Source organism: Streptococcus panodentis, from assembly GCF_017884005.1.
In the GTDB taxonomy this organism is placed as follows: Bacteria; Bacillota; Bacilli; order Lactobacillales; family Streptococcaceae; genus Streptococcus; species Streptococcus panodentis.
In genome coordinates this window covers 1-55,797 of record NZ_QFAY01000021.1, presented here as the reverse complement: position 1 = coordinate 55,797, position 55,797 = coordinate 1, and the positions used below count along the sequence as shown (strand labels likewise).

Annotated in this window: 48 protein-coding genes, 1 tRNA gene and 1 pseudogene; 4 read left to right on the top strand and 46 right to left on the bottom strand. The window is 46.6% G+C overall.

Annotated elements, in window-relative coordinates; translation table 11 throughout:
* Positions 1-38: 38 nt before the first annotated feature.
* The 33 genes and pseudogenes from DHL47_RS09745 to truA all read right to left on the bottom strand — a co-directional run bounded on the left by DHL47_RS09745 (position 39) and on the right by truA (position 34,447).
* Positions 39-203, bottom strand: a complete 165-nt coding sequence (locus DHL47_RS09745; protein WP_164828412.1) for a hypothetical protein — start codon at positions 201-203, stop codon at positions 39-41.
* Positions 204-286: 83 nt separating this feature from the next.
* Positions 287-493 carry a hypothetical protein gene (locus tag DHL47_RS09740; protein ID WP_128836474.1) on the bottom strand — a complete coding sequence of 69 codons (207 nt, stop codon included), beginning with the start codon at positions 491-493 and terminating at the stop codon, positions 287-289.
* Between the two features lie 197 nt (positions 494-690).
* Positions 691-1,023 carry a hypothetical protein gene (locus tag DHL47_RS09735; protein ID WP_209551726.1) on the bottom strand — a complete coding sequence of 111 codons (333 nt, stop codon included), beginning with the start codon at positions 1,021-1,023 and terminating at the stop codon, positions 691-693.
* 200 nt (positions 1,024-1,223) lie between these two features.
* A complete protein-coding gene (locus DHL47_RS09730; RefSeq protein ID WP_209551725.1) occupies positions 1,224-1,649 on the bottom strand; it encodes a hypothetical protein in 426 nt (141 codons plus the stop codon).
* Between the two features lies 1 nt (position 1,650).
* Positions 1,651-3,921, bottom strand: a complete 2,271-nt coding sequence (locus DHL47_RS13415; protein WP_245335600.1) for a hypothetical protein — start codon at positions 3,919-3,921, stop codon at positions 1,651-1,653.
* A gap of 268 nt (positions 3,922-4,189) precedes the next feature.
* Complete coding sequence (locus tag DHL47_RS09720; RefSeq protein WP_209551729.1) at positions 4,190-4,879, bottom strand: endonuclease V; 690 nt, start codon at positions 4,877-4,879, stop codon at positions 4,190-4,192.
* Positions 4,852-5,331 (bottom strand): toxin-antitoxin system YwqK family antitoxin, encoded by a 480-nt coding sequence (locus DHL47_RS09715; protein WP_209551724.1) that lies wholly within the window; start codon positions 5,329-5,331, stop codon positions 4,852-4,854. The genes DHL47_RS09720 and DHL47_RS09715 overlap by 28 nt, the downstream gene beginning before the upstream one ends.
* Entirely contained in the window at positions 5,328-5,735 is a 408-nt protein-coding gene (locus DHL47_RS09710; RefSeq protein ID WP_209551723.1) for a YwqJ-related putative deaminase, read from the bottom strand. Before DHL47_RS09710 ends, DHL47_RS09715 begins: the two co-directional genes overlap by 4 nt.
* A gap of 47 nt (positions 5,736-5,782) precedes the next feature.
* Positions 5,783-7,399, bottom strand: coding sequence for a hypothetical protein (locus DHL47_RS09705; protein WP_209551722.1), 1,617 nt, complete (start codon positions 7,397-7,399; stop codon positions 5,783-5,785).
* 147 nt (positions 7,400-7,546) lie between these two features.
* Complete coding sequence (ifs, locus tag DHL47_RS09700; RefSeq protein WP_209551721.1) at positions 7,547-8,434, bottom strand: NAD glycohydrolase toxin immunity factor; 888 nt, start codon at positions 8,432-8,434, stop codon at positions 7,547-7,549.
* Positions 8,435-8,842: a hypothetical protein gene (locus tag DHL47_RS13535; RefSeq protein ID WP_275946007.1), complete on the bottom strand. Its 408-nt coding sequence runs from the start codon at positions 8,840-8,842 to the stop codon at positions 8,435-8,437. It lies immediately after the preceding gene.
* A gap of 34 nt (positions 8,843-8,876) precedes the next feature.
* Entirely contained in the window at positions 8,877-10,766 is a 1,890-nt protein-coding gene (locus DHL47_RS13530; RefSeq protein WP_209551720.1) for a hypothetical protein, read from the bottom strand.
* A gap of 105 nt (positions 10,767-10,871) precedes the next feature.
* Positions 10,872-11,465 (bottom strand): hypothetical protein, encoded by a 594-nt coding sequence (locus DHL47_RS09685; RefSeq protein WP_209551719.1) that lies wholly within the window; start codon positions 11,463-11,465, stop codon positions 10,872-10,874.
* 1,103 nt (positions 11,466-12,568) lie between these two features.
* Positions 12,569-13,402, bottom strand: a pseudogene (locus DHL47_RS13660) (FtsK/SpoIIIE domain-containing protein); the annotation flags it as partial.
* A gap of 205 nt (positions 13,403-13,607) precedes the next feature.
* Positions 13,608-13,952: a hypothetical protein gene (locus DHL47_RS09675; RefSeq protein WP_209551717.1), complete on the bottom strand. Its 345-nt coding sequence runs from the start codon at positions 13,950-13,952 to the stop codon at positions 13,608-13,610.
* The gene (locus tag DHL47_RS09670; RefSeq protein WP_209551716.1) at positions 13,945-14,907 is read right to left on the bottom strand and encodes a hypothetical protein; all 963 of its coding nucleotides are present in this window, start codon (positions 14,905-14,907) and stop codon (positions 13,945-13,947) included. Before DHL47_RS09670 ends, DHL47_RS09675 begins: the two co-directional genes overlap by 8 nt.
* A 240-nt stretch (positions 14,908-15,147) precedes the next feature.
* Positions 15,148-15,498 (bottom strand): hypothetical protein, encoded by a 351-nt coding sequence (locus DHL47_RS09665; RefSeq protein ID WP_209551715.1) that lies wholly within the window; start codon positions 15,496-15,498, stop codon positions 15,148-15,150.
* Positions 15,495-16,466, bottom strand: a complete 972-nt coding sequence (locus DHL47_RS09660; RefSeq protein ID WP_209551714.1) for a hypothetical protein — start codon at positions 16,464-16,466, stop codon at positions 15,495-15,497. Before DHL47_RS09660 ends, DHL47_RS09665 begins: the two co-directional genes overlap by 4 nt.
* Positions 16,463-17,455: a hypothetical protein gene (locus DHL47_RS09655; RefSeq protein ID WP_209551713.1), complete on the bottom strand. Its 993-nt coding sequence runs from the start codon at positions 17,453-17,455 to the stop codon at positions 16,463-16,465. The genes DHL47_RS09660 and DHL47_RS09655 overlap by 4 nt, the downstream gene beginning before the upstream one ends.
* On the bottom strand, positions 17,452-18,423 hold the full coding sequence (locus tag DHL47_RS09650; protein WP_209551712.1) for a hypothetical protein: 972 nt from the start codon (positions 18,421-18,423) through the stop codon (positions 17,452-17,454). The genes DHL47_RS09655 and DHL47_RS09650 overlap by 4 nt, the downstream gene beginning before the upstream one ends.
* A gap of 17 nt (positions 18,424-18,440) precedes the next feature.
* Complete coding sequence (locus DHL47_RS09645) at positions 18,441-18,815, bottom strand: hypothetical protein (protein ID WP_209551711.1); 375 nt, start codon at positions 18,813-18,815, stop codon at positions 18,441-18,443.
* A gap of 283 nt (positions 18,816-19,098) precedes the next feature.
* Positions 19,099-19,980, bottom strand: a complete 882-nt coding sequence (locus DHL47_RS09640) for a class II fructose-bisphosphate aldolase (protein WP_002908770.1) — start codon at positions 19,978-19,980, stop codon at positions 19,099-19,101.
* 174 nt (positions 19,981-20,154) lie between these two features.
* Positions 20,155-20,240: transfer RNA gene (locus DHL47_RS09635), tRNA-Leu, on the bottom strand.
* A 160-nt stretch (positions 20,241-20,400) separates the two neighbouring features.
* Positions 20,401-20,811, bottom strand: a complete 411-nt coding sequence (locus DHL47_RS09630; RefSeq protein WP_128836492.1) for a GyrI-like domain-containing protein — start codon at positions 20,809-20,811, stop codon at positions 20,401-20,403.
* 68 nt (positions 20,812-20,879) lie between these two features.
* Entirely contained in the window at positions 20,880-22,493 is a 1,614-nt protein-coding gene (locus DHL47_RS09625) for a CTP synthase (RefSeq protein WP_128836834.1), read from the bottom strand.
* A gap of 228 nt (positions 22,494-22,721) precedes the next feature.
* Entirely contained in the window at positions 22,722-23,408 is a 687-nt protein-coding gene (locus DHL47_RS09620; RefSeq protein ID WP_128836497.1) for a B3/B4 domain-containing protein, read from the bottom strand.
* Positions 23,409-23,517: 109 nt separating this feature from the next.
* Positions 23,518-24,105 (bottom strand): DNA-directed RNA polymerase subunit delta, encoded by a 588-nt coding sequence (rpoE, locus tag DHL47_RS09615; RefSeq protein ID WP_209551710.1) that lies wholly within the window; start codon positions 24,103-24,105, stop codon positions 23,518-23,520.
* Between the two features lie 160 nt (positions 24,106-24,265).
* Positions 24,266-25,549, bottom strand: a complete 1,284-nt coding sequence (gene tig / locus DHL47_RS09610) for a trigger factor (protein WP_128836500.1) — start codon at positions 25,547-25,549, stop codon at positions 24,266-24,268.
* A 372-nt stretch (positions 25,550-25,921) separates the two neighbouring features.
* Positions 25,922-31,690 (bottom strand): SIALI-17 repeat-containing surface protein, encoded by a 5,769-nt coding sequence (locus DHL47_RS09605; RefSeq protein ID WP_209551709.1) that lies wholly within the window; start codon positions 31,688-31,690, stop codon positions 25,922-25,924.
* Positions 31,691-31,706: 16 nt separating this feature from the next.
* Entirely contained in the window at positions 31,707-32,270 is a 564-nt protein-coding gene (locus DHL47_RS09600; protein WP_209551708.1) for a TIGR01440 family protein, read from the bottom strand.
* A gap of 225 nt (positions 32,271-32,495) precedes the next feature.
* Positions 32,496-32,957, bottom strand: coding sequence for an ECF transporter S component (locus DHL47_RS09595; protein ID WP_209551707.1), 462 nt, complete (start codon positions 32,955-32,957; stop codon positions 32,496-32,498).
* Positions 32,947-33,708, bottom strand: a complete 762-nt coding sequence (locus DHL47_RS09590) for a bifunctional hydroxymethylpyrimidine kinase/phosphomethylpyrimidine kinase (protein ID WP_209551706.1) — start codon at positions 33,706-33,708, stop codon at positions 32,947-32,949. The genes DHL47_RS09595 and DHL47_RS09590 overlap by 11 nt, the downstream gene beginning before the upstream one ends.
* The gene (gene truA, locus DHL47_RS09585; RefSeq protein ID WP_209551705.1) at positions 33,698-34,447 is read right to left on the bottom strand and encodes a tRNA pseudouridine(38-40) synthase TruA; all 750 of its coding nucleotides are present in this window, start codon (positions 34,445-34,447) and stop codon (positions 33,698-33,700) included. The genes DHL47_RS09590 and truA overlap by 11 nt, the downstream gene beginning before the upstream one ends.
* 206 nt (positions 34,448-34,653) lie before the next feature.
* Between truA and DHL47_RS09580 the strand changes: the two genes are divergently transcribed.
* Entirely contained in the window at positions 34,654-35,271 is a 618-nt protein-coding gene (locus DHL47_RS09580; RefSeq protein WP_128836512.1) for a hypothetical protein, read from the top strand.
* Positions 35,272-35,296: 25 nt separating this feature from the next.
* The gene (locus tag DHL47_RS09575) at positions 35,297-35,656 is read left to right on the top strand and encodes an NUDIX hydrolase (RefSeq protein WP_245335599.1); all 360 of its coding nucleotides are present in this window, start codon (positions 35,297-35,299) and stop codon (positions 35,654-35,656) included.
* Between the two features lie 150 nt (positions 35,657-35,806).
* Here the strand turns inward: DHL47_RS09575 and dnaJ are convergent, their stop codons facing one another.
* The 13 genes from dnaJ to DHL47_RS09510 all read right to left on the bottom strand — a co-directional run bounded on the left by dnaJ (position 35,807) and on the right by DHL47_RS09510 (position 51,664).
* Positions 35,807-36,940, bottom strand: coding sequence for a molecular chaperone DnaJ (gene dnaJ, locus DHL47_RS09570; RefSeq protein ID WP_128836514.1), 1,134 nt, complete (start codon positions 36,938-36,940; stop codon positions 35,807-35,809).
* 461 nt (positions 36,941-37,401) lie between these two features.
* Positions 37,402-37,728, bottom strand: a complete 327-nt coding sequence (locus tag DHL47_RS09565) for a hypothetical protein (protein WP_209551704.1) — start codon at positions 37,726-37,728, stop codon at positions 37,402-37,404.
* Between the two features lie 14 nt (positions 37,729-37,742).
* On the bottom strand, positions 37,743-39,578 hold the full coding sequence (gene dnaK / locus DHL47_RS09560; RefSeq protein ID WP_209551703.1) for a molecular chaperone DnaK: 1,836 nt from the start codon (positions 39,576-39,578) through the stop codon (positions 37,743-37,745).
* 363 nt (positions 39,579-39,941) lie between these two features.
* On the bottom strand, positions 39,942-40,478 hold the full coding sequence (gene grpE, locus DHL47_RS09555; RefSeq protein ID WP_209551702.1) for a nucleotide exchange factor GrpE: 537 nt from the start codon (positions 40,476-40,478) through the stop codon (positions 39,942-39,944).
* A 60-nt stretch (positions 40,479-40,538) separates the two neighbouring features.
* The gene (gene hrcA / locus DHL47_RS09550) at positions 40,539-41,573 is read right to left on the bottom strand and encodes a heat-inducible transcriptional repressor HrcA (RefSeq protein ID WP_128836525.1); all 1,035 of its coding nucleotides are present in this window, start codon (positions 41,571-41,573) and stop codon (positions 40,539-40,541) included.
* 231 nt (positions 41,574-41,804) lie between these two features.
* Positions 41,805-42,599 carry a M15 family metallopeptidase gene (locus DHL47_RS09545; RefSeq protein ID WP_209551701.1) on the bottom strand — a complete coding sequence of 265 codons (795 nt, stop codon included), beginning with the start codon at positions 42,597-42,599 and terminating at the stop codon, positions 41,805-41,807.
* Positions 42,577-43,284, bottom strand: coding sequence for a histidine phosphatase family protein (locus DHL47_RS09540; RefSeq protein ID WP_128836528.1), 708 nt, complete (start codon positions 43,282-43,284; stop codon positions 42,577-42,579). Before DHL47_RS09540 ends, DHL47_RS09545 begins: the two co-directional genes overlap by 23 nt.
* A 110-nt stretch (positions 43,285-43,394) precedes the next feature.
* Complete coding sequence (locus DHL47_RS09535; RefSeq protein ID WP_128836530.1) at positions 43,395-44,093, bottom strand: histidine phosphatase family protein; 699 nt, start codon at positions 44,091-44,093, stop codon at positions 43,395-43,397.
* A 130-nt stretch (positions 44,094-44,223) separates the two neighbouring features.
* Entirely contained in the window at positions 44,224-45,135 is a 912-nt protein-coding gene (locus DHL47_RS09530) for a hypothetical protein (protein ID WP_209551700.1), read from the bottom strand.
* A gap of 376 nt (positions 45,136-45,511) precedes the next feature.
* Entirely contained in the window at positions 45,512-46,408 is an 897-nt protein-coding gene (locus DHL47_RS09525; protein ID WP_209551699.1) for a hypothetical protein, read from the bottom strand.
* A gap of 158 nt (positions 46,409-46,566) precedes the next feature.
* Positions 46,567-47,904, bottom strand: a complete 1,338-nt coding sequence (locus DHL47_RS09520; RefSeq protein WP_128836538.1) for a PFL family protein — start codon at positions 47,902-47,904, stop codon at positions 46,567-46,569.
* Positions 47,905-47,914: 10 nt separating this feature from the next.
* Entirely contained in the window at positions 47,915-48,181 is a 267-nt protein-coding gene (locus DHL47_RS09515; RefSeq protein ID WP_128836540.1) for an ACT domain-containing protein, read from the bottom strand.
* A 444-nt stretch (positions 48,182-48,625) separates the two neighbouring features.
* Entirely contained in the window at positions 48,626-51,664 is a 3,039-nt protein-coding gene (locus tag DHL47_RS09510) for a CocE/NonD family hydrolase (protein ID WP_209551698.1), read from the bottom strand.
* Between the two features lie 547 nt (positions 51,665-52,211).
* Between DHL47_RS09510 and DHL47_RS09505 the strand changes: the two genes are divergently transcribed.
* Both DHL47_RS09505 and DHL47_RS13655 read left to right on the top strand, forming a co-directional pair.
* Positions 52,212-55,352 (top strand): LPXTG-anchored zinc carboxypeptidase, encoded by a 3,141-nt coding sequence (locus DHL47_RS09505; protein ID WP_209551697.1) that lies wholly within the window; start codon positions 52,212-52,214, stop codon positions 55,350-55,352.
* A 312-nt stretch (positions 55,353-55,664) separates the two neighbouring features.
* The coding region (locus tag DHL47_RS13655) for a transposase (protein WP_209551727.1) at positions 55,665-55,797 on the top strand (133 nt) is incomplete at its 3' end.

The following is a 55,797-nucleotide window of genomic DNA, read 5'->3' as shown; positions in this document are numbered from 1 at the left end:
AAAGCTCCTAATCATCCTCGCGGGGCTGGGACGACGAACTAAATTTTTAAAAATTTAGTTCTGTCCCACCGCCTTTTAGTTTTAATCACATCAAAGGCGGTCTTAATCTGCCTATCTACAATCAAAGTCAAGCCTTCGACTTTTTCATCTAATCCTTCCTTACCGAAAGACTCGTTCAAAATAACCAACTTACTATCTGGCATAATATTTACCGTCCTTTACTAGCCAATATCGTTCATTTTCAGGAATTAACTCTTCAAAATTTTGACGATAAAATTAGCCTGATTTATTCGTGATCAATCATTGTTGAAATGCCTTTAAAGATAATATCAGATATGGCTTCTGGATAACCTTCATAACCATTTTTTTCCATCAAAATGTCAATCACACCTTTAATTTTTCCGTCCAGTATCACAGTAACTGCGGGGACTAATTCATCTGTTTCACCTTTTTTAAACATTTCTTGAATTACAGTCATCTTATCGTCATTCATTATTTTGTTCCCTCTATTCTCTGTATTTTCTTTATTCTATCCACTTTTTTGTTTTTGTCAAACACATTATTCCCAATGAAAACAACCGTCACCGCTGCATCAATACCTGCCCAGATCCGTTCTTCAGTGGAAATCTGAGGTAGACATAAAAAAATGTGATAACTACATGTTACCACATTTTGAGGTTAGATACTATTTCAGTCCTCATCGTCAAACATGAGGGCATATTGTGCAAGTCGATCTTCTTCTATACCTTCGTAAGATTCAATGGTATTGTTTAAATAAGACATATCAACTTCTCTAGTCTCTCTGAATAAATAAACTTTTGCACCCAGATTGATAAGTGCATTGAGAATAGTTCTCATCAACTTTAACTCATCTAAGTCTAAGTAATTATACTCTAGTAAAACTTCTTCCTTTTCAATTCTATTTTTAATTTTACCAACAGGCATAGCCGTATACTGTCTGACTATTTTACACGCTTGTGCAATATTATCATTCATTTTGACTCTTGCATAAATTATTGCCATTTTATTTCTCCTTTTCAATAACTATGTCAAAAATCTTCAATCGGATTGATACGTTGGCCTGGCAGGCTTGTCCTCCAGTTACCTCCATGCCATCCTCGAAAATGCTCATTAAACGTAGCTGGATAAATAACTTCACTTCTGTTCGCTAAATGGAAATTAAGAAAACCACCTACGACTTCCATCACAGGTGGCCAGACTATTTATCGCTCTATAGGTGACACATAATCATCTGGAAGCTTGCCTTTCCAATCAATCCATTTTTGTTCAGCAAGTGGAATCAATTTCTCAAGTTCTTCTTGAGTAAAGAGTTCTTGACTTTTCGGATTAGCTATTAAAGGTGTAAGTCCCTTTTCTACAAATCGCTTTTCACTAGCTTTTTTCTCTTCCTCGGTTGGTGGCCATCTGTCATTCTGAGCTTTAAATAATAAATCATTTCCTGAGCGCTCTCCAGATAGATATGCTTCAAAATCTGCAGCATCAATCTCAAAAACTCGCCTTACAGATGCAACACCAAGCTCAAAAACCGTATAGTATTTCCCATTATGTTCCCGAATATAAAGATTATCCGGCGTATCTACTGCCTTATAATTCTCATATTCTTCCCATGTTATTTTTGTGATTCCCATTTTAATTGCCTCCTAGCTGCCGAATTGTAAATTGCCCCCAAGGTACTTCATCAATGACTGCTTCTGGCATATCGCCTGGATAAGTGCGACCGCCAGGTCTCCAAAATCCCTCAAAAGCGGAATCTTCATTACCACTCGGAATGGTTAAATTGTTGATAGATTCTGGTGGAATCTCAATCGCAACAGGTGCATCTCCTAAATCTCCCGGATGCAAGCCTAATAAATCTTCAAGAACTCTAGGATCTCCTTTGCTAACTTCAATTAAAGTTTCTCCAGTTTCTTTCGGCATAACAAAAGCTACATAATCTTTAGGATTACCAATAGCCCCATTATTAAATCCTCCCTCTACAGGAGTAAACTTCTGAATCTTAATGGCCCCATTGCCAAACTGCTTCTTGTGTGCTTTAATATACTCTGGATCATATACATTCTCCACACTAGGACGATTACCCTTCGATATTCCTAGCACACTATCAGATGAATAATCCGGTTGATATTCTACCTTTGGAGCTTTTTCAGAAATTTCCAACACCCTGACACGGTCCAACGGACTAAGCCCTGCCTCCGCATATTTATGCCATTGAAGATATCGTTGCCTATCTGCTTGATTCATATCTAACAGAGTCTTTTGGAAATTTTCTTTTTCCAAATACTGGTCAAAGTTTGAAGCCTCACGAGCTCGTCTGCTGGCTTCGATATTCTGAAGAATGCGCTCGCGATTGTAAGTCGGCTCTGGCTTATTTGCCTTAGGCACATCCACATCACCAGTTCTGCTCGGAGTCGCAACATCCTTAACCCTCGGCACATCTACGTCTTTGACTCTCGCTCCGCCGACCACTCCGGCTGCACTTTCTGCCGCCACCTGCTTGGCACTTGGAAGGTCCGGAACGGCTTTAGCACCGCTGACGCTTGGCACATCCACATCTGCCGCTCCTCTTCCGACAGTAATGTCTGGTGCAGCCTGACTGCGAAGGTTTAGGTTGCTTGTATCAACTTTCGGCACCCTGCCGGAACCGCCCGGCAAGTCCACATCCACAGATGGAGCCTTCCGGCCGCCCCCTGTCGGAAGATTTACGTCCAAGTCCGGAGTTGAGCCGCGGCCAAACTTGACATTCAGATAATCGCCGCCCTTACCCAGACCGTAGCCCATCACCTGTCCTAAGACTAAATTTCCTAATGCTGAAGTAGGGTCCTGTCCCGTCGCAGTCGCATAGACCACCTTAGACACATCGTTGACATCATCCGCATACTTCCCTGCCGTGGCTAGGCCTTTTAACAGAGTGGAACCGCTCGTACCCGCCTTGGCCAGCTTGGTTAGGTAGGCCGCTGAGCCCATGGAAACAACCGTCACCGCTGCGTCAATTCCTGCCCAGATCCGCTCTTCGGTGGAAAGCTGATCGCCGGTGATCATGGTGTGCCCCGTCACTGCAGAGTAAGTACTGTCGGCTGCCAGATAGGCACCGCCTGCATAGGTCGCATAGAGGGAAGCACCGCCAGTGACAGGTGCCAGCAAGACCCCGCCAATCATGGCTAGTCCAGCCGCAACTTTCAGGCCCGTATCAACATACTGAAGGCTCTCCTTATTCTCTTCGTAGTAGCGGCTGGCCTTGAGCTTCTGGTAATCTGGAAGCTGGCCTGGATACTGAGCAGCTACGATATCCTCCGCACTCTTGCCCTCCAGGGCCTTGATCTGCTCATCAGACTGCTGGTCCTTGTTGGCCAGCAGTTCCTTGGCCCGCTTCAGCCGCTCATCATAGACATCCTTGGTTACCTTGATCGGACTGGCTTTGCCGTCCAGAATTTCAGCCAGAGTATAGGACTCTTTCCTTGTATAGACCTCCGCATTATAAGGGCCGGAACCTGCCTTATAGCGAACATCGGACACCTCTTTTTGCGTATGTTTACTCTTGTAAGGCTTTTCTGCCCCGTTGACATTGTTCAGCGTGGTGAAGGCCTTGTCCATCCCCTTGGTGAACTTACTGTCAATGTTTTGCATGATATCCGAGTGAATCTTCTTGGCACTCGTCAGCATGCTTCTGATACGATTGATGGACTTATCAAAGATTCCGCTGTCCTTGGTCGTCCCTAAAGTAGCTTCGCCTTTGGCAATATAGAGACTCTCAAGCCCTTCCTCTCTGACCTTATCCCCTACAGCCTTGATATCATCCATGATTTCGCTCATGGTACTGAGATAGCTGCCCTGGGTCGTCATATTATCAGGCGTATCCGTCGTAAAGTCGGGTTTGTTCTTTAGGAAAATAGCAGAACTCATGTCAAATCAGATAAGATTGTCAAAGTGTTAAGTAGGAGATTTTCCTTGTTCCATTATACCATAATAGAGAATTGTTTAAGGAACAAATAGGAAAACGAGGACTGATAAAACACACGAATTTTGTCTATTTTAGCATTTCGATAAGTTTAGAGTTCCCTCTTTCCTCAAACATCAAAAAGAGAAGAACAAAAGCAGTCTTCTCTTAATATTATCGGAAATTCTGGAGACACGGCCATGATTGACGCAAGGCTAAGAAGCCTGCAATCATTCAATCATTTGTAATTCCAGATAGTTTCTTTCGTTCTTTATGGGTCAGGATATCCGCATATCTGGTTGTAACAGGCAAACGGCTTTCTTTAGTGACAAATTCCAAAACAAACTTCTGACTTGTTTCTATATCAATCCAATTCCCGCATGAGATAAAAATCGGTTTGACATTCTGATGTGTCCGCAATACTTGCCCATAAATCTCACCGTTTTTGACTATTTCTGTACAGGCTCCTTCGTAATTGTCAGGAAGTACAAATTCTGCTCCTTCAATATGGTAGTAATTTTTGGCAACTCCGATAGTTGGTTTCCCTAAGAAAAAGGAAGCATGGGTCGCGATTCCCATATGGCGCGGATGCAGATAACCATTTCCATCAAACATATATAAGTCAGGTTTGATTTTCAATAGTTTAACTGCCTCCAAAATCAGAGGCAATTCCCTAAATGCAAGAAAACCTGGGAGATAGGGAACTGTAATTTCATCATGAAAACTAACCTCTTCAACAACTTGGAGATTTTCCCGGTCAATAACCACGAGGCAAGCAACGCCGTATTCCTTGTCATTCTCTGTCCAATAGGCCAAATCCACCCCTGCGACATAACGAATATCCGAGTCCTCAAAATGATTAGATAAGTCTATCTGATTCTTTAATTGATTCTGTTCTACTTCAAATTCATGTCTAAAGTCGATAAATCAACACCTCGTTTCAAAGCGCGTTCAATGTCTTTTTCAGTTGGTTTGGTTTTCTCTTCAATAATATTCCCATTTTCATCATATTGAATGTAGAGAACTTTCATCCCTAAAACTCTATATTCCACTGTTTCCAATGAACCATTTTCATAATAATCCTTTTGAATACCATCAGCTGCACCATGGTCTTGATAATTTATACTTTCAATGTTACCATTCTCATAGAACCAAATATTCTGTCCATGACGATACCCATTATCAATGTAGCCATAGTATTCCAATTTCCCATCTGGATATAAATCATAGGCCAAACCAGTGTAAGGAACTTCTTCTCCTGCTTCATTTTCACAGACAATTTGTTGATAATATTCTCCGCCCCAATCTAGTTCTTCTTCAAAACAAACACCGTCACGGAGAACTTCTTCTTTTGTTAAAATTTTTTCTTCTATCATTTTCCAACCTCTGAAATCATATTAAAGCCATCCAGCATGTACTGACAATGCGGACACCGTACAAACATTTCACCGCCTGCATATGGCATTTTATTAATATAACTCTTACCCTTATCTGTATGAATGACATTAACCAATAAATCATCCATGGTAGCATTGGGATTAGCCTTCAAAGCTTCATTCACTGCATATACTTCTGCGTGTGAGGCAAAGCCTTTTGTTTTTATGTACGAATCAATCAATTCCTGACTGGCATTGTCAAATCGTTCTTGTAACAGGGGATGGAATTCAGGTTCTTTCCCCCTAAAATGATTAATTGCACTATAATACTTCCCTGTTGTTTTATCATAAACAGTAGCGAAAGCGGGTCCATATCGATTTTTACTTTTAATGGTATTTTTCATCTCATTGTACTGCTTCATCGTTTCACTGCGCAAGTTAATACGTTGATTTAATTCTTCTGTAGATATTCTACCATATTATTGCGTAAATATTCCAAACGAGATGGTTCAGACATTTTCGCTGAACTTTGAGAATCCACTTTCGGCACACCCACATCACCAGTTCTGCTCGGAGTCGCAACATCCTTAACCCTCGGCACATCTACGTCTTTGACTCTCGCTCCGCCAACCACTCCGGCTGCACTTTCTGCCGCTACCTGCTTGGCACTTGGAAGATCCGGAACGGCTTTGGTACCGCTGATGCTTGGGGCGTCTATATCGGCTGCTCCTCTTCCGACAGTGATGTCGGGTGCAGCCTGACTGCGAAGGTTTAGGTTGCTTGTATCAACTTTCGGCACCCTGCCGGAACCGCCCGGCAAGTCCACATCCACAGATGGAGCCTTCCGGCTACCCCCCGATGGGAGGTCTGCAGCTAAGTCCGGAGTTGAGCCGCGGCCAAACTTGACATTCAGATAATCGCTGCCCTTACCCAGACCGTAGCCCATCACCTGTCCTAAGACTAAATTTCCCAATGCTGAAGTAGGGTCCTGTCCCGTCGCAGTCGCATAGACCACCTTAGACACATCGTTGACATCATCCGCATACTTCCCTGCCGTGGCTAGGCCTTTTAACAGGGTGGAACCGCTCGTGCCAGCCTTGGCCAGCTTGGTTAGGTAGGCCGCTGAGCCCATGGAAACAACCGTCACCGCTGCATCGATCCCTGCCCAGATCCGCTCTTCGGTGGAAAGCTGATCGCCGGTGATCATGGTGTGCCCCGTCACTGCAGAGTAAGTACTGTCGGCTGCCAGATAGGCACCGCCTGCATAGGTCGCATAGAGGGAAGCACCGCCAGTGACAGGTGCCAGCAAGACCCCGCCAATCATGGCTAGTCCAGCCGCAACTTTCAGGCCCGTATCAACATACTGAAGGCTCTCCTTATTCTCTTCGTAGTAGCGGCTGGCCTTGAGCTTCTGGTAATCTGGAAGCTGGCCTGGATACTGAGCAGCTACGATATCCTCCGCACTCTTGCCCTCCAGGGCCTTGATCTGCTCATCAGACAGCTGGTCCTTGTTGGCCAGCAGTTCCTTGGCCCGTTTCAGCCGCTCATCATAGACATCCTTGGCCGCCTTAATCGGACTGGCTTTGCCGTCCAGAATCTCGACCAGACTATAGGACTCCTTCTTCGTATAGACCTCTGCATTATAAGGGCCGGAACCTGCTTTATAGCGGACTGCTGACACCTCTTTTTGCGTATATTTACTCTTGTAAGGATTCTCCGCACCATTGACTTTGTTTAAAGTAGTGAAGGCCTTGTCCATCCCTTTCGTGAACTTACTGTCAATGTTTTGCATGATATCCGAGTGAATCTTCTTGGCACTCGTCAGCATGCTTCTGATACGATTGATAGACTTATCGAAGATCCCGCTGTCCTTGGTCGTCCCCAAAGAGGCTTCGCCCTTCTGGACATAAAGGTCTTCTATCCCCTCTTCTTTCACTTTGTTCCCGGCAGCCTGGATATCATCCATAATTTCGCTCATGGTGCTGAAATAGCTGCCTTGGGTGCTCATATTATCAGGCGTATCTGTCGTAAAGTCAGGTTTGTTCTTTAGGAAAATAGCAGAACTCATGCCAAGTCAGATAAGATTGTCAAGGTACTAGATAGGAGATTTTCCTTGTCCCATTATACCACAATAGGGAATGACAGGAGAGGGGAAATGAAGGAATTGGCGTAGAAAAAGAGAGCCTCAAATTTCAGCTCTCAATTAAAATTTATCTCAATCTGGCAAAACGATTTTCAAGCGCATATCCGTATCTTTCAATGTCTTCTGAGCTGCTGCCAAGAAGGCCAAACCATTATCAGACGGAGAATATTGGAAAGTGATATTAATAACTTTTTTATCAAAGCTATCGCCGTATCGCTCTACATACTGCTTGCTTTCGATGAAATAAATGTAGTTGTTAAGTTTTTCTTGAAGTTTCAATAAATGCTCTTTCTCCAAATCAGGAATCCACTTGTTTTCATCAACTAGCAAAAGCTCCAGATGTCCATCAGAAACTCCCATGGCATCTATACTTGTAACATCAAGTACAATTGGCCAAACTTCTGCGATAGATTCGACGACTTTTATAGGTGTATAATACTTCTCTTTAAATTCTGCGAGAACCTGTTCTACTTTTTCTTTGTTTTTTTGTCGATACAAGGGATTATGATCTAATGCATTGCATAATCTCTTATACAACTCTGTATGCTTCTGTTCCTCCGATACCTTTAAGAGACTCTCAATGATGTTCGGCACAATTCTATCAACATCGATTACAAACGGAAGGTCTGTATAATGTTTTAAAAACCATTCTTGATCAGAAACAAAAGACATTACCTTATCTAATTTCACTAAATCCGTTGATAAACTAAAATCTCTCAGAATCTCAAATGTTCTTATTACAATATTGGTATCCCCTTCATTATACAGTGGAAACAAGCAATATTCTATTAACACATGTATATCCGTAGTATCCACTTCATAAGAATCTCTTTGTCGAAAACGATATTCAGCTTCTACTCCTAAAAAAGCCTCTGCTTCTTTTCCTTCTTCCATTACTCTGCGATAATGTTTGACAAAATTCTTATAATATTTTGGTTCTACTAATTCGTACGGTTTCATTTAATCGCTCCATTTATTTATTCTTAATGTCCCATCAACTCGTATTGTTTCACTCGTACCCGGAATATAAACTTCTGGATTTTTCACTTCATAATAGCCTTTCTGTTTAATCGCTGCAAGGAAATCATCGTAGGAATGTCCTTTTGTATTAATAGAGGGCATGAGAAGTTCACTCTCAGAAAGATTAATATTTGACCCAGCCCAGGTTTTGGCACCAGAAATATTTAACGACGAGGAACCAGGAGAGTCACCATTAGGAAAACGAATCAAATCCTTTGCTTCCATATTTCTAACCAATTCCGGACTGTATTCATATTGGTAAATACCACTACTATAGGTACTTGCATTTACACCTTTAACTGTCGCAATTTCAGGACCAGATTTCAAATTTCCATTCTCAGTGTACAGGAGTGCAGAGTCTTCTGCAATGCTAGTTGTAAAATTACCTTGACCAATACCATCCAGTTACACGGCCAATTGAAGAACCTTTACTTCCGAAAACAAAGTTCTCAATACTCCACCCATTTACAACAGATGATGCACCACTTCTCAGATATGGTTGCTTAATAATTTCCTTATATGTATTTGGATAGTCATACTGTCGGGCTTCATACATCTTATAAAATGCTTCCTTTGACGGTACTGCACCCTCATGAACAGCTCTCTCTGCATAAGTATCAAATGTATCCTTAAGCTCTTGTTGCCTTTCCAGTGGGTTCCAATCAATCTCTCCACTTCCAAGCTCATCAATTTTATTAAAAGTAGCTTGTTTAATTTGTGGCGAAACGTGTTCAATTGAAATATCCGCCGTTTTTTGAGAAACAATATCAATGCGAGTTCCTGGTTCAATCTTTGCACCACCTATAAAGGTACCCTTCCCATCACCTACGACTGTACCACCATACTTAGATAAGTTCTCAAGGACCTCCTGACGTTTAACAGATAATCCATCTTTTGCAGATGTATAATCTTGAATACGAATATTTCCCGATTCATCAAGGCCAACAGCTTTTAATTGAATGCGTTGAACCTCACCTGCTGAATTACGAGTTCTAACTGTAATATTAGTTTCGACATCATTGAAGTTCGTTTTAAACTCATTAATCTTACCGGCTGAAAATTCACTGTAATTAGAGAAATTTTGTTGAGAGACTGTGTATTTCTTCCTCCATTCTGGCATAGACAGAGGATCTTGTCCGTCAGCTATCTTGCTATAGGCATAGTTCCGATAGTCTGCGTCCACATCATTTACCTTCATGGCATCTATATTTTGTGCTTTAGCACCACGAATCTTTCCTAAGGCAAAACCACCACCCTTGAATAGAGCAAACTGAGCTAAAGACGCACCCGCTTCTTCTTCACTCTTAGTTAAAACATCGTAAGCAACATGAAATGTATCTACTGCATCATCTGCTTTACTTACAACTGTAGCAACCGTTCCTAGCTTTGTACTTTTCCTAGCTTCTGCTATTGGAGCCAGCCATTTACTTGCGCCTAGACTGAGTGCCACAGCTCCAGTTTCTGCAATAGCCCAATTACGCTCCTCACCTGTTAGTTGTGTCCCTGATATTAATGTATTTTCTGTCACCGCTGAATAAGCCGTATCACCTATCAAAAATGCAGAGGCTATCGCCCCAGCTGCTGGAAGGGCTGTACCACCACTCCCTACTCCAATACTAATAAACGATACAATCGCCGCAAATCCACGAAAAACTGTCTCAACCGGAGCCAACCATTCTTTATTTTTCTCTTGCCAATTGGTGGCCTTTAAACGATTATAATCTCCAATCTCTGTTGGAAAATAGAGCTGTACTAATTCTTCATTGTTCTTACCCTCTATCATCTTAATCTCTGCATCAGTAAGAGAATCTTTATTTTTAGTGCGCTCTTTAACAATAGAGAGATGTTTATCATAGACATCTTTTGCTGCTTGAATAGGGCTCGCCTTCCCATCAAGAAGCTGAGAAAGGGTATATTTTTCCTCTTTCTCATAAGTATGAGTTACCCCCTCCTTGTACGTGTATGTTTTCTCTACTTTATGACTCATATTTTGAGCAGTATATTTTTTATTTTGACCATTGACTTCATTTAAAGATTCAAAAGCTTCATCCAATCCCTTTGTAAACTTACTATCAATCGTCTCCATAATATCTGCATGCGCTTTTTGAGCATATGTTTGCATATCAACACTACGATCAGATGCTGTCTGAAAAGTATTATAAGCTTTTTCTGTTCCAAGTACAGCCTCGCCAACAGGAAAATATAGATGAGCCACCTCTTCGTCTTGGACAACCTTAGTTACATTAGTAATTGCCTCTAAAAATTCTCTCATCTCATGATTGAAGACTGCAATCGGAACCGGCCGCTCAAAATGATCTTTATGTGAATAATAGCTTTTTTAGCCTTATTAGTATCAATTCTACTGATTAAATCTGCATCACTCATTTGCAGAAACCTCGCTTTCATTTTCTTCTGAAGAGGAAGAACTTTCAATTGAACCTAAATCAACCTCTATATCTCCCAAGGTGGGGACATGAACAACCCTTTTACTCCCTTCCTCTGACGACTGCACCTCTGATGATGAATCTACTGAGGAGCTTGATGAACTGCTGTCCGCAGAATTATTGCTAATCACTGGCGGATTTGGATTTTCTTGATGCTTAACTGGATGATACTGAGCATTAAAAGTTACGAGCAGTAAGATAAACTCTCCCGAAAAAACAAGAATCCTTTTAAGTAAATAGGATGAAGGAACACTTGCCCCTTTAATTGATATACCAGCCAATTCTGGGTATTGCGCTTCAAAAGACTTCTTTTTCATCCAATAAGGCCTTACAATAAAAGCACTAATCAAAAATAAACTGCCAAACATAATACTCTCAAAAATACGTTGACGTGAGCCAGAATAGAGTAATACAAAAGATAGCCCAACTGTGATTACTGCGTTAACTAACAATAAAATCATACTATAGTAGGCTTCCTTCTTTACGGCTAAATATTCCTGAATAGGCAAATCTTTGTTGTCTATCATTAATTACCTCCTGTTTATTTTGTAATTTTAATTTTAGTTTGAATATCCTTATAATGGAAATAAACTTCATCTATATTAAAGTTCTCTTCGCGAGCAAACGAAGAACGAGTGAAGACAGTCTGATCTCCCATTTTTTGTGCAATGATTCCGATATCAACGCGTTCCTTAATATATTTGGATATAGTTGTAGATGCCATAAAGAAATTCTTATGAGCAGAAAAGATGAAATGAACTCCAACTTTTTGACTCTCCTCGTACATCATTGCGAAATCATTGTCTGAAAGTTGACTTTCCGAAAGGAAAGTTTGTAAATCAGTAATGATAACAAACTTATTCAACTGATTCCGTTTTTTTCTTGCTTGCAGGATTGCATTTTTTAACTCAAAAGCTTCTTTTGTTAAACCTTGCTCTAAATTAATGTAGCGTCCAACATCCATAGAAAAATTAATAAATTCATTTGTAGAATCAAATAAAGTGATACGTTCTTTCTCTATAGAATGAATTACCATTTGAAGGATATGTGTGGTAGCAAATAATCTAACTGTATCTTTATCCGATAATACAAGAAATGGTTTTAAATGATTGATTGATACTGAGATAGCCTTCACTTCTTCAAATTCAAGCCCTATTGGTAATTCCATATTTTGGATGGATGTTTTAATATCAGGCATTTCCAAGAAATTTTCAACCGTTAAAATATCAGGAACAACTGGTATTCGGTCTGGTCGCAAACCTGTCCAACTCACATCCAGTTGTTTGACAATCTCTTTTAAATTTTCATTGATATCAAAAGCATCTTGACCATTAACTGGTATAGAAGCTTGAAAGACCTCTGGATCTTCATGTTTAAGCATCCCACGCCCAACCTTCTCTTCCATTGGCACTGTATATTTGCCAACAATGCCTTTTGCTTCAGTTTCATCAGTCTGTTTGAATGTAATTTTTGCCCGAATATTTGTATGAAGCGCTGCTTTTAAAGTTCCAAGCCGTCTCGTTGAAAGAGTAAGATACATTCCTAATCCAGCTCCATCTCGGGAAATAGTAGTTATCATTTTTTCAAGCAAATCCTCATACTTTGAACCTTTTAAACCTTCATAACTATCAATTATGAACATGATGGAAGGAAGCGTGTCCCCACTAGCTTTTTCAAAATTTTCTAAACTGGCAACCCGATAATCAGCAAATAGCGTTTTTCTGCGCCGGATTTCTTCACTAATCCTTGTAACAAATTTAGGAATCTTTTCTTCATCATCTGGATAAATGATATCGGCAACCTGTGGTAAAGCAAGTAATGGCAATAAACCATTAGTTCCGAAGTCTAGTAAATATATATGAAGCTGTTCAGGAGTATTTCGTCTTGCCAAATCAAGACCAACTGATTGTAAAAGTGTAGTTTTCCCCATACCTGGACTAGAAAAGACTGCTAAGTGTCCATCTACAGGATAAATATGAGTAGCAATTTGTTGCAACTGCTTACTAGGCAAGTCTACTTTACCAAGAATAACCTCTAATGGTAATTTACGTTCTTGCCAATGAGGCTGATTTTTATATAATTCATCTAAAACAATTTTATCAGGAAGAGGCGGCAGCCACGGCTGCGGCACAGGGGCAATCTGCTGGCTTTCGGTCAGGAGCTGGATCTGGCTGACAATGGCCTCCAGCTCGGTCGGTACTTCCTTGATGTCCTCGGCCAGATCAAGCCCTGACAGGTCTTGATTGAGCACTTCGTATTGGCCCAGATCATTGATCAGGTAGATGGTATGGTCTTCGATACCCAGCTCATCCTTGTCCGGCTGGTAGTCGGCCCCTGACCAGGCCGCCTGGAAGAGTTCATAAACTTCATTATTACCGACCTGCAGATAAGCCCGGCCGGTTTGGGTAATCTCCGCCGCATACATCTCCATAAAGGTGACCGTATCTGGGATAGAGCTTTTGAGATTCTGCATGTGATGGAGCGGCGCCAAGGTCCGTCATTTTATTTTTTTGAAGGAATAGCAGAGCAGGGAAATGAGCCCCAAAAATATAGAGTTTTCAAGGTACTAAAAGGAAAATGTCCTTGTTCCATTATACCATATGAGAGATAGGCTGGGGACGGAGAGCAAAAGAAAACCACCTGAATATCAATTCAGGTGGAAACCAGAACTAGAACCGATCATAATAACTATTCTCTCTAACTAATTCCTTGTTTTTATTTCTTATATAACGAGCATCGTTATCCTCAAGTTTTACTTCCTTAATCTGCGCCGCAAGATTCTCATCCGTTTGTTTGAAGGCCTCTGCAACCGTATCTAAATAATCATTAAAATTCTGGATCATAAATACAACTTCGCTAGCCGTATCCTTGAAACAATTAAAACATCCTTCCAAACTTGCCTGAGAATCATCTTCAACAGCTTGACTCGGATTAACAAGAGCTCCAAGAAATGTAGAATCAAACTTTGCCTGCACTCCTTGAATTTTCATAGGATCAATGTGTCGTTTACTCATATTTTTTCACCTCCTCAGGATGGGCTTCTCGCCATGCTAAATAATCATCAAATGATTTAATTTGTGTTTTCTCTCCCGTTACAGAATCCGTCGCATAAACCTCCATCACATCCTGTCCCTTAGGTGCAAACCAATGCAAGAGGTTATCAAACCATTCTTTCTGATTATACTGTTCAGGCCGGAAATAAAGTTGAGTCATATCCTTCATATTTTTGGCTACATCTGGATAAAGCTGAGCAAAGTTGGTGTTGGAAATATCAATTTTATTATCAGAATCTAAATCTGGAATAATAGTCCCTCCCAATTGCAATAAATGGTATTCTCTCAACTGAGCACTTAAGCTGTCCCCTAGCCCACCAGGAGCCAAGCTCACTTTGTTTAGATATGGATCTTTTGTTGCCATCTCATTTCTTCTTTGAGCAACATCTTTGAAAAAGAGCTCCTCATTATCAATATCCAGTAAAAAACTTTGCTCAAAATATTCTCCATTAACATATTGGTAAAGATTGTCTCGTGCCATATAGTCTTTCCCATTACCATAATAACTGCTTAAGACTTCATTGAGTCTAAACTTTTGTGTCTGAATTCTAGGCAATTCATACAGGTCTAGTTCTTTCCTTGATAGATTAGGGTTATTTAAATCGTAGCTGATTATCTTATAGTATTCTTCTTTCCCAATTGGTGGCGAATTTTTAACTTCTCCAATTCGCCAAGAATGAACAGCAATAGTTGAAACATAATTTTGGCCATAGTAAATATCAGCTCGATTATTTTTCTCATCCACAGCGACCAACACGAATTTACTATTATCAAAAAGCTGAATGCTCTTAAATTTTGTTTCTCGTATATCAGTATAAACTTTAGTATTTATTTTAATAACCCATAAGGAGAGCAGAGCTAAAGCTCCCAATAAAAGAATACTCAATAAGGCATACACTATCTTCTTTTTTTTCATGACCGTCTCCTTAATATGGCCAAAGCAGACTGCGTAAATCATTGCCCCAATTTGCGTAACCTTCTACTTTAAATTTATTTGTTTTAATTTCTTCTGAATAGTCACCATTCTTGTCCTTGAACGCTGTGACTTGTTTGAATTCAACTTTTGACTTATCTTGCATCCACGTCATCCCTTTTGCAACTTTATCTAAACCAACCTAGTCCAGCGATTTATGACTATTCCCCTTAAGCATTATGACTATATATCGTCATAATATTTACTTTGGCGAATTTGTTCTTGCACTTTTACTCTGTACATTTGAGCATCTGTATTCGTTTGGACAGTTCCTTTCCCCTCAATCTGCTGAGCCAAATAGGAATCTGTTTGTTCAAAAGCTGTCGCTACTGTATCCAGATAATCGTTAAAACTGATTACCGTTTCTTCTACTGTACCAGCAGTTTCTTTGAAACCATTAAAACACTCTGTCAGTTTTGCTTCCGACTCATCCGCAACAATCATTCCGACACCGGAATCCAAGTTTAGAAAAGCCGCATCAAACTTAGCCTGTACTCCCTTGATTTTCTCAGGAGTAATCATTCGTTTAGTCATTCTGTTTTCTCCTCCTCTGGGTGAGCTGCTATCCAGGCCACAAACTCATCATAGGAATGAATCTGCGTCTTCTCACCAGTCTGCTCATCCGTCGCATAGAGCTCAATCACATCCTGCCCTTCCGGCGCAAACCACTGAATCAGTTTGTCAAACCATTCCTGTTCATTGTACTGCTCAGGGCGGAAATATAGGAGCTTTATATTTTTCATGTTCTTTGCCACTTCAGGATAGAGACGGGCAAAGTTGGTGCCGGAGATATCCACTTTCCCATGATTTTCACCTTCATAACTTAAGCCAATTTCACTGAATCTCATGTGATATTTTTCTAAAACATCTCTAATCTGTTGACTAACCCCTCCTCTACTCCAGTTAATCTTATGCAGGTATGGAGAAGGTTCCTGATTCAGTTCCTTTATCTTGGCCTCCGCATTGTCGGTGATGAGTTCTCCACTCGCAGTAAAGAGGATTGGCTTTTTATTATCAGACAAATCATCTCGGTTTGCAAACTTTTCCAGTTCCAAAACAAAATAATCGGTTCCATCATGGTAATATGAGTAAGGGCCAGCTAAAGTTGCATGGTACAAACTATTCTTCCCTAGGAGCTGGTAGAGGTCGAATTCTTTTTTCTCCTTACCTGGATCTGGGCTATTGAGATCGTAACTGGTAACTTGATAATGTTCCTCCTGCTCAATAGGAACTGGACGCTCCAGCTTACCCGTATAGAGGCTGTGTTTAGAGATAGTTGTCACATAGTCCTGACCGTAGTACATAGGACCTCCAGCATCCTTCATCCCAACCAAGACAAACTTCTGGTCATCAAACACCTGAATGCTGTCAATAGAAGCCGGAGTCCGGTCAGAATAAATTTTTTCGGTTGCTTTCAGATAGGTCAAGATACCCCAAATCAAACCGGACGTAAGGATTAGACCAGCTAGAGAGAACAGGATAAGGTTCTTTCGTTGCCTCATTCTGTTTTCTCCTCCTCTGGGTGAGCTGCTATCCAGGCCACAAACTCATCATAAGAATGAATCTGTGTCTTCTCACCAGTTTGTTCATCTGTCGCATAAAGCTCAATCACATCCTGCCCTTCCGGCGCAAACCAATGAATCAGTTTGTCAAACCATTCCCGTTCATTGTACTGCTCAGGGCGGAAGTATAGGAGCTTTATATTTTTCATGTTCTTTGCCACTTCAGGGTAGAGACGGGCAAAGTTGGTGCCGGAAATATCAATACGATTGCGATAATCAACATTTTCTTCAGACACTGTTTCAATGTCGTTTTCTCTATACCAAAGATGATATTTTTCCAAAGCCTTATCTATCTGCTCACTGATTCCCCCCCCCCGGCTCCAGTTAACCTTATGAAGAAATGAGTTTGGTTCCTGGTCCAGTTCCTTTATCTTCTCCTCCGTATTGTCGGTGGCAAGTTCCCCACCAGCTGTAAATAAGAGCTTCTTATTGTTTTCATCTTCCTTTTCGGTGGGGTCTTCGTTCTGCAGTTTTTGCATATTCATAACGAGATAATCTACACCTTTGTAATAATAGGAGCTCAGAGGACCTCCCCAATTACGATACATCCGCCCCTTATCTAACATCTCGTAAAGATCAAACTCTTTTTTCTTCATATCTGGACTGTTGAGGTCGTAGCTAATCACCCGATAATATTCCTCTTTCCCAATAGGGGCAGGACGCTCCATATTCCCTGTGTAGAGGGTATGTTCGGCAACGGTCGTCACATAATCCTGACCGTAAAAAATCCCCCCTCCCTCATGATTCTTCACTCCAACTAAGACAAACTTCTGGTCATCAAACACCTGAATGCTGTCAATAGAAGCCGGAGTCCGGTCAGAATAAATTTTTTCGGTTGCTTTCAGATAGGTCAAAATACCCCAAATCAAACCGGACGTAAGGATTAGACCAGCTAGAAAGAACAGGATAAGGTTCTTTCGTTGCCTCATTCTGTTTTCTCCTCCTCTGGGTGAGCTGCTATCCAGGCCACAAACTCATCATAAGAGTGAATCTGTGTCTTCTCACCAGTTTGTTCATCTGTCGCATAAAGCTCAATCACATCCTGCCCTTCCGGCGCAAACCACTGAATCAGTTTGTCAAACCATTCCCGTTCATTGTACTGCTCAGGGCGGAAATATAATCGATCTATATTTTTCATGTTCTTTGCCACCTCAGGATAGAGGTGAGCAAAGTTGGTGCCGGAAATATCCGTGTCTTTTCCGCTTTCAGAATCATGATTCAAACCTCCCTCGTACATGTACAGATGATATTTTTGAAGGTTGTCCCAAATCTGATCACTAATCCCCCCCCCCCGGCTCCAGTTAACCTTATGAAGAAATGAGTTTGGTTCCTGGTCCAGTTCCTTTATCTTGGCCTCCGCATTGTCGGTGATGAGTTCCCCACCGGCGGTAAAGAGGATTTGCTTGATATTTCCAGAAACCTTGTCCTGATGACGTAATTTTTCTATATCCAGAGAAAAATAATCAGTGCCTTCCTGATAATATGAACTAAGCGTAATTGGAAACGCACGATAGATATTGTCTTTTCCCAGAAGCTGATAGAGATCAAACTCTTTTTTTTCTTTAACTGGACTATTGAGGTCATAGCTAATCACCCGATAATATTCCTCTTTCCCAATAGGGGCAGGACGCTCCATATTCCCTGTGTAGAGGCTATGTTCGGCAACAGTCGTCACAAAATTTTGACCGTAGTAAATATTTCCACCCTTATGATTCTTCATCCCAACTAAGACAAACTTCTGGTCATCAAACACCTGAATGCTGTCAATAGAAGCCGGAGTCCGGTCAGAATAAATTTTTTCGGTTGCTTTCAGATAAGTCAAAACACCCCAAATCAAACCGGCCGCAAGGACGAGGCCAGTGACGGCTATCCATATAAGTTTCTTTCGCTCTTTCATTGGTCACCACCCCGCTCTCACTGCCCGAGGCTAAACTCGGTATCGCTGGCCTTAAGATCAAAAGGATCCCAGTCAATATAGTTCTGTGCTCGGAAATCTTTCCCTTTACCAATTTCCTTCTGAAGCTTGTTGAGCCCTTGATAGATATCTTCTGCTTTAACATCGGATACAGTCTTCTTGCCTCGGTCCAGAAAGAGCTGGTAGGCATCCCGGGTTAAGAGTCGCTGCTCCTTCTCATCTGCTGGATTATTAATGCCATTCTTTGAAGCAATCTCTTCACGCATTGCAGTCTCAAACTGCTTAACAGCTTCCCTTTTTGCTTTTATATCTCCGCTCGTTTCGTGGTAAATATAGGAGCGCAGGCCGTAGGTGTAGATGATCACTTCTTTCATAAATTTTGAGGTACTCCCTTTCTATCTCACTCAAGACACAGCAGCATTTGCTTTTTACTAGTATATCATTTTCGCCAGTATTTGGAAACTCTATCCCAGAGAGACAGGCGAAGTTTTTATAGCTCTCAATTTCTGCTCAAAAGCCCTTGTCTATCCAATAAGGCTTCAAAATTTCACCATCTGATGAATAACCAACTTCATTCGGGCAAAATGGGGGCAAAATTGTACAAAAAAGGTCTATCCCGTGGGATAAACCTTGATTTCATAACGTTTTGCAGCCCGATTAAGCCTTGCCTTCTGATCCGAAGACGTCAATGCGTTCTTCCACAGATGCTTGGATAGCTTTGACACCGTCAGCCAAGAATTTACGTGGGTCGAAGAGTTTCTTCTTGTCGTATTCCGCTTCGTTTGCTTCGTAGTCACGCGCAAATTTACGTGTTGCGTTCGCAAATGCGATTTGGCACTCAGTGTTTACGTTGACTTTCGCCACGCCAAGCTTAATCGCTGCTTGGATTTGATCATCAGGAATACCTGAACCACCGTGCAATACGATTGGGAAGCCAGGAAGAGCTTCTGTCAGTTTCTTCAAGTGGTCAAGGTCAAGACCTTCCCAGTTTGCTGGGTATGGTCCGTGGATGTTTCCGATACCTGCTGCCAAGAAGTCAATGCCGGTTTCAACCATTGCTTTTGCGTCTTCGATTGGAGCCAATTCACCTTTACCGATGATCCCGTCTTCTTCACCGCCGATAGTACCAACTTCAGCTTCGACTGAAATTCCTTTAGCGTGTGCTTTTTCAACGACTTCCTTAGCCAATTTAAGGTTTTCTTCTACTGGAAGGTGTGAGCCGTCAAACATGATAGAAGTGTAGCCAACTTCGATACACTCAAGGGCATCTTCATAGTGACCGTGGTCCAAGTGAATCGCAACTGGTACAGTGATTCCCATTGACTCAACCAAGTTTGCAATCAGGTTGCGGGCAACCTTGTAACCACCCATGTATTTTGCTGCACCCATAGAAGTTTGGATAAGCACTGGAGCTTTTTTAGCTTCTGCTGCACGCAGGATAGCTTGCGTCCACTCAAGGTTGTTTGTGTTGAATCCACCAACTGCGTAACCATTGTCACGAGCTGCTTGGACAAATTTTTCTGCTGAAACGATTGCCATTCTTATCAGGCCTCCTCTTATTTTTTGTGGCTGAACCACTTACATTGTTTATTTTATCACTTTTTCACTAAAATTGCTAGTTTTTCCTGAAATTTTAGGGAATCATAGATAAAGCTTTGCTTTTTGCACCCTGCTGCAGAAAAATAAAAAGCCGACCGAAGCCAGCTTGCTTGATGCGGAGAGAGGGACTTGAACCCTCACGACCTAAAGCGGTCACAGGATCCTTAGTCCTGCGCGTCTGCCAATTCCGCCATCCCCGCGATTGAGTACTTTACTAGTATAACAGGCGGACTGGAGCTTGTCAAGAAAATTTTTGACTTTATTTCAAAAAATCAGCAGCTGAGCCAAAGGCCGGTTAGAGGCGGTCAGGCAGAATGAAAAATCAGAAAGACTAAAGGGCAAACGTCTATTCAAGAATTATTAGGATTCCGGCCTTGCTATAAATACCGCTATAGTCTGATCGGGCTCGTATTTTTCAAAGTCCAGACTGTAGCTCCGGCGAAGCTCTCCTGCATCCTCTGCCTGCCAGATTTTCTGCCAGACATGAAGCACGGCTTGGGGATCATCCTTATCCGCCTCAAAGACCTGATAGACCTGCTCTGATGTGTCAAAGTCATAGCTTTCCTCGTCCGTCGGACGGCAGATGGACAGGCTGTAGTCCCCCTTGTAATCACTGGCATAGTCATGATAGACCGCATAGACTGGCTCTCCTTCCGCAAAAGCCTCTGCCACTGCTGCCTCCTGCTCTCTCCAAAGTCTTTGGATTTTCTCTAAGCAAGCAGCATCTTGAACGTTATTCGTCCGAATGCTGGCCAAAATTTTCAAAAACATTTTGCTTCCTCCTTCTGTTGTTCACTTTATCATTTCTACAAAAAAGCCGCTTCATCTGAAAAGCCGGACTAGCCTTCCTGACTCTTTTCCACTGCCGCTGTGACAAAGGCGGTATAGAGGCCTTCCGGACGGTTGGGACGGCTGGACAGTTCCGGGTGGTACTGGCAGGCCACGAAGAATGTATTTTCCGGAATTTCCACAATTTCCACCAGGCGGTTGTCCGGCGACACTCCGGAAAAGACAAAGCCGGCATCCTCAAACTGCTGACGGAAGACATTGTTAAACTCATAGCGGTGGCGGTGGCGGCGCTGCACCACTTCCTGATGGTCATAGGCTGCTGCTGCCTTAGAGCCACGCTTGAGCTTGGAGGGATAGAGGCCCAGCCGCAGGGTGCCGCCCATATCCTCCACATCAATCTGGTCGCGCATCAGGTCGATAACCGGATGCTGGGTAGCAGGATTGAGCTCAGAAGAGTTAGCATCGCTCAAGCCTAAGACATGGCGGGCAAACTCCACACAGGTCAGCTGCATGCCCAGACAGACCCCCAGCATAGGCACATCATTTTCCCGAGCATAGCGAATGGTCTGAATCTTGCCCTCGGTCCCCCGCTGGCCAAAACCGCCGGGCACGATGATTCCGTCCGCATCTCCCAAGAGCTGAGCTGCATTTTCAGCGGTCACATCATTGGCATTGACCCAGTTGAGCTGGATTTCTGCATCATTGGCATAACCCGAATGCTTGAGGGCTTCAACTACGGAAATGTAGGCATCTGGCAGCTCGACATACTTGCCGACCAGGCTGATTCTGACCTGTTTTTTCAGATGCATCACCTTATCCACCATGGCTGACCAGTCGGCCATGTCTGCCTCCGGCACATCCAGCTTCAGGTGGTCACAGACGATTTGGTCCATTTTCTGCGCCTGCAGGTTGAGCGGGATCTGGTAGAGATGCTCCACATCCAGCGACTCAATAACGGCTTCCGGCGCCACATCGCAGAACTGGGCCAGTTTGTTTTTAATGCTCTGACCGGCTGGCTGCTCCGTCCGAATCACCAGCATATTGGGCTGGATGCCCAGCCCGCGCAGTTCTTTGACGGAATGCTGGGTTGGTTTGGTTTTCATCTCGCCTGCTGCTTTGAGATAAGGCAGGAGGGTCGTGTGGATATACATGACATTGTCCGCTCCGACATCCGCCTTCATCTGGCGCAGAGCTTCCAGAAAGGGCAGGGATTCAATATCGCCGACCGTGCCGCCCACCTCGGTGATAATGACATCAGAGTCTGTTGTCGTTGCTGCCCGCTTGATTTTTTCCTTGAGAGCGTCGGTAATATGGGGAATAACCTGCACCGTTGCCCCCAGATACTCGCCCTTCCTCTCCTTGCGCAGGACCTCGCTGTAGATCTTCCCAGTGGTGACATTGGAGTATTTATTGAGATTGATGTCAATGAAACGCTCATAGTGGCCCAGATCCAGATCCGTTTCCGCTCCGTCATCTGTGACATAGACTTCTCCATGCTGGTAGGGGCTCATGGTCCCTGGGTCAATGTTGATATAAGGGTCAAACTTCTGAATGGTGACCTTGAGTCCGCGATTTTTCAAAAGCCGGCCCAGACTGGCCGCCACAATCCCTTTCCCGATAGAGGAAACCACACCGCCGGTGACAAAAATATATTTGGTTGACATCATTTCTCCTTTTGCGTGATGATAAGTGATACTCAAAAAGTATGGACGCTCTACGAGTCCTCAGAACCGGTAAAACGACAGATGGGGAAGGCTGTTTTTTGGAAACTCTTATAAAAAAGAAAATAGCTCCCTAAGATTAGGAAGCTTCCGACCTCAAAAAGAGGTGCCCGAACAATATGATACCGTAAAACAAGTTTTTTGTCAAATGGGACTATTTTTTGTTTGTTTTCATTTATTTTCATCTATAGAGATGACCGCTGTCTCAAATTCCAAATTTGGCATACATTCTGACAAATCCTGATGGATTCGCTCTAGTGCTTCTAAGCGCATTGCCACCGAAGTATGGGCATTTCCCTGAATGATGAAAATGGCATTCTTGGTCTCCTCATCAAACTTATAATACTCGCTGTCTCGAACATCCAGCCAAGCTAAAATCCCTTTCTCATCACGGTAGACATAGTCCGTCTTGGCCACGTGCTTCTCCTTGGAAAGAATCGGCAGAAAGACATCTTCTCTCTGGCTCACGGTAAACTCTATCTGCTCCCCAATCTTGTCAAAATCATGGCCCCCAATGGCCAGCAGAGAATGCAGGGCTTCGACATTATAAATATCGATGATACTATTGATCTGAGGAAGCGAACCGCGGTGTTGGATATTGCGGATCAGAGCCGGCACGGTCGGAGGATTTTTCTTAACACTGCGGCCCACGCGCTGCAATAAATCTGTATAACCTTGAATAACCGGAGACTGGAAAACCTCGTCCAAATCACAATGCAAGGCCCAAGCTTCCCTCTCTTTTTTCTTTTTCAAAAATGAATCCGATAAAGCTGCATTCGGGTCGACATTTTTAGCAATTCCAAGCACAACGCTTGTAATCCCAAGCTCTTCGATACTTTTATCCATCACAAACTTCATTGCAAGAACCTCCGTGATTCCTATCCCTGACCACATTATAGCATCTTTGACATTTTCAGACTAACTTTTATGAGAAAAGCAAAAAAGAAACAAGGAATCTTATTTCTTTTTATTCTTCTTCGCTTTCCGTGTCTTCATCCGAAAACTCGTCGTCTTCTTCGTTGATGTCCACATCCTCATCTAAATCATCCGGAGCGATTTCATTGATTTCCGCATCGTACGCTTCGACTTCGCTCTTCTCATCATCTGGATTGTCCTCATCATAGGAAAGAGCTGGATCTGCTTCGTAAGAATCTTCGTCTTCTGGATCGTCATCACTGTAATCAATCGCATCATCATCGCCGTCCATAAAGGCATTGACCCGTTTTTTCTTGCGTTTCTTAGGCGCATCGTCTTCATCGGTTTCTTCCAGTGCGATGATTTCTTCATCTACTTCATCAATGGCATACCAAGAACGCAGGCCCCATTTGTTGTCCCCCAGCGGGATAAAGCTGCCGTCAACATTCAATTCTGTGTAAAACAGCGGCAGGGCCTCCCTGATTTCGCTGTTTGACTTTTCTAAGTAGTTTTGAATCTCATTGACAAGGTCGCTGAAATACATTTCATGATCGCGGCCGCGGGCCTCTAAGATAGCACGCGCTACTTCAATCATAGAAAGTTCACTTTTTTCCTGTCCAGCAAATACTTCTAATTCCAAAGTCGATCTCCTTTAAGATAGTAAAGGCCTTAGCCCTCTTGCAATTTTCGCTACTTTCTATTGTACGATAATTTTTTGCTTTCGTCAAAATATTTTCATTCTTTGTATGACAGCACGACAGCCAAAAAGCCAATAGTCTGAACTATGGCTTTTGCAGGCTTTATTTCACTTTTGCAGTGCTGGTAATCACTTCGACAGCTTTCTTAATGGCAATATCGTGTTTGAGCATATCTGCTGAAAGCAGCTGGCGCACGCGCTCTGCTTCCATCTTGTAGTCTGCTGCCAGCGAAGTGATTTCAGCTTCAATTTCTTCTTCGCTTGCTTCAAAACCTTCTGCCTTGGCAACTGCTTCAACCACTAAGTTAGTCTTGGTGCGGGATTCAGCATCTGCTTCATACTGCTTGTGCAGGTCTTCTTGGCTGGTGCCGGTGATTTGGAAGTACATCTCAGGCGAGATTCCTTGGCGCTGCATATTGCCCAGGAATTCATTAACCGAGCGGTGCACTTCTTCGTGAATCATCTCTTGCGGCAGTTCTACGATTTCTGCATTGGCCACAGCCTGATCGATTGCCGCTGCTTCCACTGCATCGTTATAAGCTGCTTCTTTGGATTCAGCCAATTCCTTGCGGTACTTTTCTTTGAGCTCGTCCAGCGTTTCCACTTCTTCGTCAATGTCTTTTGCCAGTTCATCATCCAATTCTGGCACTTCTTTTTCTTTGACTTCGTGAATCGTTGTGACAAACTTAGCTTCCTTACCAGCCAAGTCTTCTGCTTGATAGTCTTCCGGGAAGGTCACGACGACATCAACGGTTTCACCGGCACTATGCCCGACCAGCTGCTCTTCAAAACCAGGGATAAACTGGCCGCTGCCCAGTCCCAGAGAGAAGTTGTCGCCCTTACCGCCGTCAAATTCAACGCCGTCAACAGAACCGACAAAATCAATCACAACTGTATCGCCGTCCGCAGCAGGCCCTTCTTTGAGCACCAGCTCAGCCAGATTGCTGCGCTCGCGCTCCACGCGCTCGTCAACTTCAGCGTCCGTCACTTCCTTAGTCGCCTCAACTGTCACTTCCAAATCTTTATAAGCGCCCAGTTTCACTTCTGGTTTTGTAACAACTTCTGCAGTAATGGTCCAGTCTTGGCCTTTTTCCATGGATTTCACATCAAACTGCGGCTGAGCGACTACTTCAATACCCGCCTGGCTGACAGCAGCCTCATAAGCTTCCGGCAGCAGAGCATTCAATGCGTCTTGATACAGGGCTTCTTCACCAAAACGTTGGTTGAAGATAGCACGCGGAAGATGTCCCTTACGGAAACCTGGTACAGCAATATCCTTCTTAACTGAGTTAAATACGCGGTCCAAAGCAGGCTTGATTTGCTCCTGACTGATGGTAAAAGTCAGCACTCCGCGGTTTGTTTCTTTATTTTCAAATGATGCAGACATTCTGTCATTTCTCCTTAAAATTTATTGAATACAATCCATTATAGCATAATTACGCTTTTTTTCAAAATTATATAATAAATTTTTTTCTAAGAAAAAACCGATGTTCTCAAATGAGAAGACCGGTTTTTCAAAGCGCTCAAAGCACTGCTTTGAAGCTGCAGACAGAGCTTTTGGCAGGGAGAGTCGGCAATACTGAAGATTACAGCCAAGACAAGCAAAACTTGTATGAGCCCTCATCTCCTGCCGCGCCCTTTTATTTCTGGCCTCAGGCTGTTTCTATTTGTTTGCTCCCTGACCTCCAATAATCTCTCAGTCTGTTGGAGGCACCGACATGCGAGGTAACATAGAAAGGGTATAAAGAACGAGTTGGCCTTAATCTTTCCATATGGAAGTCTCATCCATAAAACTGTTTGTCTTTTGCAGCAGCTGGCTAAAGACCGCATATTTAAAGTTTCTCGTTATTTGTTCATCAAGCCTGTTCTTAGCCAAATCTTTTTGCACGGCTTCTGCAAAACCTGTCTTCAGCTCCTCATAGCTGCTGTAAACCTTGCCGTTGATGGTTACTGGCTTAATACCGCTGACTTTTGTTTTATCCACTACTTTTTTAAAGTAAGCTTTCTTAAAGGCTTCCATCGTTTCAAATTCTCCGCCAGAAATCTGCTTGATGATAAAGTTGTCACTCAAACCGGCAACCCCTTGCTCATTGGCTGTCTTGCGGTATTTATTGGAAGCATAGCCGATAAAGCCTTTCTCATAGCCATAATAACCCCAGATTCTAAAGGTGTTATGCTTAAACATCAGCGCTCCCGGCGCCCCGGTGCTGTTCTGACCGCCCCCGTAGATGCCGGTCATATAGTCGATAGCGATATAACTGGAATCAAAATCAGTCGGATTGTAGACTTTGTTGCCTACCGCTCGGTTAGAAAGCAGCCCTTGATCCACCAAGTCATCTACAGAGAAAACAGTCATCGTCTGCTTTTCATCTGCTGTCAAATCTCGGACTAGATCGTGCTGTGCTCTATCACTCACTGCTTTCGGCTCTACTTTTTTAAACCATTTGGCTGCAGCTTCATTTCCTTTGGAAACGACGGCTTCCCCTTCCAGATAATCCAACAGCATGAGCGTGTCATTGTAAGCTTTCATATAATGATCAATATCATCGCGGTTTTTGAAAAGGCTTGGCGAGCTATTGTAGATGAGGCTGCCATCATTTGGACGATCAAAGGCCATATTGAGCCCCAGTGCACCCCAGCCAGGCTGACCCGGAACAGGAGACTGAAGCATACCCTGTGCATAACCTTCCGGTCCAATACCGTCGCGTCTGCCATAACCGCCCAGATAGATTGCTCCATCATTGACGTGAGTAAGCTCGTGTGTAAAGACAGATACACCGTAGTCTGTCAATAGGTCAAAAGCTTCGAAGTTCACACGGATTGAACCAGCAGCATGCGCACCGTAGCCATTAGATTTATACCAACCGCCGGCTCTGCCGCCAACAAGGTTAAAGAATTCGCGAGATGGCGCATAAGGATTGCCCTTATTATCATTTCCGTTGACATCAATCCAGCCACGGCCTTCCACTTGGAAGCCGTCCCATACAGCGGTCACGTTGTCCTTAACCATTTTGGACTTCATATCACTGGACAGGAGTTTGTACCAGGTATCGACATGGTTGCGGTGAAGGGTCGCTACTTCCTTGATGCTCTCATCAAACTTCTCGTCAGTCCATGACCGGCGTTTATCGCGATTGACAAAGGTCATTGTGCTATAGTTTGAAAGGATCGCCAAGCGAGTGTTCTTGAGAGTCAGCAGCGGCAATATATAGTTGCTGAAGTATTCCGAACTGAGATTGTCAAAGACTCGGTATTTTGCATCCTTAATCTCCTCTATCAGAGAAGGACGTTCCTCAAACCGCACAAAGCCTCTGGTCGCATCCTTAAACCAAGAATCCATATTTTCAAAATCAGTAAACAGGCGGCGGTTGTAATCTAAATAAGCAAGCAAATCTCTGCTCTTTGTTTCTGTCTTCAACTGACGGGCAAACATATTGACATTGTCTGCGCCCTTGAGCTGAGACTCAGTAGATTGGCCGATGTTTATAATCCTATCCAGCAGATCTGCCTTTTCTCCATAGAAATCTGGCTTAAAGAGGACCAGCTCTTTAAGATTATAGTCTCCAAATTTTAGATCGTAGTAACGGTTTAGGTAGGTCAAACCGAGCATGATAGCTGTTTTATTGCCTTCAATTTTAGCCTTGACAGCTTGATCTGCTGCCGGATTATCAGAATGGACAGCCGTCCATTCATTGGCAAGCATTTTTCGTACAATGTCCTGCAAATTCTCTTTGACTTCAGCCAGCGATTCATCCAAGAAGAGGCGTTTCACTTTGTTTTCCTTGTCATTATCTTTTGCAAGACCGACAGACTGATAAACTGCATCGCTATACAAGTCAAAATCCTTCAGACTGTCTGCCAATTGGCTTACCAGATCTTCCTTGACAGCAGCTGAGTGGTTCGGTGTATAAACTGTTCCAAGCTCCACAATATCAAATTCTGGAATCTTAGTAGCTGCAAAGTCTTTCTGAGCCTGCAGGTGATAGATGATTTTGCTGTCATCGTCAAAGTGAACTAGAATTTTATCAGCTTCTGTTCCTTGGGTTACGAACTGGCTGCCATTTAGCGCCTGAACGGACAAAACTTTCTTGGTCAGGAGGTCGCCTGCCAAACCGGCATTTGCCAGTTTATTGGCTTCGTGAATCAGAAACTCCTGATTGTAGAAAGGCATGAAGCGCTCTAAATTTTGATAGAGTTTTTCATATGCTGCATTGTAGCCGGCTTTATCATGATAAGCACTTGTTTTCAAGACAGAAGCATTTAACTTCTCAGAAGTTACCCCGTCATCGCTCTTCTGCTCTAAAGCCGTAATCTTATAACTTTTTACTTTCTGATCTGCTTCTGTTTCTGTCAGGCGGCGGAATTTAGCATCTTTCCCGGCCTTGGTTCCAGAACTGTGGCCCGTTACACCAAAGAGGTTTTGGATTTTTCTACCAACCCAATCATGAGCCATATCACTATCAGAAGCAAAAAGCTCTTTCCCATTGGTCACTTTAGCATAGCTGACATTATCATCGACTGTTCCATATGGCCAAACAGAAGCCGCAATCCCTCCTGTATTTCTTGAACCTGCATCTTCCAGACTGCCTTTGGCAACTGACTGGGTCAGCCGGCCCCAATTTCCCCAGCCTGCTCCTGAATTATTTGTGAAGTTCTGAGCGACCAGCATGCTGGCGTTTTTAGCTCCTTTCACCCAGATATCTGCTTCAGCATAGGCACGCTTGACCAAGGACATAGAGTTGCTTCCTGCGATACCTCCGGTAACAGAGTTTCCACCCTTGGATTTAATCTGACCCTTAAAGGAGACATTTTCAATCCGAGACTGATTTTCTAAATTATTGACTAAGCCAGCAACATGGTCTCTCCCTTCAAGATAGCCCTGAACATTGACGTTTTCAATGACACCTTTATCCTTCAGGCGAGCAGCTATTGCTGCCACTGTATCTCCGGCAGCTGTATCTGGATAAACGATATTTACCCGCTTGAAGTCTATATCCTTGACCGTTCCGCCTTTAATCGTCTCAAACAGCGGATGAGCCAAATCTAAAATAGCATGGCGTTCGCCATTTTGGCCGCCAATCAGCTGCCCAGTGAATTCACCAGAAATGTAGGCCTTGCTGGCAGCCGGCTTGTCAATCAGTTTAGCACTGATGCTGCGTCCTAAAATGAAGGTTCCTGACGGATTGTTTCTGATTCCCTCCAGCAAATCTTGGAAATCATAATAAATGTTTCCGTCGTGCGGTTTAGCTTTTTCCAGATAAAAATCAAAGCTGTTTTGAAGACCCTTCTCAGTCCTTTGCAGCAAATCCGGCAGTTGGGCCTGAATCTTGAAAACAGGCTGGTTGTCAACGATGATTTCCTCAATTGAGGTGACCGGCAGTACTGTATCTTTAAACTGCTCAGAAGAGAACTGCAGGTAATAGTGGTCCAGACTCGCTGGTTTTTCAGTCAGAGTCGGCATGACTTTTGTCTGACCGTTCTCTACTTTCATCAAGGCCACATTGGAGATGGATTTGAGCTCAACTTTCTTCAAATCCAGTTCCAGAGGAACCTCTCCTAAACTGGTTTCTGCTGTCCCTTGGCTGCTTGTATAGGTCAAGACCGTTTCCAGTGTATAAGGTGTGTAGTATTCCAAATGTTTGACAGCAGCCTGCAGGTCTTCTACTTCTACCTCTTCAACAACTGATCCAGAACGCTTAATCCGCACTCGGGCGCCAACAAAGGAATTGCTTGGGTCCGTTAGACTGTAACTGAGCTTGGCTGAGCGGGAAAGGGCATCAAGAACAGGCTGATTGAGCGTCAGGCTTGGCTGAACAAGCTGACTGCCCTTGCGAATCAGGCGGTTGGCAGCTGCTTCCAGTACTTTTTCTGTTACTTCAGGCGCTTGATTGGTTTTAACCCCTTTATAGGTCTGATAAACCTTGGTAATTTCCTTACGGCCTGGCCTGCCCGCTTCAATGACTTCAGTGCCTAAGGGTAGATTTGGATCGATGATTTCAAGATCTGTGAAAGGAATTTCTTCTTCCGTAACCTCAGTCACAGTCCCCTGAAGCGGCTTCGTCCCTCTTACTATCACCGTGTTAACAGCAGGTGTCACTGTTTCTGTAATCTGGGGTTCGGAAATCCTCTGTCCGTTCACTGCTTGGTAGCTGGTCACAATTTGCTTCTGCCCCGGAATGCCGGCAGTCTTGGTCTCTTCTTCATCGACATACTTGCTGTCGTCGGTCTCATAGACGACTTCCGGCTCAATCGTTTCCAGCTGTACCTCAGTGTGCAGGCTGGGCAGTTCCTGCTGCACAGCCGATTCGCCGGCAACTCCGCCGGCAAAGTCAGGCTGAACAGGCACCGTCGCTGCATCGTCGCCTGCGGTTCCGACCGCTTCTGTGTAGGCTGGATTTTCCTCCTGAACAGCCGGCTCCCCATTGACGCCGCCGCTGTACTCCGGAAGAGCAGGCTCGACAAGCGATGGGCCAACTGCGCTCTCTGGCTGCGGTGCGACCGGATCTGTGTAGGCAGGATTTTCCTCCTGAACGGCCGGCTCCCCATTGACGCCACCGCTGTACTCCGGAAGAGCAGGCTCGACAAGCGATGGGCCAACTGCACTCTCTGGCTGCGGTACGACCGGATCTGTGTAGGCAGGATTTTCCTCCTGAACAGCCGGCTCCCCATTGACGCCGCCGCTGTACTCCGGAAGGGCAGGCTCGACAAGCGATGGGCCAACTGCGCTCTCTGGCTGTGCAGGCTGCGGCTGCGGCTGCGGACTCGGAACAGCAGGCACAGCCGGATCTGGCTGCATCGGCTGGCTCGCAGCAATAGGAGCTGACGAGACTGGGGCTGTCCCCTGCGAATCCGGACTAACGGTCTCTGCGGCCGGATGTTCTGCCGCTCTCTGAGCTGGCTGCTGTGCCGGAGCCGCTGGCCGCTCTGAATCCCTCAGAGCCTGCAAATCGTCGGCTGTAAAGTAGCCCAGATAATCATAGCCTTCAATCTGGCGAACCCCCTTCTGCAGATTTTCAGCTGTCGCTGCAGCAGCGCTGTGATTGTGCAGATTGAGCTCTTTATTTTCCAAAGCCAGCGCGTGGACAGGCAGAAAGATGCTCTGACCCAGCAGCCCCAGCAAAAGCAGGCCTTGCATGGCTTTTTTATTTTTCTTTGAAAAGACAGCGACTGCCAGCAGAGCCGCACCTCCCAGTGCCTCCAAGGCAAAGAGGCTGGTCTGGCCGGTCAAGGGCAGACTGGAAGGCTGCTTGCGGTAAATCAGGTAATAATGCTGATTGTTTTTTACTTCCTCCGGCAGACCCTGCCTAATCAGACGCTTTTCCTGAAGCGTCAGCTCATTTTCAGCAATGTACTGATAATGGACCGGTACAGAAGCACTGAGACTGACCTCTTCCTGCGCCGCAACTTTTTGGGCCGGCAGAAAGGCAGCAAAAAGGAGGGCACCAATCATAACCGGTCCCACTCCTACAGACAGTTTGCGGACTGAATACTTTTCAACCCGCTCATTCTCACTCCTAAAACTCTTCATCCTAAACTTTTTCCTTTTATCCCTTTCTTATTTTATCTTCCAGATAGGCAGCTCTGGCTCCGCCAATCAATTTAGGGCGGCTGGCCAAGGCGGTGACATGGGCAGCTCCCACTGCCTTCAGAGTCGGCCTGACAGGTATCTGGACATGCTTGACGTGCATGCCAATCGCTGTATCGCCAATATCCAGCCCCGCCTGAGCACAGATAAACTCCACCTCCACGGGGTCCTGCATATACTCAAAAGCCGCCAGCTGGCCGCTGCCGCCGGCGTGCAGGGTCGGCAGAACATTGACAATTTCCAGCGCTTTCCTTTCAGCCAGTTCCCTTTCAACGACCAAGGCCCGATTAAGGTGTTCACACCCCTGAACAGCCAGAAAAATCCCTCTTTCCTGCAATCTATCCAGCAGTGTCCTGACAATCACCTGCCCAACCTCCAAACTGGAATTCCGTCCGATATGACCTCCTAACACTTCACTGGACGAGAGTCCCAAAACAAAGATATCGCCGGGCGACAGCGCTGATTTTTCCAGCACATCCAGCAGGATGGCTTCCGTTTGGCTTTTAATCTCCTGTAAATCCATCAGGTCTCCTTCTATCGCTTAGAACATCGGAGAAAGTATTGACCTTTCTTTTCTGCTGGGACTGCAAAACAAGATAATTGTACCACAGAATCCTTAGATTTAAAAGCAGATTGCTCCGATTTCTTTCAAAAAAATGCAAATTGTCCAAAAACATTGGCAGCGCTTCCTTTTTCGCACTGCCAGGCAAAGCTCAAGCTTTCGCGCTCAGCAGCATACCGCTCCGTCTCACAGCTGTTTGGGAAACAGCCTGTATAAAAGGAGGCCGACAGCCAGCCCGAAAGCATTTTGCAGAAAATTGGGCAGCAGGTCCGGCAGAGCCGCTCCGACACCAAACATGAAGACAGAGGCCAGAGCATAGCCGCCAACCATAGAGACCGTCGCAAGCAGCAGCCCCAGATAGCGATAAGGAGCTTTGAAGCCGGCAAAGCAGCCCTGAACGCCGTGAATCAGCAGACTGTAAAGCATCCACTGAGGATAGCCGCTGATCAAGTCAACCAGAAAAGCAGACAACGCTCCGACCAGCGCCCCCTCTTTTTTCCCAAAATAAAAGGCTGTAAAGAAAATCCCCGCATCCAAAAGCGTCAGAAAGCCAGTCGGTGTCGGAATTTTCAGGAAGCTGCCCAGCACTGCGGACAGGGCTGTCAGCATAGACAGCAGGATCAGTTTTTTGACAGGATTATGTTTCATACTGCAGTACCCCATATTGGTCAGATTGCTCAATCGCCCGGTAAACGAACTGCTTAGACAGCTTCACGGCTCCCAGGACCGACTCGCCCAGCAGCAGCTGACTGGCAATGCTGGAAGCAAATGTACAGCCTGCGCCAGTGTTATTGCTGGCAAGCACCGGCGACTCCAGCAGCTCAAAGTTCTGGCCGTCATAGTAGAGGTCAAGCGCCCGCTCCTTGTCAAAGCGATTGCCGCCCTTAATGACCACATGTTTGGCTCCCAGCTCATATAAGGCCTGAGCCGCAGCTTTCATATCATCTAAGGTCTGGATGCTTTTTTGGGTCAATAGCTGAGCTTCTGCCAGATTGGGTGTAATGATGGTGACATAGGGGAAGAACTTCAGCAATTCCTCTCTTACAGCACTGACCTCCGAATCATGATGTTCCTTGCAGACCAGAACCGGATCCAGCACTACCGGCAGATCCGCCCGTTTTTTGACAAAGTCCAGAGCCTGCCCGGCTACCTCCAGATTGGGCAGCAGGCCCAGTTTGATAGCCGAAAAAGGGACATCCTTGAGACTGGCCAGCTGCTGAGCAAAGACCGGCCCATCCACCGGAATGACCTCAAAGCCCTGCTCGGTCACCGCCGTCAGACAGGTCACCGCCACAAAGCCGTGCAGGCCATTGACCGTATAAGTAGCCAGATCGGCATGAAGGCCGCCGCCGCTGAAAATATCGTTGCCCGACAGGGACAAGATCAGTCTATTCTTCATAATGAATCTCCTTGAGATAAAGTCCATTGGGCGCCGCCGTCGGCCCCGCCAGATGGCGGTCCTTTTCTGCCAAAATCCGCTCCAGCTGCTCCACTGGCATACGCTTGTTTCCAATCTTGAGAAGTGTCCCGACCATATTGCGAATCTGCTTATAGAGAAAGCCATTGCCTGAAAAAGTGAAAACCAAAAAATTGCGGTCGGAATCAAATACCAAACTGGCCTCTGTAATGGTGCGGACCTTGTCCTCCACGCTGGTACCCGAAGCTGTAAAGCCGGTAAAATCATGGGTCCCTTCCAGCCGCTTGATGGTCTCCTGCATCAGGCTAATATCCAAAGGGTAAGGGTAGTGGGTTGCATAATGCCGCATCATAGGGTTCTTTGGCCGGCCAATATCTACCAGAAACTCATAGGTCTTGCTGTGCTTATTATAGCGAGAGTGAAAGTCCTCGGTCACTCGCTCCACGCGGATAAAATCAATGTCCTCCGGCGTCTGGGTATCCAGCGCAAAGCGCAGCTTTTCCTCATCCCGCTCCTCCGGCAGATCAAAATGAATCACCTGCCCCAGGGCATGGACTCCGCTGTCGGTCCGTCCCGCCCCGTGAACCACGACAGACTGGCCTTTATTAATCCGAGTCAGAGTCTTTTCAATCTCTTCCTGAACGCTCCTAGCATGGGGCTGGCGCTGAAATCCGGCAAAACCATGCCCGTCGTAGGAAATAGTAGCTTTGTAACGTGTCATGATTTTATTCTAGCAGGAAAAAAGGCCGGCCGCAAGGCAGAAAAACCGCTACTGTCTGGGGACAGTTCAAAGCTAAGTAAAAACGATAAATTCCCTGACTCCAAATCCGAGAAATGCTATAATAAAAGCAGATAAACTGATTATTATAGAAAGACTTGTCGGCTGCAAGCTCCAAGAGCCTGACAGATGATAGAAAGGAGACGTCTATGAACAAGAGGACACTGAACCAAGAAGAAATCTCCCAAGAATACGGAATAATTGCCCGGAGCATCGCTCCCATCGGCCTTATGATGGCTGTCTTTAACACGGCCTATTCGCTCTGGTTTGGCTTTGCCTGGGGAATTGCCGGCTGGATAATCTTTGCCTTAACAGCCATTTGCAACATTTATATCCTTTGCAGCAGTCTGAGTAATATTCGCCATGCCAGGCAGTTCGAGGCTCATGAAACGGAGGACAGCAGGCGCATCGGCAGACAAATGGGCATCCTGTCTGGAATCAGCTACAGCAGCATCTGGATTCTGGCTATCATCCTGCCTTTTTTCCATGGAGAGAAATATATCTTCCCCATGCTAACCATGATTATCGGCCTGCATTTTATCCCTCAGGCCAAGATTATGAATCGGAAAATCGACTACCTGACAGCTCCTTTCCCCATTGTTTCTGCCGGAATCGCCTTTTACTTGGCATTTTCGACAGAGACAGACTGGCTGTCTCTCGCTGCCCTTGCAGCTGTCGGCGGAGCCATTGCCACCCTCATCTACGGATTTTATATGCTGGATGCTTATCAGAAAGCCGCTGCCCAGTATCAGGTTCCTTATCCGTGAAATGATTCTTGCTAGGAGGCCCAATATGGAAAAGGACAGTTCTTACCAACTCAACCAGCAAGGTTTTCGCTATAAGGCTGCTGCCATTATCATCGAGCAAGGGACAGTTGCCTTTATGACCAATCCAGACGAGGATTACTACTATCCTCTGGGCGGAGCTGTACAACTAGGTGAAAGCTCAGAGGCTGCTGTCAAACACGAAGTGCTCGAAGAAACTGGACAGGCCTACAAAATTGACCGCTTACTCTTTGTTCATGAGAATTTTTTCAAACCAGATAGCGGACAATTGGCAGGATTGAACTGCCATGAGATTTCTATCTACTATCTGATGACATCCAAAGGGCATCAGTTCCCCAGCCTTTCGGACGATGAGGCAGCCGAGTAGATAGCAATTGATAAAATTCGGAACTGCCCTGCCTTTCCTAACTTTTTACCAGATGTATTGGGGAAGATGGAGCAAGGTATACAACATATCGTCACAAGGATAAATTAAAAGAGCAGCGCTAAACTGCTCTTTTCTTATTGTATTTTTAAATTACAAATCATCCAAGGCATCTTTCATCTTATCAAAGAAGCCTTTTTTCTTAGGATTTACACTGATATTGCCGGCTGCCGCAAAGTCCTTGAGAGCTGCCTTTTGTTTGTCATTGAGGCCGGTCGGCGTTACGACATTGACCGTGACAAACTGATCGCCCATGCTGCCGCCTCGCAGATTTGGCGCTCCTTTCCCGCGCAGGCGGAAACGTTTGCCGGTCTGGGTGCCTTCTGGAATATTGAGCTCCACATCGCCGTGAACTGTCGGAACTTCTACACTGTCGCCCAAAGCTGCCTGAACGAAGTTGAGGTTGAGCTTATAGTAGATGGTGGCACCATCACGCTCAAACTTGTCGCTCGGATCTACCTGGACAACGACATAGAGATCGCCGTAAGGACCGCCGTTAAAGCCGGCCTCCCCCTGACCGGACAGCCGAACCTGCTGACCGGTTTCAACACCGGCCGGGATTTTGACAGTAACGCTGTGGGCGCGTTTTTCATGACCGGTTCCATGACAGGTTTCGCATGGACTTTTAATTTCTTTTCCGCGGCCATGACAGACATCACAGGTTACCTGACGGCGCATCATGCCAAGCGGCGTCTGGGTATCCACATTGATGACACCAGCACCATGACAGCGGCCGCAGGTGACAGGGCTGGTGCCCGGCTTAGCTCCTGAACCAGCACAGGTATGGCAAGTCGCTTCGCGGTTATACTTGATTTCCTTTTCAGCGCCAAAGACAGCCTCTTCAAAGCGGAGATTGACCCGATACTGCAAGTCATCTCCCTGACGAGGAGCATTGGGATTGCGGCTGGCGCCGCCGCCAAAGAAGCTGGAGAAGATGTCTTCAAAACCGCCAAAACCAGCGCCATCAAAGCCACCGAAACCGCCTGCTCCGCCGCCAAAGCCGCCGTTAGCTCCGGCCGCTCCGTATTGGTCGTAGGCTGCCCGTTTTTGCTCGTCGCTCAGGGTTTCATAGGCCTCCTGGACTTCCTTGTATTTATCTTCCGCTCCCGGTTCCTTATTGATGTCCGGGTGGTATTGTTTTGATAATTTCCGATAGGCTTTCTTAATCTCGTCCTGCGACGCATTTTTAGAAACACCTAGACGGTCGTAATATTCTGTGTTGTTCATATAAGATACCAAGACCGTAAAATTCGACTGGAAAATAGGAAATCTGACGACGGAGCGATGCTCCTAGGAAGATTTGTCTTTTTCCCGAGAATTTAGGTCGGGTTCAATTCCTTTCTAAAATTAATTGGAGATATGAAAGGACCGTAGCCCGTGTTCGATTATGCGAACACGCTTGTTCCTTTCTTTAAATTTGCGGAAAGAAGCGAGAATTTAGCTTGATTCCTTCCAATTATATTAGGACAAGTTCCTTAAGTGGCAGGGTCGTCATGAAACGGCTAGCCGTTTCATGACTAAATTTTGAACCTAAAGTTTCAAAATTTCCCTGTCAGATAACAAGGTTTGTTATCTGACTTTTGCCACAGCGGACTTGTCCTTTTATATAACCTTGGTTCAGATCTTTCTTAGCTCTTTACCGAAAAACAGAGGCTGGGCTGCAACCTCTGGATTTCAAACTTTTACTACTATAGCAATTCTGGAACTTCTCTAAGTATATTGATAATATCTCTAGCTCCTGAATAGTTTTTAGAATAAGAGCCATTTGTTCCATCATCATCGTGATAACTATAATGATGAGTAATCGAATAGTCATCTTCAATAATATACTCATTAATTTCTTTTCTAGTATACTTACCATCAGAACTCCAGCTATCAAAACTACTTTCCTTCGTGGAAGTATTTCCAATACAACCTATGAATTCTAACAATAAGTTTACATCACTATCATTTAAACGAGAATTTGAAATATCAACATACTGCGAAAGATATTCACGTTCTTCTTTAGTAGCCATCCTTATTCCTCTTTTTATTTCTCAGTAAACTCTCCATCCACGACGTCATCGCCATTGTTGGCATCTGATGCGCCTGTGTTTTCAGCGCCTTGAGCTCCCGCTTGGGCCTGTTGAGCTGCGGCTGCTTGTTCGTAGAGCTTGACTGCCAGAGCCTGGGCTTTTTCGTTGAGAGCTTCGAGTTTGCTCTTCATATCGTCCAGATTGTTAGCTTCTTGGGCCTTCTTGAGGTCGTCCAGGGCAGCCTGAGCGGCATCGCGTTCTGTATCGAAGCCTTTGCCTTCAGTTTCCTTGATGGTCTTTTCAGTTGCAAAGATGGCTTGATCTACTTCGTTGCGCAGGTCTACTTCTTCCTTGCGCTTCTTATCTGCTTCAGCGTTGGCTTCTGCATCCTTCATCATGCGGTCGATTTCTTCATCAGTCAGACCGCTGTTGGATTGGATGACAATGTGCTGTTCTTTTTGCGTACCCAGATCTTTGGCCTTAACAGATACGATACCGTTCTTGTCAATATCAAAGGTTACTTCGATTTGAGGGATACCGCGAGGGGCAGCTGGAATGTCAGTCAGCTGGAAGCGGCCCAGGGTCTTGTTGTCTGCTGCCATCGGACGTTCCCCTTGAAGGACATGGATATCAACGGCTGGCTGGTTGTCTGCTGCAGTTGAGAAGACCTGAGATTTAGATGTTGGGATGGTGGTGTTGCGGTCAATCAGCTTGGTAAATACACCGCCCATGGTTTCGATACCAAGTGACAATGGAGTTACGTCAAGAAGAACAACGTCTTTGACATCACCAGTGATGACACCGCCCTGAATAGCTGCACCCATGGCCACTACTTCGTCAGGATTCACTGATTTGTTTGGTTCTTTACCAGTTTCAGCCTTGACCGCTTCGACAACAGCTGGGATACGAGTTGAACCGCCGACCAGGATGACTTCATCAATTTCTGACAGGGAAAGTCCTGCGTCAGAAAGGGCGCGGCGGACAGGTTCTTTGGTACGGTCTACCAAGTCACGGGTCAAATCGTCAAATTTGGCACGGGTCAGGGTCATTTCCAAGTGGAGCGGTCCAGCTTCGCCAGCTGTGATAAACGGCAGGCTGATTTGGGTTGAAGTCACACCTGAAAGATCCTTCTTCGCTTTCTCTGCTGCATCTTTCAAACGCTGCAGAGCCATCTTGTCGTTGGACAGGTCGATGCCGTTTTCTTTTTTGAACTCAGCTACCATATGGTCGATAATCTTTTGGTCAAAGTCGTCACCGCCCAGCTTATTGTCGCCGGCAGTTGCCAAGACATCAAAGACACCGTCGCCCAACTCAAGGATTGATACGTCAAAGGTACCGCCGCCCAAGTCAAAGACCAAGATTTTTTCTTCTTTATCTTGTTTGTCAAGACCGTAAGCAAGAGCTGCTGCAGTTGGTTCGTTGACGATCCGTTCTACTTCAAGTCCAGCGATTTTACCAGCGTCTTTTGTCGCCTGACGTTGCGCATCGTTAAAGTAAGCTGGAACAGTGATAACCGCTTTGCTTACTTTTTCACCCAGGTATTCTTCCGCATAGCCTTTCAGGTATTGCAGGATCATGGCTGAGATTTCCTGCGGGGTGTATTCTTTGCCGTTAGCAGAAACTTTTTCAGATGTTCCCATTTTTGATTTGATGGAAATAATGGTATCCGGGTTTGTTACTGCTTGACGCTTGGCTGCATCACCGACGATGATTTCGCCGTTTTTGAATGATACGACAGACGGAGTCGTGCGGTTTCCTTCTGGATTGGCAATGATTTTGCTTTCAGTCCCTTCCAGAACTGCAACTGCTGAGTTTGTTGTACCTAAGTCAATACCGATAATTTTGCTCATTATTTTTTCCTCTTTTTACTTTAATTTTCTTTTTGATACTCTTCTTTGGTTCGCTTCGCTCATTAAAAGCAAAGCTGAACCAATGTTTTCTTATTTCATAGTTTACCGTCATTTCGGACAAGTTTCTTATTGTGCTGCGACACGAGAAGTCGAAATCGATTTTATTTCGACGGCGAGTTAGTAAGGAGGCTAGGCAAGTCGCCCCGGCGATTGCCGTCTTCTGGTGAGTTGCTTGAGCAACCAACAGAATTGCCTAGTTGAACACGCCCTAAGATCTGGGTAAAAAAGATAGATTTCCTTGTGTTCATCGAACACTTCGTCAATCTCCTATTTTTACTGTGAGCTTTTTACGGGCTGTGTATCTTAATTGTACACCACCACCATAGCCGGCCTCAGGATACGGTCATGGAGTTTGTAGCCTTTTTGGAAGACCTGCGCGATAGTATCGGCGGGGTGATCGTCGTCAGCTGGCTGGGTTTGAATAGCCATGTGATAGTTATGGTCAAAAGTCCCGTCAGCCTTGATTTCCTCAATTCCCTCTTCTTTAAGGGCATGAACCAGACTTTCCTGCACCATTTCCAGCCCCTTTTTGACATCATCTGTCAGACCTTCAACGGCCAGTGCCCGCTCCAGATTGTCCAACGAGGGCAAGATAGCTTTTGCTAAATCCTGACTGCGGTATTTTTGCAGCAGCTGGCGCTCCTCGCTGGCCCGGCGCTGGATATTCTGCATTTCTGCATGGGCCCGCAGGTATTTGTTTTCAAATTCATCTGCCCGCTCATTGGCCAGTTCCAGCTCTGATTTTTCAGGACTTGCTGACTCAGGCTGTTCAGCCGTTTCGACAGCTTCCTCTTTTACTTCTACATCTTCTGGATGTTCTTCTTTTTTGTGTTTTGCCACAAGGCACCTCCTTTAGGAATGGTTGTTTCGTGCTGTTTTGGATCTTTACGCTCTCACATCTTAGTGCACTTCATAATGATTGCTGCTCAAATATCTATAGAAATCCGTTAGCTTCATCGTTAAAACCCGATTGACAACATTGAGCTGGCTGACTAGGTACTGATAGTCCAGATTGACCGGTCCGATGACCGCCAGAACCCCAAACCCCCGATAGGGGATGAGAAATTTACTGGAAATCAGGGTCAAGTCCGCCAGACTGCTTTCTCTGCTGTCCGCTACGCGCACGCTCTGCATCTGATCCTCAGCTAGGCTGTCGCGAATCTCAAAGGCGACTTTCTGCGGATCATCAAAGAACTGGTAGGCTGTCAGGTCAGAGAATTCCAGCAGCTGAACCTTTCCCGCCACAATCACATTTTCCTTGAAAATATCTCCGAAGATATGCTCAAAGAGCGGGATGACATTGTCCGTCGTCGTGAAATAACGCTGAATAATCTGCGGAATCTCCGTCCGAATCTTGTAGTGGATATCCAGCACTGTCTGTCCTAAAAACCGCTCCCGTATCAGGGCTTTGAGCCTGTCCAGGTCTTCTCTGAGGAAGTTGCGCGGAATCATAAACTGACTGCTGATGGTATTGGACTCATCCAGCGTAAAGACGGCCAGAGCCGTATGCTGGCTGAGCACCACGATGTCAAAAGCTGTCAGCCGCTGCCGGCTGGGCTCCACATCCAGAGCCACAACTGTACAGCCGCTAAGCTTGGACAGCAAATCTGCCGCCTGCTGAAGGATGTCCTCTAAATTGAAGAATTCATGGTCAAAAGCCTTAATCACTTCATAGAGCTCATTTTCAGCGAGCCGGTCAAAGGACAGGGAGTGCTTGACAAAGTACTGAAAACCAGCCACACTGGGCTTGCGCCCGCTGGAGGTATGGGCCTTTTCCAAGAGCCCCTGCTTTTCCAGAGCTGCCATGTCATTGCGAATGGTTGCACTGCTGGACTGAATAGACTGCTGCAAGGCCTTGGAGCCGACCGGTTCGTGCGTCTTGCTAAAGATGTCAATGATTAGATTTAAAATCTCATTCTGACGCTCTGTTACCACGACATCACCCCTTTCAGCACTAAGGTTTGAGATTTTGATTTCTGATTAGCACTCAAAACCTTCGAGTGCTAATTCATGATTCTATTATACACTCTTCTCAGACAAAGTCAAGATAAAAACTCAAAAAATTAGCACTCTTTTTGAAAGAGTGCTAAAAATCAGTCTGAAGACCTAGAGTTTTCACCAAGCTGTGCTGAAGCCGTACGGCGCAATGGAACAGACTCCACAGCCTTATTTTCCTGCCGCTTTGAGCATGGTCAGGTATTCTTCCAGCACCAGATTGTGCTGCTGCATGTACTGGGCATTTTCCACACCGACATAGCGGTAGTGCCAATTTTCAAAATCCACACCGGTCACATCGCTCTTTCCTTCCGGATAGCGCAGAACAAAGCCATACTGCGGCGCCAGTTCGGCAATCTTGGCTGCTAAGTCGTCCTGCTGGCCTTCAGGCACGCTCATGTCAATCGCGAGACCCGTCTGGTGCTCGCTCGCACCCGGCAGCTGAACTCTTTTCTGAACCAGAGCTTCTGCCTCTTCATGAGACAGACCATTGGCTTCCTCTGCAGCAATATTCTCATTATAGAGCTCTTCCTGCTCAGCCCGGCTGCGGTAGCCCGAAATCAAGGTCTCTTCCGGAGCAAGAGCCTGGGCGGCTGCCAGAAACTGCTGGGTATTTTCTGCAATACGGCTGTCCACCTGAATATCGCCAACCTGGGTCAAAGCCGGTGTCGTTTCCTCCTGCAGATGATCCCGGTTGACCAAAATCAGGTTCCAGTCGGAGCTGGAAACATCGGGCAGATCAGTCTGGGCCGTTTTTGAGCCGGAGCCGGACGAGCTTTTCTGACTGGAACTGCTGGAATTTCCCGGAAAAGGCACCTTAGCCAGCAAAGACTGCCACAGTTTCGGCTGGAAATAAAGAACCGTTCCGCCGATTGCAGCAGCCAGCAGCAGCAAAGCCAAGAATGTCCGCCAGAAAATCTTAGCCTTGGATCGTTTTTTTCTTCTAATATGTTTCGCGCGATTCACTCTGTTCCTCCAATACTTTGGCACCAGCTTTGCGATAGGACAAATCACCGATGCCGTTCACTGTAAACACCCCATCCTCATAATCCACTACTGTCACACTGCCATTATCAAGACCGTGCGGCCTGGTTTTATTGATGAGATAGACAAAGGTCCCGATGGTCATGCCATGGCTGACAACAATCGCATTGCCGCCGCCGGCCGCTTCCATCTCCTCAGCAATGGCAGAAAAGCCCTCCCAGATACGGCCGCTGAGCTTTTCCCAATTTTCGGCCCAGCCGGCTGTATCCACTTCAACCAAGCCTTCGGCCAGCTCGGCATAGCTGAGCTGATGCACATGCTCAACATTGAAAACACGGGGCATGACGCCCATAAAAAGCTCACCGTCATAGGCACCGTCAAAGCTGCCAAAACACCACTCGCGGATGCGCTTGTCTGTCCGATAGGGGATCCGCCCGGTCAGGCCCAGCTCTTCTAAGATAATGCCCATGGTCTGAATGGTCCGGCCGGAATCGCTGGAATAGGCCCGGCTGAAGTCCAGTCCTGACTCCCGCAGGCCGATGCCCAACTCCCGAATGCCGCGCTCGCCTTGGGCGGTCAGCGGTGTATCGGACCAGCCCTGAGCCCGGCCAATGGTGTTAAACATGGTCTTGCCGTGGCGGACCAGATATAATCTTGTTTTTGCCATTTGTTACCTCCGTAGTTCTTTTCATATTATACCATTTTCTGAAAAAAACCGCTCTGCTGGACTTTCCAGAAAAAAAAAGCAGGCTCTCTTGCAAGTCCCGCCTGAACTGATTATTTGCCTGCCTGATTCAGCAGTTTGGCTCCTGCTTGGCGGTAGGATAGATCTCCTACACTTTGAAGGCTGAAGCGGCCATTTTTGTATTCAACCACTGTCACGCTGCCGTTTTGGACTCCGGGATTCTCACTGACTGCTTGGTCAATCAGACCGGCAAAAGTGCCAATCGTCATGCTATGGCTGACCACCAGAGCATTGCCGCCGCCGGCTGCCTCTACTTCCTGCGCTATCGCTTCAAAACCTTCTAAAATCCGGCCGCTGAGCTTATCCCAGGGCTCAGCCCATCCGGCTGTGTCAACCTCCACCAGTCCATTGGCCAGATCCGGCAGGCTGAGCTTTCTGTAGTCATCTGTATCCAGCACGCGCGGAATGACTCCGTGAAAGAGCTCCCCGCCATAGGCGCCGTCAAAGCTGCCAAAACACCATTCGCGGATGCGCTTATCAAAGCTATAAGGGATTTTGCCGGTCAGTCCCAGCTCCTCTAAGATAATGCCCATGGTCTGAATGGTTCGGCCGGAATCGCTGGAAAAGGCCCGGCTGAAGTCCAGTCCTGACTCCCGCAGGCCAATGCCCAGTTCCCGAATACCGCGCTCACCTTCAGCCGTCAGGGGAGTATCGGACCAGCCCTGAGCCCGGCCGATGGTGTTAAACATCGTTTTGCCGTGACGAATCACATAAAGTCTTGTTGTTGGCATCTCTTCTCCTTTATCATGTCAATCTTTCTTTTTCTGTCTGAGGCTCTTTTTATCTTCCATTCAACTGTCGGCAGCTTCAACAGCCTGAAGACTCTTGAAGGCTGCAGATAAACCAAACGAAAAGGCGGTATCACCCAAACATTCTCTCAATCGACTTGGCAGCGTAAGCAGTAGTCAGAATAGAAAGTCCTAGAACAAGCAGACCTGTAAACCAATAGTCGTCTGAAAGCTGGCCGCTCAAGGCGGCCCGATTGATGGCAGCAAAAGCTTCAGAGAGCGGCATCCTGTCTTGATAATAGATCTGAGCATATCGCAGTTGAAAAGCCAGCAAACTCATGGATGATGCCAGCACCAGACTGACAATGCCTCCAAAAAGGGACAGGCCTTTCCCCAGCAGCCGATAGCCGCTGACAGTCAGAAATCCTACCAAAACAGCAGTCAAGCTCATCAGCCGCTGCGAACCGGTCAAAAGAAAGACCACGGGAGCACCGGCAAGGCTGCCCAGAAGGGCACCGACAAAGCCCAAAAGGAAGTTTTCTCTTTGTCTTGGCCGCTGTGGGCGCGGAGCTTCTTTTCGTCTGGTCTCCTGAATGGCCAGCAGCTTCTCATAGCTGGTGGGCGTCAGAAAAAGCCATTTCCCGCCAACTTGATAGAGGGCAACTCTGCCGGTTCGGCCGGTTTTTTCACAGGCACTGAGCAGACCTTCTTCTTCAAAATAATAGGTACAGTCCTCAATAGCCGCCTCCAAATGGTCACGCAGTTCCGTCAGATCCGGAGCAGGCAGAATCGCATAAGCCAAACAATAGCCAGCTCTTTCATAATCAATCAGCACATCCGAAAAGTCCGTCAGGGCCTCTAAAACCGCTGTATCTGCACGCCCTGCTTCAGTCCCGACCGAAAAGAAAATAGCAAACTGCCCCTGATCCGTGACAGGTTCCAGATAAAATGGAAACCCTCTCCTCTGACCGTAAATCAGACCGCTATGCCCATCAAAGGACAGCCCTAAATCAAGGGCCAGCTCCTCTAATTCTTTTTTCTTCATCTCCTTATCTTCTCCTAAAAAATCCTAAGAAACCTTCATTGCAGCTCCTGCCCAAGCTATTCCAACTCCACACCGAACAGCCCGTCGCACAATATGCGGCGGTCCATCTGCAGGCTCACAAGCGCAAGAAAGCAGCCGCAGCACTGCAGAAACAAGCTACGCTCACCTTATCGCCACTCCCGACTGCAAGGAAAAGTTTGAAAGAGGCTGAGACAGGCTCCCATGATGGCTGCGCCCTCACCCACAGAGGGATGCATCTTTTGGAAGATACCCTATAAAAAGTCCTTCAGTCTCACTTTGTTTTGGTAAAAAACTCTTGACGCTCCTACCCTGCAGACAGCAATGTTCAAAAGTTAGGCCGCTTCTGGCTCAGTCTTTAGTATTTCTCTGCCACAGCGCTGATGGCCACCAAAAGCGCTATCACTGACACGAGCAGCATGGCAGCGCCATTGGCCCAATACTGGCCAGAAACCTGACCAGCCATGGCGGCATGGTTGACCATATCGAAGGCTTCAAATATGGTCCGCCCTTCCTGCCGCGAAAGGGTCTGTGCATTCTGCAGCTGAAAGGCCAGCAAGCTCATGGCTGGAGCCAAAAGCAGGCTGACTGCAGCCCCGAAAAGGGACAGACGCTTGGCAAATTTCTGATAGCCCTTGAGCGTCAGAACAGCGACAAGTATACCGGCCATGATAGCAGCAATCCCCGAAGCTGCCAGAATAAAGACCGACAGAGATCCCAGCAAACTGCCCAGAAAAGCTCCCGCAATCCCCAGCATGTAATGCTCCTTGGGCCGGCTGCGGCCTGCCCGGCTTCTGCTCTTAGCTGCTGTCAGTTCTTGATAAGTTGAGGGGAGGAGAAAAAGCAGTTCTCCTTTGACCTGATAGAGTCCCACATCCCCAGCAGAGCCCGACTTTTCACAGACATTGACCAGGCCGCGCGCCTCAAAATAGCGGGTGCTGTCTTCGATAGCTTCCTGCAAAATACTGCGCAGCTGTTCGAAATCGGAACTGTTCAAAACCTGATAGGCCACACAGTGACCTGCCTGCTCATGGCGAAGCAGAACTTCTGAAACATCTGTCAAAGCAGCCAAAAGACTGCTGGGAGCAGGCCCCTCTGCTGAGCCAACTGAAAAGAAGATGGCAAACTGGTCATCGGCCATAATCGGCTCTGCATAAAAAGTAAAGCCTCTTCTTTTCCCGTAAATAATCTCTTGTTTCTCATCAAATGACAGTCCTAAGCCAAGGGCCAGGTCTGCTAACTCTTTCTTTTTCATAAATTTTATTATCTCCTAAAATAAAACAGGTGAGTTTCTGCTCTCCCAGCCTTCCTCTCCTATCCCGACCGCTGTCAGGGAAAAGCCGAGCCGCAGCTGCCTGATTTCACAATCTCCTACTTTGGAAACCAGACATTTCATTTGCAAATATACAGTCTTTAATTTTTAAAACTGTGAATAGGGGCCGGAATCTGACCGCCGCGGGCAATAAAGTCGGCTGATGAAGCCTGATTGACTTTCATGACCGGAGCTGTGCCCAAGAGGCCGCCGAATTCGATCCTATCGCCTTCTTTGCCTTTGGGAATAATCCGAACGGCCGTCGTCTTCTGATTGATGACCCCGATAGCGGCTTCGTCCGCAATCATGGCCGCGATGGTCTCAGACGGTGTCGCTGCCGGAATGGCAATCATATCCAGACCCACTGAGCAGATAGCAGTCATGGCTTCCAGCTTTTCTAAGTTGAGCGAACCGCTCTGCACCGCCGCAATCATGCCCTCATCCTCAGAAACCGGAATGAAGGCGCCGGACAGGCCGCCGACTTGATTGCAGGCCATGACACCGCCTTTTTTGACTTGGTCATTGAGCAAAGCCAAAGCCGCCGTTGTCCCATGCGTACCGACTGTTTCCAGACCCATTTCCTCCAACACACGGGCCACGGAATCACCGACCGCCGGAGTCGGCGCCAGACTCAGATCGACGATGCCGAACTTGACACCCAGCCGCTCGCTGGCCATCTGACCGACCAGCTGGCCGATACGAGTAATCTTGAAGGCTGTTTTCTTGACCGTCTCCGCCACCACATCAAAACTCTGGCCGCGGACCTTTTCCAAAGCCCGCTTGACGACACCGGGACCGGAAACACCGACATTGATGACCACATCGGCCTCGCCGACCCCGTGAAAGGCGCCTGCCATGAAGGGATTGTCTTCGACTGCATTGGCAAAGACAACTAGCTTGGCTGCCCCCATATCGGACAGCTCAGCTGTTTCCTTGATTACCCGGCCCATGTCACGGACCGCCGTCATATTGATACCGGTTTTGGTAGAGCCGATATTGACCGAGGAGCAGACCTTGTCCGTCTCCGCCAGAGCCCGGGGGATGGAGTTGATGAGGATTTCATCGCCCTTCTGATAGCCCTTCTGGACCAAAGCCGAGAAACCACCGATAAAGTCAACGCCGATTTCCTTGGCCGCTTTATCCAGCGCCTTGGCCAAGGGCAGATAGTCTGTCGCATCTGTCGCTGCGCCAATCAAGGCAATCGGGGTGACAGAGACCCGTTTATTGACAATGGGAATGCCCAGCTCAGCTGCAATCTCATCACCCACTGCCACCAGATTCCGAGCCTTGGTCGTGATTTTTTGGTAAATCTTCTCCGCTGCCCGATCAATATCTGTATCAATGCAGTCCAAGAGAGAGATGCCCATGGTGATGGTCCGAATATCAAAATTCTGCTCCTCAATCATGGCAATGGTTTCCGTAACTTGTCTAATATCCATCCTTCACCTCTTAGATATTGTACATGGCGTCAAAAATCGCTGCGCTTTGGATATTGATTTTGACATTGAGCGTTTGGCCGAAAGCTTCAAACTCGCTGCGAAGTGCTGTAAAATCTTTCTTTTCGTCGCTGGATACCAAGGCCATCATGGTAAAATATTCCTCCAAAACAGTTTGTGAAATATCGTCAATATTGAGACCCAGCTCGGCGATTTTGGCAGAAACACCCGCTACAATTCCGGCCTTATCCTTGCCAACAACGGTAATAATTGCTTTCATGCTTGACTCCATTCATTTTTCATTTATCCCATTGTAGCATAAATCAGCTTATTTTGCATGTTATTTCAAAAAATATCATTGGAAATTCCAAGAGACGGCCGGCAGCAAGCAGGGGCGGCTGGTCCATTTGGTATGGAGGGGCCTTCTGCCGACAGCGCTGCCGCCCTCTCTTCCACGAAAGGCCACCATACAGAAAGGGCGGTGGAACAGAACTGAATATTGAACATTCCGTTCTATCCCACCGCCTCGTCTCTTCTTTTTATAATCTTTTAGTTTGCTTTTAGTAGTGAGAGTGGGACAGACTCCCTCCCCCGGACTGTTTTGACACAAACTGCGTTTGTTTTATTCCCAACCTCTCACAGTCCCCCAGACTGTTGGATCAAGGCAAGTTAACGACCTCACAAAAGATAAACGAAATGACGATACTAGGCCGTTTGGCAGTTCTCAGTCTTCCTTTTTGCCGGTTTTTTTCAAACCGAGCGCCGTCAGAAGGCTGAGGCCGGCCGCTGCCAGCAGCCCGGCATTTTCTTTGCTTCCGGTGTCAGGGAGAGTCTCCTGAGATTTTTCTTCCCATTCTTTTTGCTGGCGTCTGAAGCTCATCGGATCTGCAAAGTTATCCTTGATTTCTTGAGCCGCCCGTTCTCTTTCATCCATATCCATGTCCTTATCTTCAATGTCTGGCTGAGTCACTGCGCCGCTGTCAACTGCACGGTCCGGCAGACCTGCATAGTCGCTGTCCTGCTCATTTGGCAGGTAATTGAAGCGCAGGGCCTTGCTGTATTCCACCGTCGGAATAGTCAGGCGGACAGAATCATTTTTGAAAGTAATCTCATAGATGTCCGGGATATACACATTGGTCGGATCATAGGCATTTAAGGCCAAAACCAGTTTATGCCCTTTCTTGACCGTATAGACATTGGGCTGCAGGTAGACTGTGTAATCACGGAAGCGTCCGTCTGTCGGGTCAATGGAGCTGCGGGAGCTGGCCGAATCATAGCCGGCTTCCGGATTGGCCAGATTGATCCAGCCGCTGGCAATGATATTGTACTTCACATTGCGGGCCCCAAAGATGTATTCCGGAATACTGGTCAGATTGCTGCCCATCCAATAGCCCGCTTGACTGAGCTGATCCATGGCTAGATTGGTATTTCTATTGCCATCCTGATCAAAGCTGTCAATCTCTGCCACTACCGGATAGTCTTCTTCTGAAACATCCATCAAAAAAGCATTTATTTGAAAATCTTTGCCGCTTCCCTTATTGAGCCGGGCTCTGAACCGAAGCGGAATATTGCCCTTGATTGTCACGTCTTCCTCCACATCGGCCGCATAAGCTGCTGTGATGTCCGAGGACTGTCTGCTGGCTGAGGAATCTCTGTCCCTCCAGCCTACAGGAGAGGCAATCAAGTCACTGCTGATGGTCACTTCTTCACGCTTGGAGTAGGCCTGACCGTCCAGCTGGTGCGGAGCTTTCCAGCTTTCATACTCTGTCCACTTGGTCGGATCATAGTTATTCTGCACCTGAACCGTCGGGATAGTCTCCACTCCATTGTCCAGACCGTAGAGATAGTGGCTGTACCAGCGGTTTAGGAGGTCATCAAAAGGCCGGCCGTTGACATTGGTACCGAAGCGGGCAGTAGCCGGCTCCGTATGATTGCCCTGATGAAGCAGAAGCTTGTAGGTCTGACCGCTCTTTTCCATCGCCTGCTGCATCAGCTCAAAATGCTTGGTCCTGACATTGTGGTCATTCAGCCCATGGACAATCAGGGCCGGAACCTTGATCTGTTCTGCATTTAAGGTATAATCCCGATTGGCCCAAAGATTACTGTAGTTGCTGCCGTCCTTGCGCTGCTCTTTGTTGAGCTCAGTGACAAAAGCAGCGTATCGTTCCTTAATCGAATCCCAGTCGTCTTGGTCCAAGACCCGGCCGGATACATAGACAGAGAGCCAGGACAGCAAATCGGCCGGTGCATAGCGAATAGAAGTTCCCTGGCTGTTATAGTAATCATACCAGGAAGCAATGCCGGCCGCCGGAACAATGGTCTTCAACCCATCAACACCTGTCGTTCCCACACCGAAAGTAGTGGTTCCTGCCCAGGAAAGGCCGTTCATCGCCACATTGCCGTTGGACCAGTCGGCCTTGATCGCAATATTGCTGGTCTTGTCAGTGTAAGCTGTACGCTGGCCATTCAGCCATTCAATCACACTGCGGTAGGCCGCAATTTCCACATCCGAACCGGTGGTATTGAAGCCGTCAGAGCCCTTGGAGCCATTGCCCGAACTGGTCACAACAGCATAACCGCGCACCAGGTAGTAGTTGTACCAGTTCAGATTTTCATAATCGTAATGGGTCCGGCTTTCCGTACTTTCCAAAGGATTGATATAGTACCAGTCAGATGACCGGCTCTTCTTGGCCGCTTCAATCGTGGTCATACTTCCGACCGGCACCCGCTTGTCCGGCTGACTGTGCAGGTCATCCAGATTAAAGCTGCCGCCTTCCTGCAGACCGAAATCTTCCAGAACCTGCTTCTCCGTGGTCCCTGTCACATAAGGACTGGCCTCGTAGATTGTTGCTGCCTTGTAATCACCATTGACTGCCGCCTTTGGCACTTGGACGAAGGTCTTTATCAAATCACGCTTGCCGTCTCCGTCAGTATCATAGTCCGTCTCGACATAGACGATATAGCGGACAATGTCGCTGTCCTCATAGGAATAGCCCTCTGTCATAGCCCCGCTTGTAAAAGGAAAAATCGGCTGGGCCCGGCCGTTGAGAAAAAGCGGCTCTTTCTTTTCCGCCCGATAAGCATCATGGAGCCTTTGCGCGACAGTATACATAGACTGCAGATCCTGCACCTTGGCCGTCGGATCGGCAGCTTCGTCAATCATTCCCAGACTCTTGGCAAAGCTCAGATAGTCAGAAGGCGTCTGGCCGATTTGGCTGGGATGGAGAGCAGCCCACTTGAGCAGTTCTGTCACTGCATCCTGAACCGTCAGCTCCTGACCGCTGAGACTGCTGTCAGACAGCGGTCCGGTGTAAGCAGCCAAATCCGCTCCGGTAGCATGAAGCTGAGGCGCCGGGCTGACTCTTGCAGAAGAATCCGCAGAGGGACTTTCTGGCTGAGGCTCTGCGGGATGTTTCGCACTTTGGCTCCCCAAATCAGCTGCTGCTGCTTCAAAAACAGGCTGAGAGGCAGCCTGCTGCTCCGCAGCAGCCCTGCCCTGTCCTTCTGAGAAAGAGACTGAACCCACCTGACTATCAGACTGGGCCGCTCCTTCTTGCGCAGTTCCTTGAGCTGCCGTCTGAGCAGTTTCTGTCACTGTCAGCACCGCAGTATCCTGCTTCTCTTCACCGCTCTGCAGCTGCAGGCTGCTTGAGGTCTGGCTGGATGCCGACTGCATCTCATCAGCCAAGACCTGGTGAGCCAGCAAAGTCGGGGCCAATAAAAGACCCGGCAGAACGAGAGCAACGATTTTCTTCTTATCCATAAACATACTCCTTTGAAATTCCGTCTGCTATTACCGTCTTCCTTTATTATATTGCTAAAAAATTTTAATTTCAAGACCCCACACTGCTTGTTTATCTTACTTAACAAAACTGTAACATCATTGTATTCTAAAAATGAAAGACCGCTTTTCCTGCAGCTGCAGCAAGATTCTATATGCTTTTAGTAGTGAGGCGGTGGGACAGACTCCCAGCCTATCGCTTAACGTACAGGACGATAGGGCAGTGAGCTGCTCAAAGCACTGCTTGGAGGCTGCAGATGAAACTTCCGTGAGGAAGTATCAAAAGTAGGGCTATTTGACACAACTTCGTTTTTTTATCGGTCAGCTCCAATCCCCCGGACTGTTAAAGCAAGCTGGCGCCGTTTGAAGAAATTTTCGAAGAATAGTAGGAAAAAGCACAAGGAGGAAGCCGCACTCCAAAGCTGCTTTGCTATTTTTGTCTGTTTTTTCTAACTTTTTATTTGAAAGCGGTTTCTAATCTTGATATACTAATTATGAAAGATTCTATCACATAAAGGAGATTTTTCATATGAGAGATTCATATCAGAAACGTTTGTATCGTCAGGCGCTGAGTGTATCAGCTGCTGTGCTTTTGGCTGTCTTGGCTCAGGGCAAGTCTGCTGCTGACAGTCTGGACAGTTCAGAGCTTCCGCCGGCGGCTCCCGCTGTCCAAACCTTGACCGACGAGGCGAAGACTGACAGCTCAGACAAGACTGCAGACAGTCAGGCGGACAGCCCAGCTTCAGAAAGCAGCCAGAACCATCCGAACTCAGAAAATGCAGCCAGTCCGGCAGCTCCGGAATCACGCGCAGCCACCGGTGAGCAAGGCCAGACCCAGCTGGCCGACAGCACTGTTTATCTGTCAGAAACCGCAGCTCTGGAGGAGAAGGTTCAAGGGCAGGCGGCTCAGGCTGGGAAGATCAGCTGGACCTTGGACGGCAAAGCCCTGTCTGACTGGAAAACTTGGAATATGGACGACGGCAGCTTTACAGGCGAGTCCTTTATCACCATTGAAGAAACTGCTGACGGCAGCGACCTCAGGCTGGATCTGGCTTTTAAGGCGCTGTTCGGCGAAGATCTGAGCCTGCGCTCTCCCAACAATATCCGCCGAACCTACCGCAATTTTATCGGCAGTCATGAATTGGTCGGAAAAAGCGAAGATCTGAGTCTGACGATTCGCAAGAATATCATTCTGCGCCCTTATGAGGATTTCCACAGCCATGAGGAAATGCTGGCAGCTATTGAAAAGAGCCGCCAGGAGGCTAAGACCGACCGGCTGGTTGAGCTGGAAACGATTGGGACCAGCGCTCAGGGCCGCGACATCAAGCTGGGCATCATCAGCTCAGACCAAAAGAGCATTGATGACTATCTCAATACGACCAACCCGCAGGCACTGACCAAGCCGGCTGACATGCTGGCCGCCCTGAAAAGCGGCACTCTGGACTATAAACTGCCCGTCCTCATCAACAACACTCATGCTGACGAGCAGCCTGGCATCGATATTATCACCGGTCTTTTCAACGCCTTTGCCACCCAGGATTTAATCCGTTTCAAGACAAGCGATGCTGACGGCAGCGAAAAGGAAGTCACACTGAAGGTGCAGGACCTGCTGAAGAAATTCATTTTCCTTTTTGATTTTACCGAAAATCCAGACGGCGACGTGCTCAATACCCGTGCTCTGGCGAACGGCCTCGATCCCAACCGTGACACCGGTTATCAGAACAACCCGGAAACCCGCACCATTGCTGCCTTGATTAACAAATGGAATCCAATTGCCCTCTATGACATTCACGGCTTTGTCAAGGACTTCCTGATTGAGCCGGCCACCCCGCCGCATGACCCCAACTTCGAGTATGATCTTTTGGCTGATGTCATGCTGGAGAATGCCCACCATATGGGCCGGGCCGGTGTTGCCAATTCCAGCTATAACAAGTACATCATTCCCAAGCTGGACTGGGGCGACGGCTGGGACGACTCCTTCTCCGGCTATACAGCTGTCTATGCCATGTACCACGGTATTCTGGGCCATACGATTGAAATCCCTGAGAGCAACCAAGAGTCTTATAAGGCTGGTTACTATGCCGTCCTGGGCGGACTGGACTATCTGGCTCAACATCCTGACAAACTCATGGAAACCCGCCTCAACTTTTATCTGCGCGGGGTCAATAAAACAGAAGACCCTCAGGCAGAAAAAGAACTGGTCGGACCTGACGGCCAAGTCATCGGCCGGCTGAAAAACGGGCAAAAAACATTCTTCCCCGACTACTATGTCATCCCCATGAGTCTGGACAAGGACAATGACAGCCAAGAAGCCTTCAACATGATTGACTACTTCAAGCGCAACGGTGTTCTTATCCAAGAGCTGAAGGAAGACAGCGGCCCCTATAAAAAAGGTGATTTAGTAGTAGATATGGCCCAAGCCAAGCGCGGCTACGCCAATCACATTCTCTACAAGGGCTCCAATGAATCCGACTGGGCAGCCATGTATGCCGAGCTGGTAGTGAACTTCCCGGATATGAAAGGTTTTAAGGCTCAAGCGGTCTTTGAAGACAAGCTTTTCGAGGGCAAGCTCGGTGAAGTCACGGCGCTCAGAGCGACCCGGACCAGCCAGATCGACCCCAAAGCACCTTACTATGTCATTGCCAACACTTCCCAAAGTGCCGTTCAGGCGGTCAATCAGGCAATTAAGGAAGGCAAAAAGGTGTATCTGACCGAGGACGGCTATATCGTTGATACGCCAACTTTTACCAATCTCCTCTCCCAACATGCCATCTATGGAGATGCCCTTTATAAAATTCCGCAGGGTCAGGCTCTCAAAGCCTTGAAAGTCTACGCTCCCCCTCACCACTATTCTTGGGCCGGCGTTGACTCCCCCGCCCACACAGCACTGGCGCTGAAAAATATGGGCTTCGACATCGTAGACAGTCCAGAGGAAGCCGATGTCATTGTCCTTGAAAGCAATACATTCGACCAATCCCTGCTGGGCCGCAAACCAACGATTGTCGTCGGCGGCTCTGCTATGCAGCGGCTGGAAAAGCTGGGGCTGCTGGACGGTTTTGATGCTGAGCGCTTTAAGGGCGGCAGCGAATACGAGGGGCTGATGAAGGCTGTCATTGATGACCAAGATCCGCTGACCAGCGGTTATAAGAAGGATGGCCTCTTTTACTCCAACTCCGGCAACTGGATTGCTAAAATCCCGGCCAACTTCAGAACTCTGGCCAGCATTGCCGGCAGCGACTTCTATATCGCAGGCTGGTGGCCTGGCAATGAGCAGCTGGCCAATAAGGTGGTTGCTATCGCAGGGACTTATCAGGATCAGCCGCTCTTTGTCTACGCGGGCAATCCGACCAACCGTCTGCACCCGATTCATTTCTACCGCTGGATTTCCAATGCGGTCTTTGGCAGTCAGTTAGCTGAACTGACCGATTATCTGCCAGCCATTGAAGATCCTGGCAGCGTCACTCCTGCAACCTATCAGGGCCCAAGCCAGACTGTACTGGACTGGAAGCCGGCAGCTTCAGCAGCACCTGCTCAGACCATACAGCTGACATACAGCAGCAATGCCCTGCCTCAAACCGGCAGCAAGGAAAACAGCAGCAGCTTCGCACTGGCCAGCTTCCTCATTGCAGGAGCAGCCGGACTTCTGCTGTGGAAGAAGAAGGAAAACTAGCACTCTTCCAATGCGGAAAGAGCCTCCTTGAAATCTATAGGAGGCTCTTTTGGGTTTCCTGATAGTCTGTTATCTCCTTTTAGCAACTTGTTCGGAAACCGTATGTTGTGTCAGTCGCCTTAAGCAGCCAGCACACAAGCAAACAACTCCGTCTTTTCGTTTGCATCCTAGAAGCCGGGGCAAAAGTTAAGAGCGGGATAGCCACGTTCTGCCACCTCAAAGCAAAAAGCAAGCTGTCACACTGATATACTCCCCTTATAGTGGACAGTGAAAAAACAAAAATTCACTAGAAGCTATAAGAGGAGTTTTCATATGTCCAAAAGAAGTCAAACCTCAGTTGAGGAAAAGTTAAAAGCAGTTCATCTTTACTTAGAACAAGGTCGATCTATCCGTACTTTGGCAAGAATATTTGGAGTCTCTGACACAACCATTCGAGACTGGGTTC

Coding starts and splice junctions, on each gene's coding strand:
- DHL47_RS09740 (WP_128836474.1), bottom strand. CDS start 493: ATGAATGACGATAAGATGACTGTAATTCAAGAAATGTTTAAAAAAGGT.
- dnaJ (WP_128836514.1), bottom strand. CDS start 36,940: ATGAACAACACAGAATATTACGACCGTCTAGGTGTTTCTAAAAATGCG.
- DHL47_RS09670 (WP_209551716.1), bottom strand. CDS start 14,907: ATGAAAAAAAAGAAGATAGTGTATGCCTTATTGAGTATTCTTTTATTG.
- DHL47_RS09685 (WP_209551719.1), bottom strand. CDS start 11,465: ATGATAGACAACAAAGATTTGCCTATTCAGGAATATTTAGCCGTAAAG.
- truA (WP_209551705.1), bottom strand. CDS start 34,447: ATGACACGTTACAAAGCTACTATTTCCTACGACGGGCATGGTTTTGCC.
- DHL47_RS09505 (WP_209551697.1), top strand. CDS start 52,212: ATGAGAGATTCATATCAGAAACGTTTGTATCGTCAGGCGCTGAGTGTA.
- DHL47_RS09580 (WP_128836512.1), top strand. CDS start 34,654: ATGAACAAGAGGACACTGAACCAAGAAGAAATCTCCCAAGAATACGGA.
- dnaK (WP_209551703.1), bottom strand. CDS start 39,578: ATGAGCAAAATTATCGGTATTGACTTAGGTACAACAAACTCAGCAGTT.
- DHL47_RS09730 (WP_209551725.1), bottom strand. CDS start 1,649: ATGGGAATCACAAAAATAACATGGGAAGAATATGAGAATTATAAGGCA.
- DHL47_RS09715 (WP_209551724.1), bottom strand. CDS start 5,331: ATGATAGAAGAAAAAATTTTAACAAAAGAAGAAGTTCTCCGTGACGGT.
- tig (WP_128836500.1), bottom strand. CDS start 25,549: ATGTCTGCATCATTTGAAAATAAAGAAACAAACCGCGGAGTGCTGACT.
- DHL47_RS09510 (WP_209551698.1), bottom strand. CDS start 51,664: ATGGATAAGAAGAAAATCGTTGCTCTCGTTCTGCCGGGTCTTTTATTG.
- DHL47_RS09605 (WP_209551709.1), bottom strand. CDS start 31,690: ATGAAGAGTTTTAGGAGTGAGAATGAGCGGGTTGAAAAGTATTCAGTC.
- DHL47_RS09630 (WP_128836492.1), bottom strand. CDS start 20,811: ATGTTTTTGAAAATTTTGGCCAGCATTCGGACGAATAACGTTCAAGAT.
- DHL47_RS09530 (WP_209551700.1), bottom strand. CDS start 45,135: ATGAAGAAAAAAGAATTAGAGGAGCTGGCCCTTGATTTAGGGCTGTCC.
- ifs (WP_209551721.1), bottom strand. CDS start 8,434: ATGAAACCGTACGAATTAGTAGAACCAAAATATTATAAGAATTTTGTC.
- DHL47_RS09600 (WP_209551708.1), bottom strand. CDS start 32,270: ATGGATTTACAGGAGATTAAAAGCCAAACGGAAGCCATCCTGCTGGAT.
- DHL47_RS09735 (WP_209551726.1), bottom strand. CDS start 1,023: ATGGCAATAATTTATGCAAGAGTCAAAATGAATGATAATATTGCACAA.
- DHL47_RS09650 (WP_209551712.1), bottom strand. CDS start 18,423: ATGAAAGAGCGAAAGAAACTTATATGGATAGCCGTCACTGGCCTCGTC.
- DHL47_RS09565 (WP_209551704.1), bottom strand. CDS start 37,728: ATGGCTACTAAAGAAGAACGTGAATATCTTTCGCAGTATGTTGATATT.
- DHL47_RS09655 (WP_209551713.1), bottom strand. CDS start 17,455: ATGAGGCAACGAAAGAACCTTATCCTGTTCTTTCTAGCTGGTCTAATC.
- DHL47_RS09660 (WP_209551714.1), bottom strand. CDS start 16,466: ATGAGGCAACGAAAGAACCTTATCCTGTTCTCTCTAGCTGGTCTAATC.
- DHL47_RS09710 (WP_209551723.1), bottom strand. CDS start 5,735: ATGAAAAATACCATTAAAAGTAAAAATCGATATGGACCCGCTTTCGCT.
- DHL47_RS09595 (WP_209551707.1), bottom strand. CDS start 32,957: ATGAAACATAATCCTGTCAAAAAACTGATCCTGCTGTCTATGCTGACA.
- DHL47_RS09575 (WP_245335599.1), top strand. CDS start 35,297: ATGGAAAAGGACAGTTCTTACCAACTCAACCAGCAAGGTTTTCGCTAT.
- DHL47_RS09520 (WP_128836538.1), bottom strand. CDS start 47,904: ATGGATATTAGACAAGTTACGGAAACCATTGCCATGATTGAGGAGCAG.
- DHL47_RS09625 (WP_128836834.1), bottom strand. CDS start 22,493: ATGTCAACCAAATATATTTTTGTCACCGGCGGTGTGGTTTCCTCTATC.
- DHL47_RS09525 (WP_209551699.1), bottom strand. CDS start 46,408: ATGAAAAAGAAAGAGTTAGCAGACCTGGCCCTTGGCTTAGGACTGTCA.
- DHL47_RS09620 (WP_128836497.1), bottom strand. CDS start 23,408: ATGAAGTTTGTGATGGATAAAAGTATCGAAGAGCTTGGGATTACAAGC.
- DHL47_RS09665 (WP_209551715.1), bottom strand. CDS start 15,498: ATGACTAAACGAATGATTACTCCTGAGAAAATCAAGGGAGTACAGGCT.
- DHL47_RS09745 (WP_164828412.1), bottom strand. CDS start 203: ATGCCAGATAGTAAGTTGGTTATTTTGAACGAGTCTTTCGGTAAGGAA.
- DHL47_RS09590 (WP_209551706.1), bottom strand. CDS start 33,708: ATGAAGAATAGACTGATCTTGTCCCTGTCGGGCAACGATATTTTCAGC.
- DHL47_RS09540 (WP_128836528.1), bottom strand. CDS start 43,284: ATGGCAAAAACAAGATTATATCTGGTCCGCCACGGCAAGACCATGTTT.
- DHL47_RS13415 (WP_245335600.1), bottom strand. CDS start 3,921: ATGAGTTCTGCTATTTTCCTAAAGAACAAACCCGACTTTACGACGGAT.
- DHL47_RS13530 (WP_209551720.1), bottom strand. CDS start 10,766: ATGAGAGAATTTTTAGAGGCAATTACTAATGTAACTAAGGTTGTCCAA.
- DHL47_RS09640 (WP_002908770.1), bottom strand. CDS start 19,980: ATGGCAATCGTTTCAGCAGAAAAATTTGTCCAAGCAGCTCGTGACAAT.
- DHL47_RS09535 (WP_128836530.1), bottom strand. CDS start 44,093: ATGCCAACAACAAGACTTTATGTGATTCGTCACGGCAAAACGATGTTT.
- DHL47_RS09645 (WP_209551711.1), bottom strand. CDS start 18,815: ATGAAAGAAGTGATCATCTACACCTACGGCCTGCGCTCCTATATTTAC.
- DHL47_RS09675 (WP_209551717.1), bottom strand. CDS start 13,952: ATGAGTAAACGACACATTGATCCTATGAAAATTCAAGGAGTGCAGGCA.
- DHL47_RS09705 (WP_209551722.1), bottom strand. CDS start 7,399: ATGAGTTCTGCTATTTTCCTAAAGAACAAACCTGACTTTACGACAGAT.
- DHL47_RS09515 (WP_128836540.1), bottom strand. CDS start 48,181: ATGAAAGCAATTATTACCGTTGTTGGCAAGGATAAGGCCGGAATTGTA.